This is a genomic window from Lederbergia lenta NBRC 16444, assembly GCF_001591545.1.
GTDB classification, from domain to species: domain Bacteria; phylum Bacillota; class Bacilli; order Bacillales; family Bacillaceae_C; genus Lederbergia; species Lederbergia lenta.
This window is the reverse complement of record NZ_BCVC01000001.1, coordinates 115,344-173,014: the sequence shown is the minus strand read 5'-3', so window position 1 is coordinate 173,014 and position 57,671 is coordinate 115,344. Positions and strand designations below refer to the sequence as shown.

Below are 57,671 nucleotides of genomic sequence, written 5' to 3'. Positions count from 1 at the left end.
ATGCAAGTGCTGCAATGACATCCATCGTTAAATACCCTTGTACGAAACTTTCAAAAAAGGCTCCATTCTCATACGAACCAAGCGGTGCCCCTATGGATCCCATTGGTGTAATAAAGCTTTTTAAAGCCAATAAACCAATGACCACTAGTAAAATCGGTGTCAATATCTTTCCAACTCGATCCACAAGTTTCGTTGGATTTAATGCAAATAGTACGGTAATAACAAAGAATATAATCGTGAATAAGCCTAAAGTCCATCCAGTATTCTGTAATGTTTCTGGCAAAAATGGAACAATGCCGATTTCATAAGAAACAGTTGCCGTACGAGGTATTCCAAAAAATGGACCAATAGATAGATAAACGATCATTGTAAAAATGGCACCGAAAAGGGGATGCACTCGACTAGCAATCAACTCAAAATCACTGCCAGATTTGGCGATAGCAATAACCGCTAATAGCGGAAGACCTACACCGGTAATAAGAAAACCAATCATCGAAATGACAATTTTCTCTCCCGCCATCTGGCCAAGTTCAGGAGGGAAAATAATATTTCCCGCGCCCAAAAATAATGCGAACAACATCAGTCCGACTGTAATATTTTTCTTAATAGATAGTTTCTGTGAATGATTCATTATGAAGACTCCTACAATTAATTTTTACAAGCATGCCTTCCATTATAAACATATTCACAGGAGAATTATTGCATTATAGCGAAAAGTCATGACAATTTAGTTTCTTTTTACTACGAAAAAGGATCGGAGCTAAGCTGAACGAATATAAAGTAAATTTAAATTATGGTAATACTTCATTGATCATCCATTTATAAAATTTAGCACCGATTACTCCGCCTTAATTTTGTTTGAATATGTCCCTAGCAATCTATTACCCATGCTCCGGTTGAGAGATTCAACTCAAGTTTTTTTATTTAAAATACTATTATTTTAAACTTGTAACAATGGATTACCTTTCATCCCTATCCATAAATGACTTTGCTCAAGTTGAGAAGCAAGCTGCAACAGACGTCTTTCTTCTCCTTTTGATGCCATTACTTGAACACCTAATGGAAGACCATCTTTCGTAAGATGCACTGGAACAGAGATTGCAGGCTGACCCGTTAAATTGGCAAGCTGAGTAAACGGAGTATACGTTAAACTTGGTAAAAACATATCCCATATTACTGCTTGTTGTTGCTCACTTTCCAGCGCAATACTCATTTGCTCCCGCAAGCTCTCTTGCTTCTCTCTAGAAAAAGTAAGTTCACCAATTTTTGGAGCGCTGAAAGCTGTTGTAGGTGTAATATAAAAATCATATGTATGATGAAATGCAGCCATTTGTGCAGCTGCCGTATCCCATGATGCTAGACTTGCTGAAAATTTGGCAGCTGATACCGATTTCCCAGCCTCATTGAGCAGCCAAGTCTCAATTTCCACATCATCCGCAGTAATAGATCTTCCTATTGCTCGTTCTAATTGTTCAATTAAAGAAGAGATTTCTCCGCTATTCATAAGGAAATAGTCCTTCATTAATTGAATTCCATCTACTCCGTTTTCTTGTTCCTCAACAATATGCCCCTCTTTTTCTAACCATTCAACTGTTTTCTCGACAGCTAATTGTGCCTCTTGAGACACTGGTGTTCCAACAGGAGATTTTGTTGTAAAAGCAATTTTTAAAGGCTTTTGGAACGGTTCATTTATCATTTTTATCGAACTACCTGAAAGTAATGGTGTCTGAAACGCCGCCTCCGGTTGAATGACTTGAAGATGATCAAGCATAGCAGCACTATCACGAACACTTCGACTGAGCACAAAGTCGATGGAAGCTCCTTGCCACTGGCGTCCCACTCCTGGACCAACCGGTGTGCGTCCCCTTGTAGGTTTAAGGCCAAATAAACCCGAAAAAGATGCTGGGATACGAATCGATCCCCCACCATCACTCGCACCTGCCATCGGAACAATACCTGAGGTAATTGCGGCAGCTGTCCCACCACTTGAGCCACCTGGTGAATATTCGCTATTCCATGGATTTCTCGTTGGGCCATATAGTTCTGGCTCCGTAATATTTTTCAACCCAAATTCAGGTGTATTCGTATGTCCTAAAAATAAAAATCCAGCCTCCCGAATTTTCTGAACAAAGTGAGAATCATGATCTGATACCACCGATTGCATTAATCCAGAACCTGAAGTAATTGGCTCATCTTTCAATGATTGCGATATATTTTTCAATAAAATAGGAACTCCGGCAAATGGACTATCCACATTATTCGATTGCTTTGCCTCCTTTAATACTTTCTCTTTTCGAGTATGGGTAACTGCATTTAATGTTGGATTTACTTTTTCTAATTGCTCGAAGCTTAATTCAAGTAACTCGACCGGCTGTATTTCTTTCTTATGAATTAATTCAGCCATGTCAGTAGCATCTAACTGCAAATATGTATGGAGATCCATTTCTACACCTCATTTAATCGTATTTCTATAACTATATCATTGAATGGGAGACCAACCAAGATAGTAACCTTTTACAATACAGTCTGAGTTAATTCTCGAATAAGCTTCCAGGTAATTTTTATATATATTGTATTTCTATAAAATTCTTTCTCACTAAGAATTGAAAAATCCCTTGAAAAGTAGTGAACCTTTCAAAGGATTTTATCATTTAAAAATATATTTCTTTCGCCTCTTCTGCTGATTCATAAATCCCACAAAGTATTTTTGTCATTTCCACACCATCTTGTACAGGGCTTAATGTTTCTTTCTCACCAAGGCAAACATTAATAAAATGATCAATTTCAGCTTGGAATCCTTTTACAAAGTCAAATGTAGCACTATCCACTTGTGGTTCCACATTGAGTATCGTATCATGTTTTTCTGTGATAATAGCAAGCTCTGGTTCTACTTCAGCACCACCTTTTGTACCATATAATTTTACAGCTATTTCATCTTTTTTCGCATGAAGAGTGAAACTCACATCTACTAGCATAGATGCTCCATTTTCAAAACGAATCATCGCATTTGCCATATCTTCTACCGTGTTTTTATCAGGATCATAATCCGCTGCTTGATAGAATGATAAATTTTTAATGTTTTTTCGATTACCTAGCTGCGAATATGTATTTCCACTAATAGATTTGACCTTAGGGCATCCCATCAAATACCAGAGAACATCGATAACATGTACTCCAATATCAATTAGCGGTCCACCGCCAGACCTTTCCTTATCGGAAAACCACCCGCCTGGATTGCCTAAGCGCCGAATGCATGTAGCTTTTGCAAAGTATATTTCCCCTAGTTCATCTTTTTCAATAAACTGTTTAAGTATTTGCGTGTTAGAAGCATATCTTCTAACAAATCCAACTTGCAATGTCTTTCCACTTTTTTTCACTGCTTCTTCTATTTCCAAAGCTTTTTTTACACTCGTAGTAAGTGGCTTTTCCACCAATACGTTTTTCCCTCTATTCAGCGCTTCGATGGCAATGTCGGCATGTGAGTTATTCCATGTACAAATACTAACTGCATCAATTTCCGCATTATTCATAAGTTCTTTATAGTCGACATACACTTTTTGTGCGCCATATTTTTCTGCCTTATCTTTTGCTCTTTGCTCATTTAAATCACAAATTGCATATATTTCTACTTTTTCATTATGTGCATATGATTGTAAGTGCGATGCCGATATCGATCCCGCCCCAATCACACCTATTTTTAATTTACTCATGAGTGAACCCCTTTCCATTATTAGACTATTAATATTGTTATTATCTTAAACACTGACCAGGCCTGCGCAATGTAGACCTTGGCCAGCTTTTCATTACTAAAGTAAATTATGACTTTATTAGGGTTACTGAGATAAGATAGTAAAACACGATAACGTTATTGTTTGGCTTATTGACTTGCAGACCATTTTTCCGCACGTTTTTGTAAATCATCTAAGAACTTTTGAATGTCTGGAGCTTTGTCATTAGCGGCATTACTTATGAATCCGTTCACAGCTGGAGCAATCTCACTTCCGAAAAACGGATTTGCTTCATCCATCAAAACAGAAGCTGTAATATCTGCTATTTCCATCGCTGTTTTTACATACTTGTCTTCGTCTCCAACAAAATCAGCATTGACTAAAGTAGGTGTTGATTTGAAATTATCGTAATTCCATTTTTGTGTTTCATATCCTGTCAAAAACTTCATCACTTCCCAAGCAGCATCGGCATCTTTGGCTTTTTCAGCCATAACAAATGGATCCATTGCTACCCAACCTTCGCCATTAGGTCCTAGGTTTAATACTGATTCAAAACGATCCAATAACTCTTTATCATCATTAGCAGCATATTCTCCCATTGTTGCACCGCCAGCATGGTCAAGGGCTATCGCAATATTATTTGAATCCAATCCAAAGTTTTCTGCTCCTTGAGCGTTTAAGAACTCAGTTGGAGGATATTTTGATGCTTCCTTTAGCCACTCCATTACTTTTACCATCTCAGGAGTATTTAACTTCCACTCAATATTCTTAAGATCAGCCAATGAACCAACCGCCCCTTCAGCTCCAAAAGCATGTGTTAGAGCAACAAAAGTAGAAATATTAAGGTTATTCCCGTTAAACCATAAACCATAATTTTTTTCTCCAGTAACAGGATTTTCCCCTGTCATTTTTGCAGCTTTTTCTAAAATTTCTTCTGGAGTAGGTTTTTCGGATAATGGCTCAACTCCCCATTCCTCGAACATTTTTTTATCATATATTGTAATACGTTTCCCTAGAACAGCCGGTAGACCAAAACGAGTTTCACCATCAAATGATACTGTGCTGTACGAGTTTTCCCAAATGCCACTCAAATATATACTTGGATCAAAGTTATCATCATCCTCTATGAATCCATCAATACTTTTTAATAACCCTTGTTCCATCCATTGAGAAGCAAATGCTCCTCCTGTATACAAAATGTCGACATCACCTGATTGTAGCATTGCACTTTGTTTCGCTTGCGCATTCTCCCAAGGTACTTGGTAAACTTCTAGTTTAATATTTGGGTATCGTGGATAAAATTCATTATCTAAGAATTCATTTAATCCAATCGTATTTATACCAGTAATTGGATCAATTCCATTCTCAAGCTCCCAACCTGCTAATGAAACACGGACGGTTCCTTTCATATCTGAAACTACTTCAATATCACTCTTTTTCTCCCCTTTTCCACCTGAACTAGACGAGCACGCAGCCAATGACATCATAACCATTAAAGCTACCATAAAAATTGAAATACTTTTCTTCATTGTTATTCCCCCCGTTTAGTATTTTCATAGGTCATACAGACACGAAACGTATGATTCACCTCCTTCATTATTGTTTGATGCCTGATAATGCAATGCTTTCAACAATGTAACGTTGAAGGAATAAATATAAAGTGATAACTGGAATCAAACTAACGGTTGTTGCGGCCATAATAATAGATGGTAATGGTGTAGTTTTATTGTAAGTAAACATCGCCAGTCCAAGTTGAATTGTATACTTATCTGGTGTTTTAAGTGCCAATAAAGGCCATAATAGATCATTCCATACAGCTAAAAATTGCAAAATAACCATGGTCGCGATAATTGGAACACATAATGGAAAATAAATTTTAAAGAATACTTTAAATTCTCCAGCCCCATCAATAATAGCTGCTTCTCGAAGACTTGAAGGGATTTGATCAATAAAAGATTTTGCTAAAAATGTACCAAATGCATAATTGAGTGCCGGTAGGAAAAATGCCCAATAAGTATCTAATAGGTGAATTTTAGAAAATAACAAGTATTGTGGAATCATTGTCATCTCGAATGGAATCATCATTGTACTTAATGCTAAAACAAGTACAATCATTGACCCTTTAAATTTAAGTTTTGAAATGGCATACCCCGAAAGAAGCGCAGACATTAAACTGACTGCAATGACGCCTATTGAAATAATTAATGAATTAAACATATACCGCAACATTGGAATATTTGTAAAAGCAGCTTCATATGTCTTTGTCGTCATTTCTTTTGGCCAAAATCTAGGAGGAAATGGAATATTCAATCTTGCAGCCCAATCAAAGCTCGTTAATACCATCCATACAAAAGGAACAATCATAATAACTGAGCCTAGAATAAGAAAGGTCGTAAGCGTATAGCTTCCAATTAGTTTCGATTTCTTAAAAGATTTATACTCCCCTGAGTTTGAATTCTTTATGTTTGCATTAGTCATACTAATATCCTTACTCAAATTCCTCACCCCTTATCAGTCAAAATTATTCTTTCTGTTTGACGCTAACATGATGACCGTTAGTACGAGAATCACAATGAACAAAATATATGAAGCCGCGGTTGCTACGCCCATTTGATTGGATAAAAATGCATTACGATAAATATACAGAACGACGGTCATTAATGAACCAGCTGGGTTCCCTGCAGTACCACCAATTAACCAAACATCGGTAAACCGCTTCATTGCGCCAATCGTACTTATAATAACCATGAATAATAGAATGGGTTTCAAATATGGAACAGTAATATATAACCATTTTTTCATCCAGTTTGCTCCGTCGACTTCTGCTGCTTCATAAAGATCTCGTGGGACACTGGATAAGGCCGCGATGAAAATAATCGTATTATAGCCGAGCATTCCCCATAATGTCATTAATACAATACTAAATCTCGAAACACTTGGATTTGTAAACCATCCTACAGGCTCAATACCAACCCAGCCTAATACATAGTTTAAAATCCCTTCACTCCCCGGATTAAAAAGAAATTGGAATAGAATACTCGTAGCTACCAGGGATACAACGTTTGGCAAGAAATACACACCTTTAAAGAAATTACGCCACTTAAGCCAAGGTACATTATGAATTAAGGTTGCAAGTATGAAAGATAAAGATACACCCAAAATAACAGATAAAACTCCCATGTAAGCCGTGTTATATAAAGACTTCCAAAACATAGTATCTGTCAGCACGTACTTATAATTAGCAAGCCCTGTCCATTCCCCTCCAAATGAGGAAGCTGACTTTTTGAAGCTTAGTATTAAAGCTCCTACCATTGGATAAATAGCAAATACCAAAACGCCAATAACTAATGGAGCCGAAAATGCATATCCAGCCAAATCCTGTTGGGTGAAGAATTTTTTTCTATTAGGCTTCAATGCAATATTTTTCCCAGTAGAATATTCCGCTTTATTTGACATATACTCATCCCTTTAAGATCATATTTAGGAATAAAAATACCTAGCCATATAGATTAACCTCTATTCGTTAGCGCGCTTTCTTGGATCGACTCTTATGGAAACTTGATCATTTTCAGACAAATTCCTTCATATGGACAATTTCCTCTTCCTGATTGGATCGTTTTGCAGCCAATGTCACAGCCAACGTTTTTAAACCATCTTCATATGATGCTAGAATTAAATCTTGGTTATTCGTTTTGATCGCTTTAATAAAGTTTCTATCTTGCTCTTCATAAAAATCAACTTTTGATTGATAAGTAATTGTTTTATCTTTTTCAATAATAGAAAGGGCAGTACCGTTTAACTCCATACGAAAATCTCTACCTAATATTTCTACTCCCATTCGATGATCATGCTGTATAAACGAACTATCTAAATGACCTACCGCTCCAGATTCGAAAGTCACATTTACAGAAGTAACATCCGGTATATCTATATTTTCAATATCCTCCATTACTTGAAGGGACATATTTGCACTTACTTTTTCAATATCACCTGCTAAATAACGCATTGTATCAAGTATATGAGTAGATTGTTCTACTAACTGTCCTCCTGATTTATCCTCCATTCTGTACCATGGTGTTTCAACAAAACTTGTAATATAATGTCCGCGCACCATAGCAATCTTTTTATCATTTAAATAATCCTTTGCCTTTTGGACTGTATCTAAGTAACGAAGACAATACCCCGAAGCATTTATAACACCAGAATTACGGATGATCTCCGCTTTTTTCTTTGCCTTTTCAAGATCTAGTTCTATTGGTTTCTCAACCATGATATGAATGCCTTTTTCAACTGCCTGCTCCTCCATATCTCCATGGGCAAAAGGAGGAATACTGACAAATAGTGCATCCAATTCCTCTTTATCTAGCATTTCTTGATAATCTGTATACACTGCTGCTTGGAATGTAGCACCTTGCCTTTTAGCATTTTCTTCCGATATGTCACAAACGGCAACAATTTCAGCATCTTCCATATTTTGAACGTTTTTCAAATGAGCAGTTGCAATGCCACCTACACCTAGAAATCCTACTTTTACTTTTTCCATCATTAGCTCCCCTTTAAAATCATTTTGTATTTATAATCAAATCAATATGTCGAGCAGTATCATCTGCTAACGTATAAGGACAAAGTGCATAAGGTGTAAGTTCGGCAGTTAATGTATCTTCGTACCCTATTTTCTCTAGTGCGTGTCTTACTTCTTTCCAATCCACATCCCCTGCAAGTAACGGTACAAATCCACTTCCATTTCCGATGCTCGTGCTAAAGTCTTTCACATGAACTTTTAAAATTCTATCCCCTAGAATCTGTATCCACTGCTCCGGATAACCGAATTGCAAAACATTTCCTACATCAAAGTAAGCGCCTACATTTCGTGATTCGAATTCATCGATATAGTTGGCCATCTCAAGTGGAGAAAGCAAAAATTTATTCCACACATTCTCAATGCCGATTTTCACGTTTAAACTCTCTGCGAGAGGAAGTATCTGTTTGATACTCTCTTGACTCCTTTTATAGCAAACATCATAAGACACTTCTTTCGAAACTGCTCCTGGTACGACTAAAATTGTATCCATTCCTATCCAGCTTGCAATTTCGAGCATTCTTTCGACCACATGTATTCCTTGCTTTCGTATATTTTCATCGGGCGAACAAAGCGGTGTTTCCCAAAGCAGTGAAGTAGATAAACTTCGAAGTTGTATTTGATTGTCTGATGCAAGGGAAGCAATTTTTTCTGCTTCTGTTTTTGTTGTTTCTAATGTTAATCCTTCTCCACCTTTTTGATAGAGATTAAGTTCTACAACATCAAAACCAGCAGCTTTACTATATTCAAATACCTTCTCAATGGAAGTATTTTCCGGATAACACCATTGATTTATACCTTTTAACATATGACTTCCCCCTCATACTTATTTACTTAATGTAAAATGAAACAATTCATGAAGAAGTAATGAAGCTGATCCAATCACCTCAAAGTCACTCCCAAATGAACTCGGTACTATTTTCAGCCCTTTTGTATGCGCTTCTAAAGCGTGGTTTGAAATATGTTCATACACCATATTAATTAATAACGGATTTTCAAAGGCTAATTCCCCTCCAACTATAATTATTTCTGGGTTGAATAAATTAATCAGATTTACTATACCAGTTGCCAAATACTTTGATAGCGCTTTCAATATGGATAGTGATAAAGGATCCTCTTTTGTGATTGCCTGGCGAAATAATTCTGGGGTTAACCTACTTGGATCCCCGCCTGTTAACTCTGAGAGTATTGTGTATTCTCCATTTTCCATGGCTTCTAAAACATTCGAGTGAACAGCACTCCAACTTACAAATCCTTCTAAACAACCAACATTACCACAACTACAAGTAGCACCATTATGATCAATCGTTGTGTGGCCAAATTCCCCCGCTCCACCATGAAAGCCGCGAAAGATTGAATCATTTACTAATATACTTGCGCCTACACCATTACCAACTTTAACGTAAATTACATTTTTCGACTGTTGATACTTCCCAAACCCTTTTTCAGCTAGGAGATTGCCATTTGTATCATTATCAATATAAGTAGGTATATTAAATGTTTTCTCTATCATCCTTTTGAGATGCAGATTTTTTATTTTCAATTTTGGATTATAAAGAATAATGCCGTTTACGGAATCTACTATTCCTTGTGTTGTTATGGAGATACCAAGACATTGATCCAAATCTTTACACTTTCGACTGAACTTGTCTATCATATCTAAGGTAAAATTACTAAGTTCAAAATCGGGAATTTGCTGAATATAGTAAACTTCTTTCATTCGTACTTCAGCGTTTAAATTAAGTTCAGCTATTGTAATCTTAGAAGCGTCTATTGCAATTCCAATTAAAAAGCGATTATTTGGATTTAATTGGACGAGTATAGGCTTCCTTCCACCATTTGACGTTCCCAAGCCATTTTCATATACTAATAAATCATCAATTAACTCACTGACAGCAGATGTCACAGTAGTTGGACTAATATTGATCGTTTTCGCAATTTCCGCGCGAGAAATTGGTCCCTTTTTTCTGATTAAATCTAAAACAATGGATTTGTTTAACTCTTTAATAAGACTTAAATCTCCTGTTCTTCTCAATATCATCTCATTCCATTCAAATTTACTAGAAAGAAGTTTCTTTCTCCATTGCCTTTACTAAGTTTAAAATATCATACCTTTTTTAAAAGTTCAATAACTTTTTAGATTATTTTTAACCTTCCGATGATTCGATTATACTTAACATCTTAATATATTGGTGAATATATTAAGGTTATTCGCTATATTCTTCCAAAAGATAAACTTCATCAAAAAAAATGCTCAGACAATTAAACTTTGTCCAAGCACTTTATATCTCCCTTATTATTCTACTTCAATCAATACAGCTGCACCTTGGCCTCCGCCGCCACATAAGGATGCAATACCTCTGCCTCCACCACGGCGTTTAAGTTCGTGTGCGAGTGTTAATAAAGTGCGGAATCCACTGGCAGCTAAAGGGTGGCCAATGGCGATTGCTCCACCATTTACATTCACTATATCTGCTGGCAACCCTAACTCTCGTTGACTTGCAATCACGACACTTGCAAAGGCTTCATTGATTTCAAATAAATCAATATCGGATAATCGTAATTGTGTCCGTTCTAACAAGGACTTAATCGCATTTGCTGGTTGCAGATGTAATGTTGGATCAGGTCCCGCCACAAAAGCCCAATCAATTATCGTAGCAAGTGGAGCTTTACCTGTCTTTTCACATACTGCTAAGTTGGAAATTAAACCGGCGCTGGCTCCATCTGACATCTGACTTGCATTTCCTGCTGTGATCGTGCCATCTTTTTCAAATGCAGGTTTAAGCGTTTGTAGTTTTTCTCTTGTCGTTTGTGGTCTTATGCACGCATCTGCTGTAATAAGTTGATCAGCTACTTTCACACCGATGATCTCTTCCTTAAATATTCCTTCCGCTTGTGCTTTCGCTGCCCTTTGTTGAGACAATAGTGCATAATCGTCTTGATCTTGACGGTTAATATGTAGTTTACGATTCGCCTCCTCTGATACTCCACCCATCGATTGATCAGACAATGCACACCACAAACCATCGTTTAATGTATCCTTAAATTCCACAGAACCCATTTTAACTTCTTCGCGCAAATTTGAAACGTGCGGAGCATTCGTCATGGATTCGAATCCTCCAACAACAAATAATCCCCCTTCGTCTCTTTCAATTCGTCGAGCAGCATCAGCGACAGTGGCTAAACTAGCAAGACAAACATTATTTAAAGTAATCGCTGGCGAATGAATATCGATTCCAGCTTTTACGGCAACTTGCCTTGCTGGATTCTGACCTTGACCAGCTTGGATTACTTGGGCAAGAATTACACCATCAGCTTGTGCTGTTTCAGGATAACGTTGAACAAGCTCCGAAACAGCACTTACCCCTAACTCTACAGCTGACTTTGTTTGGAATGCCCCTTTAAATCTGCCAATTGGTGTACGAACCCCATCCAATAACACAGCTTTTTTCAATGAAATCATCCCCAACTCTCATAATTTAAAAGTTAATCGGACAATGAGTCACGATATGTTTCCCGTGCATATAGAGTAGCAATAATACTAAGTATCCCAAGTGCGATTAAATAGATGGCAATTGGCAAATACTGACCATCATATTTTGCTAATAAGGCAGTAGCGATAATTGGCGAGAAGCCACCTGCTAGAATCGCTCCTATTTGATAACCGATCGATGCACCACTCAAACGAGTTTTTGTGCTAAATAGTTCGGAGTAATATACAGCCTGCGGCCCGTATACAGCATCATGCAACACATTCAAACCAATGACAATTCCAATGGTGATTAAGATAACTGAACCCGAATCCATCAACCAGAAAAAAGGTAAAACGAATAGAGTAGAAGCAACCGTTCCAAACAGATACACTGGTTTTCGTCCAATCTTATCAGATAGATATGACCAAAGTGGCATCGTTGCTAAGCCGATCACTGAGGAAATCATGACTGCATTTAATCCCACAGAACGATCAAAGTTATGTGTTGTTACAAGATAAGTTAGTACAAATACGGAATAAATATAAAACACAGCATTTTGCAATAATTTCATGCCTATCGTTAGAAATAATGGTTTTTTCTGTTCGCGTAGCACTTTAACGACAGGTCGCTTTTCTTGTTCATTTTTTTCGGCTACTTCTAAGAACACTGGTGATTCACTTACTTTTAGACGAATATAGAGACCGATCAAAACTAGTACGATGCTTAATAGAAACGGGATCCTCCAGCCCCAAGTAAGAAAAGCTTCATTTGACATACTATTTGAGACGATCGAGAAAACAGCGGTCGATAAAAGCAGCCCAGCCGGAACACCCATTTGAGGAAAGCTTCCATATAATCCCCGTTTTCCTTTCGGTGCATGTTCAACAGCCATTACTACTGCCGAACCCCATTCCCCTCCAATAGCAAATCCTTGTACTACACGCAAGAGGCTAATTAATAATGGCGCTAATAAGCCAACTGACTGATATGTCGGAAGTACCCCCATTAAAAACGTGGCAATTCCCATAAGCAAGAGAGAAATCGTCAATACCTTTTTTCGCCCTAGCTTATCCCCATAATGTCCGAATACCATACTTCCGAGTGGACGTGCGATAAAACCCGCTGCATATGAACCAAAAGCAGCAAGCGTACCATATAGTGGATCAAAGTTCGGAAAAAACAATGCTGGGAAAACAAGTGCAGCTGCTGTTCCATAAAGATAGAAGTCGTACCATTCTATCGTTGTTCCAATAAAACTAGCGAGTGCTACTTTGCGATGCTCTTTGGAAAACCCTTTGCCCTTTGTGTTTAAATCTTCTTCTATTAATTGACTCTGTCCCAAATAAATTCCCTCCCTATGTTGCTAAATCTCATTCAACTATTTTCTTTTAGGATAAATTTCTTTCACTCGGAGGAAACTTTTGATTCAACTCCTGATCAAACGACAAGCGTTATGAAATTCCATCTACTAATCTTGTATTCAATCAATTTACCTTTTTTAGTAGTTAGACGATCTTTTGAAAAAAGGTAACCATACAGTATTACACTTTGTAAAACTCACTTCTAACGGCAATCCAATATGTAAGTCTCTCTTCGGATCAAGCAATAAATGGCTCATCATCGTTGGACCTTCATCTAATTCAACAATCCCGAGTACATATGGGGCCACCTCGCTCCAAGCTGGATGACCTGGCTTATGTACAACTCCCCATGTTTTTAAGCGACCTTTTCCAGATGCAGGGATCCATTCTAACTGATCACTCCAACAATGCGGGCATATCGTCCTCGGGTAAAACACCCACTCGTGACAATCTATACATTTTTGCAAAATAAATTCCTTCTGTGCCACAGCATCCCAGAATGGTTTAGAAACCGAGGTAATAGTTGGTCCTGGAACGTTTAGTTTTTCATAATTTTCAATCATGATTCCACCCCCAAAACTAATGCTGCCGCCTCACTCAATGTGGCGCCATTCCCAGTAACGAGTGAGAGTCGCGCATTCGAAATCTGTCTTGACTGTGCTTCGTGTCTTAGCTGGCGCACTGCCTCAATGATGTGTGACATCCCGCCAGCAAGATCTGCCTGCCCACATCCTAGCTGTCCCCCATGTGTGTTAAGCGGCCAGTCCCCATCGTGACCAAAAGAATGATCTTTCATCCATGCTCCAAACTGACCTGGAGCACATATCCCGGTATTTTCCAATGTAATGCCGACGACACTTGTATAACAATCATATAAGGACAGTAAATCCATATCTTGTACACTTACATTGGCTTGGGCAAACGCAGCTGAAATTGCATATTCTAACGGTGCTGATGCAAGTGCTGGCGAGTGACTAACGGCACGGTGTGTGATCTTTTCCCCCGCTCCAAGCAAATATACCGGTGGGTGACCTCCACTTGGCAAATTATCTTTGGAAGTAACAATGAATGCAGCGCCACCAGCTACCGGCATCACGATTTCATATAAATGCATCGGATCAATAATAAAAGGCGAATCGAGTACTTCCTCCACCGAAAGTGGCTTACCATAAAAGATCGCATTTGGGTTAAGTTGGGCATTCTTTCGCGCCCAATGCGCAATAAGTGCAAATTGTTCTTGAGTAGACCCGTATTCCGCCATATGACGCTGTTTAAGTAGAGCATAGGATGTATTTGCCCCTGAAGCGCCAAATGGCACATCAAATTCGCGTATCGGGTTACGATTAGGGGATCGCGGATTTCCACTTCTTTCATTCGTATTTGCTAGCACACATACGACCGTCTCACACATACCTGCTTCAATGGCCGCTGCAGCCCGCCATAACATTCCCGCACCAGATGCTCCGCCAAGGTCAACTACATTGGACATTTTTGGCTGAAGACCAAGATATTCAGCTACTGTTGCTGGTACATGCTGAGGAGTTTCACCTACTTGCGGACCAACTAACAATCCATCAATTGCATCTTTATCGATACCAGCATCTTGTACTGCTAGTCGTACTGACTCTGCAATCATTCCTAAAGTCGTAGCACCATCTGTATAACGTACTGGGGCAAGTTCTCCAATACCGATGATGGCGCATGTCGGAACTCGACGTTTGATCATTATAAATAACTCCTTTCAGATAAGCTGTTATAATCCTGTAGGCATTCCGGATTATTAAGCGATCCTTTATTTTTGATCGTTTGACCTAATATCGCTGATCGAGCAGCACCCTCCACCTTCTTACCGTTGATTGTGTAAGGAACCTCTTTCACACAGTAAATACGACGCGGTACATGTCGTGGAGAAGCTTTTTTGCGTACATTTTTACGTATAGAATCTGCTAAAATATCATCTAGCTTCCCATCTTTTGTGACGATGCAAAGCACGATTTCTTCATCACCATCATTTGGCAGGCCAAACACTAATGAATCTTCTATCTCTGGGATTTGTTCAACGACACGGTAGATTTCAGCAGTACCAATACGAACACCACCCGGATTAAGCGTTGTATCTGCTCGCCCATAGATGATTAGTGAATGTTCAGCAGTCTGTTCTGCTAAATCCCCATGTGTCCAAATTCCTGGACGGTCAGCGAAATAGGCAAATTCGTATCTCGTATCTCCGTCTACTCCCCAAAATGTGAGCGGCATACTTGGGAACGGCTTTGTGCATACTAAATCACCTTTTTGATTGTGAACCGAGATGCCATTTTCATCGAGAATATCGACAGCCATACCAAGGGCCTTGCAAGTAATTTCACCACGTCGAACGGGGTGCACTGGCGAACCCATTACGAAACAACCAATTATTTCAGTTCCACCAGAAATCGATGCTAACATAATGTCTTTCTTGATATGGTCATATACCCAATCATACTGTTCCGCTGATAGCGGAGCGCCACAAGAAAGAACGCTGCGCAAATGTGGCAAATTATGCTCCTGACCAATCGAATAACTCGCCTTTTGCAAAGTTTCTAAATACTTTGGACTTGTTCCGAAATGTGTTACGCCCACTTTTTCAGCAATTTCCCATAGAATACCGATATGATCCTTACGTAATGGTGATCCATCATATAGTAATATCGCAGCTCCACTCGCAAGCCCTGATACTAACCACGGATACATCATCCATGCCGTATTCGTGTACCAATACATTACATCTCCGGGTTTTACATCACAGTGTAATTGGTGTTCATTCAAATGCTTAATTAATGTACCGCCAACAGAATGTACTATTGCCTTAGGTAAACCAGTAGTTCCGGATGTATAAAGAATATACAGAGGATGATCAAACGGAACTCTCGTATACTCTGGAACTGTTGGTCCTTCTTGGCACAATTCTTCCCAGCTTAGTACCTTATTTGCATGTTTAATCGACCCATCCACTTCTTCCGTTAAAGTAACAATAGCAGAAACACCTTCAAGCACCTTACACACAGCTTTGATGTTTTCTCGGATGTCAAAAAACTTTCCATTATATTGATAGTCAAGCGAAACAATCAGTACCTTTGGTTTCACTTGACCGATACGATCGACAATCCCTTGTGATCCGAAATCAGGAGAACAAGAGGTCCAAACAGCACCCAATGAAGTTGTCGCTAATAGCGCTACTAACGCTTCAAGCCCATTTGTTACTACCCCTGCGACCCGATCCCCACTACTTACCCCAAGACTTTTCAAACCTTCTTGTGCCCGAGCTACCTTACCGCGTAAGTCCCCCCAAGTATAAGAACGAGAAATACCATCTTCACCAGCAACAATTACCGCCACGCTGCCTTCTTCACCGCTCAATAGATTTTCTGCAAAATTCAAACTTGCATCCGGAAACCATTTAGCGCCTAGCATGCCACCATCAGCTGGCGGAAGAAGCACTCTCTCCCCTTTTTCGCCAATAATATTTGCAAAGTCCCATAATGCTGACCAAAATTCTTCTGGTTGCTCAACTGACCAACCGTGAAAATGTTCATACGGTAAGAGTGGAAATTCTACTTGCTTTGAAAATTCTGTTAGATTCGAATTTAAAATCCACTCTTCACTCGGCTTCCATAATATATTTGATTTCAATAAGCTCTCTTCTTTTATCAAAATCTTTCCTCCTCATTTCAAAGGTAAGTCCAACTACAAGTACCCCGTCGTTTCTCCCAGTTCTATGATTAATAAATGTATTTCCATGCTCTTACTCAGATTAATATTTTGATATATCACGCTTGCCATGTATTCAACCTGTAAACAAAAAGCCCCTCTTCATAAGAAGAGGGGTTCCTCATCTTATCTTTCAGGTAAATGAATACCTGCAGGATTTAGCACCTTTTCAAGCTTTCACTTGAAGGTTGCCGGACTTCTTCGGGCCTGTTCCCTCCGTCACTCTGGATAAGAAATGCTTTATTAAGTTAATGTATTAATGCGTTAATATAATGAAATTATAAAATAAATTCATTTTAAAGTCAACGATTGTTACGAATTATATATATCTTTTAAACTATCAGATAAGTTTATTTAAGACAAAAAACCCTTCTCTCATAAAGGGAGAAGGGGGCATGTTTAATTAAAGTAAGCACTAGTCCACCTTCTCATCTTCGGAATTACTTTACTTCCTCTGAATTTAGCACCATGCATAAACATGCTGGTTGCCGAGGTCTCAGCGGGTCAGTCCCTCCACCTCTCTTGATAAGAAGAAATTATTCAATTATTCTATAAAAATAAGCTTACCTACTTCCAATCATTAAGTCAATACTTTTTTCAAAAAATATACCATACCCAACTCAAGAGAAGGTATTTGTTTACTTTTCTAATGGCAGTTATAGCGTTTTTCCAAATACTAGACGACCTTATATAATATTCGCTTATTACTCTCTCCAAACGATAGTTGAGGCCGGAAGTAGACATACTTTTCCTAGTTAATAAGTTTTGGATACACCTCTAAGCATCAAACTAATACCTTTCTTAGTATTTACTGGCGGTTGACCACTATTTACTGGCCGTCGTTTGAAAATTATAAGCCGTCAGCGCAAAATTACGAGCCGTGCCAAGCAACATACAGGCCGTTGTTCCCCTCTTATTGGCCGTCATCACTTTTTTTAGATTTGGCCTTAACAAATAGATCATCACTTTCCAGGACAGGAACCCAATTAAAACGACAACAATTATCATCAAATAAAAATAGATTGCTGCGACATTCACGACTCCCAAAAATAAAGCAGCACGCAAAAAGGAAGGAATGCAACTGCATCCCCTCCTTTTTAACCTACTATTTTTTTATTGCTAAGCTTTGTCACTCCATAAGCAATTCCAAATGCAACTATAGACATGACAATCGTTGGGACAATACTCAAATGTCCAAATTCAACTTCAGATGAGAGCGCCGATGCTTCTATCCACGAGAAGCTCGGTGTGTACAACATAGTTAATATTGCACCTGAAACTACTTGAAGCATGATAAAAGCTAAAACAAAACTTACCGAAAACTCGACATATCTTTTCAGCCTAATCACCTCCTTTTGTCTCTACTACGTTATTAACAAAAGAAAGTTTCAGGATTAAAAAGAGATGTTCTATTATCGTCTAGCTTCGGTGCCCAGCGACTAGCAAACTTCAGGATGCTTCCTACGATAAGTCAACATCGGTTCGCCTTGCAGGCTTACCGTGTTTCCTTTATCTCTCATCTCAAGGTCCCTCGACTAAAAGCGCCACGTCCTGTGGGCGCAGTTTGTACGTAGCTTAACGGGCGCCTTCGCTTTTCTTTATTACTTACGAATTTTATTAATTTCGTCTGCTACGAATTGGACGTTTGTTCCTACGATTACTTGGATGCTATGTTTACCAACGATGTTGATTCCAGGTACACCTGTTGCTTTGATTTTAGCTTGGTCTACCGCATCCATATCTTTTACTTCCATTCTCAAACGGGTTACACAGTTATCAACAGCGGTAACATTTTCGTCCCCACCTAATCCTTCATAAATCTTAGCCGCCATTACAGCAAATCTGTCACCAGTAGAAGCGTCTTCTTCATCTTGCACTTCTTCCACTACATCGTCTTCTCTACCAGGTGTTTTTAAGTTGAATTTCACAATTAGGAATCGGAATAAGAAATAGTAGATAACAGCGAATACTAAACCTTGAACGAGTAACATATATGGCTGATTAGCAAGTGGTAATCTTGAACTTAAGACAAAGTCAACTAATCCTGCACTAAAACCGAATCCTGCTGTCCACTGGAAATATGCAGCAACTGCTAATGAAATACCAGTTAGGGCAGCATGTACGACATAAAGTGCTGGTGCTAAAAACATAAATGCGAATTCTAATGGCTCTGTAACACCTGTAAAGAATGAAGCAAAACCTGCCGCCAACATTAAGGATGCAGCTTGTTTTTTTCTTTTTGTTTTTGCTGTATGATACATAGCAAGTGCTGCTGCTGGTAAACCAAACATCATAACAGGGAAGTATCCTGCTTGATACATACCTGTAACACCTTTTGTACCTGTTCCAGCCCAGAAGTTACCAATATCATTTATTCCAGCCACATCAAACCAGAATACGGAGTTCAATGCATGATGTAAGCCTGTTGGAATTAATAATCTATTGAAGAATCCATATAATCCTGCACCAATAAACTCTAACTTACTAATCATTGTTCCAAAAGAAACCAATCCAGTAAAGATTACAGGCCATGCAAAGAACAAAATAACAGATACTACTAACATTGAAACAGCTGTCATAATTGGCACAAGACGTTTACCACTAAAGAATGCCAATGCATCTGGCAGTTGTACGTGACTGAAGCGATTATACATAATTGATGCCACTATCCCGGAAATAATACCAACAAACTGATTGCCGATTTTTTCAAAGGCAGGGTTTACATTTTCCGCATCAATTCCTTGTAGCATAGCTACTGAATCTGTCGAAAGTAAAGTAGTTACTACAAGATAAGCTACCAATCCACTTAATGCAGCAGAACCATCCTTATCTTTCGACATTCCTAGAGCAACACCAACCGCGAATAAAATAGACATATTGTCAATAATCGATGATCCCGCTTTAATTAAGAATGCAGCTATCGCACTACCTTCTCCCCATCCAGATGGATCGATCCAATAACCAATCCCCATTAGAATCGCTGCGGCTGGCAATACGGCAACTGGCAACATTAGGGAACGACCAAGGCTTTGGAAGTATTTCATCATTTTAACCATTCCTCTCACTTTATATTTTTCCTTCCGAACGTATAAAACGATATGTTTAAATGAATACACATACTTCATTGTTTACTAAACCAACCATAATTATAGAAAGATAAGTTAGATAATATTGCGTTTATCAATAGATGATTTAACTGATGCGATACAAACAATGAAAAATATGCGTACCTTGCATCCCCTCCTTTAAGTTACTTTTTTCTTAACCTTTCTATATGAAGCGTAATATAACCTAATTCCTCGTCCGGAAGATCTACACCATGTACTTTAGACAAGTTCTTAGCTATTTCAGTTGCGCAACTATACGACAAAGGAAACTTCTTTTTAATCATCCCTAACATTTCCTCATCCATTGTGTGTAACTCATAATGATTCATCCTCGTCAAAGCAAATCGCAGATGTGTAATAAGACGTTGATAAGATATATCATCCTCTTCTACTTCAATATTTAAATAGCTCTTAATGGTTTGTACCATGTCCCTAACAATTGTTGTGTGTCTAACTGTTTGCCGTAAATCACCACCCTGCAGCTTCATTGTATGGATATGAAGGGCGATAAAAGCAGCTTCATCAACAGGCATTTCTACACTTAGCTTTTCTTTTATATGTTTTATTGCCCAAAGACCAATTTCAAATTCTGGTTTGTACAATATTTTTATTTCATGCAATAACTTGTTTTTTAAATGGATCCCTTCTGTGGCTCTTTCAATAGCAAATGATAGGTGATCAGTAAGCGCAACATGAATATGCTCATTAAGTTTGGTACCAATATAATCTTCCGCATATGTGATTACTTCTTCTGAAATGGTAAAATGTTCTTCAGGTATACGATTTAACAATTGTTGAAGCTTTTTGTTTTCTTTCATAACAAACAGTTTTTCAATTTTATGGACATTCACAATATCATTTTTCTTTTTATGAAATGCAATTCCAGCTCCAATTGCGATTTTCTCTTGTTGGTCATCGATAACGATTACTGCATTGTTGTTCAATATTTTTGTTATTTTCAACGGAAGCCATCTCCTTATGTTTTCACTTTACATATCAGTTTATCACTAAAATTAAACAGTGATCATAACCTTGTTAAAGGTTAATACAAATATCTTAAAAGATGTACAGTTTAGGCACTATGTGCGATCCGAAGAAATAAAGCAACAAAAAAAGACATGGAGGTACAACAAAAGGATCGGATAATCCTTCTATTTACCACCATGCCTGATCGTATCAGTAACATGTGATCCGTTATTAAAGTATTAGGTCAACTATACCATCAAGTTATTTAAAAATCAAGATGTAAACGTAAACATTTTATTCTGAAAAGTCTAAACAGAACTAACACTAAATTGATACACTTTATTTATTATTTTTCATGCCGATGACGAATGGTGTAAATAAGTTGTGCAATCAGTGTAGCCGGCAAATTGATTGGATTTCCCTGTAAATTAAATTGTAATTCTTGCTCTTCAAAACTCTTTTTTTCATACATTTCATTATGAGATAATTTGGACCTTTGTATTTCTTTTTTCGTTGCAGCAATATTAGAGTACTGAACAGGGATCATGACAAGATAATAAAGAAGAAGAACCCCGCCGATGACGATAAGAAATTCTGTCATTAAAAATATCCTCCTTGTACATAGGACTTACAAATAGTATTACGAAAGTGGACAGTATTGGTTTCAAATTTTGTAATTATTTTTAATTAACCTACGTTCATCTGGGGCTGAGATAGCCCCCAATTTATAATAAAATACTTATGTATCGTTTACCTGCTGCGACTACCTACGAAACTCTAATATTAGCAATTTGTTTATTAAGGATCTCCGTTGTATTTCTCAAATCTTTCGTGATATTTTTAAAACCATCAAATGTAGCTAATTGCTCTTCTGAGGTTGCCGATATACTTTCCATGTTTATCTTATATTCAAGCGACATTTCATTCATCTCATCAATAAATTGCTGAACATTATCAGCGCTTTTCCCAATGTTTTCTGCCATTGTATAGGTAGAATCAAGTATAGTATTAACTTCCTCGACTTTTCGGACAATCATAGAAAATTTGTTATCAGAGTTCTTTACCTTCATCATCCCTATTTCTGTTGTCTCTTTCGTTATCTCCATTTGGTTACCTAAATCGGCCGTATCTTTTGTTAAATCGTTCAACACCATCCCAATTTTTTCAGCATGGCCACTTGAAAGATCGGCTAGCTTTCGTACCTCATCAGCAACAACTGCAAACCCTTTTCCAGCTTCCCCTGCTCTTGCTGCTTCAATCGCCGCGTTTAAAGCCAATAAATTGGTTTGCTGAGCAATTTCACTCATCAATTTTAATGTTCCTTGAATCTCTAATGAACGACTCTCAAGTCTCTCCACAACTTGGCCCATTTCTTCTGCACTATTAGCTATAACAGACATTTGTGTAACTGCCTGTCCCATTCCTTTTTTTCCTATCATCGCTTCTTCTGATGCATCCTGAGATGTAACTTTAGATTGGTTTAATTGATTTATTATGGAATGAACATTATTTAAAACTTCATCCAACATTTGACGACTTTTAATAGCATCTTCTAGCTGTTTCTTTGCAACTTCCACCATGTTTTGTATAGACGCCGCCGTTTCACGATTCGATTTAGTTGATTCTTCAGAGCCTTCTTCTAAGTTTTCCACATTTTCCAATACATTTTTCGATGTAGCAACAATATTTGTCACCATTTCTTTTATGATGTCTGCGTGATCCTTCTCTCTTTCTATTTGTTGCATAAAGCGAAATCGAATAATAATTTGTACAATAACAACAGCACTTGTAAATAATAAAAATAGTGCATGAATCATGAGAAGGCTAAATGGATAATCCGTAGTTCCACAAATCAATTCTGGAAAAGCAAAATATCCTAATAAATGTTGTATTGCAAAAATAGCTGTACTAATCAAAATGAGACGAACATTTTCAAAGTAGGCCAATGCAGCAATCACCATAAATATAGAAAAGTGATATTCGACCATTCCATTTCCACCAGCAATGAGAGAAATGCTCGCAAACGTAAGTGTTAATGTTAGCAAAGTAGGTATCCACTTATGATCTTTCTTTCTTTGAAAATAAATAAAAGCTAGTAATAAAGTGAGTATTGGTAAGACGAAAAAAGCAGCTACTAATATACCCTGATTCTCAGCATTAGCTCCACGCGAATGAATAAAAATTAGATACGAATCTAACCAACCAACATACCTATGCAAAAAATGAATGACACATGCTAGTATCACAACAAATGTTGTAAAAAACATCATCATAATATTCTTTCTAACGACCAACTTTTTTCCACCTTTCTGTCATAGTTATTTAGACCTCCATAAAAACGCACCTAAATCTAAGCCAAATTGACTATACACCGATCATTTACAGCTTGACATTTTCACCAGGCTATGTCAATACTCCTAAAAAAAAGAGAAATGGAATGATTCCATTTCTCTAGACGACTCTTTGTTTTTTTCTAATATGTTTAAATAAATACACCAAATTCAAAGTAACCTATATAAACATTCCTGCGATTGCTGCGCTTAATAAGGAAGCTAGCATTCCTGCGACTACCGATCGAATGCCTAATCTAGCTATATCTGGACGGCGACTTGGTGCTAGCGCACCCAACCCACCAAGGAGAATAGCTAATGAACTTAAGTTTGCAAAACCGCATAACGCGAAACTAACAACAATTACTGTTTTAGGAGATAATGTTGAAATCTCAGGAGCAAATGCAGCATAAGCAACAAATTCATTTAGTACAAGCTTTTGACCGATAAAACTGCCTGCAGTAACCGCCTCTGCCCATGGTACTCCAATAGCGAACGCAAGCGGCGAAAATATAACCCCTAAAATACCTTCCAGTGTTATAGAGCCATATCCAAACCAACCACCAATACCACCTAATATACCATTTATTAAAGCAATCAACGCAATAAATGCTAATAACATTGCCCCGACATTCAATGCGAGCTTCAAACCATCGCTAGCGCCACGTGCAGCAGCGTCAATTACGTTAACTGAATCACTATCTTTTTCCATTGTAAATTCAGACGAATCGGATTTCTCTGTTTCCGGAATCATCATTTTAGCCATAATTAATCCAGCTGGAGCGGCCATAAAGCTAGCTGCAAGCAGATATTCAAGTGGAACACCTAAGAGTGCGTAACCTGCAAGAACCGAACCAGCAATCGAGGCAAGGCCGCCTGTCATAACAGCAAAAAGTTCAGATTTTGTCATGTTTGCCAAAAATGGACGAACAACAAGTGGGGCCTCTGTTTGTCCAACGAAAATATTTGCTGCTGCTGATATTGATTCTGCCTTACTTGTTCCTAGGAGCTTTGACAAAGCACCACCAATAAGTTTAATAATCCATTGCATGATTCCGAGATAATACAAAACAGATATTAAAGAAGAAAAGAAAATAATAATTGTTAGTACTTGAAAAGCAAATACAAAGCCAAACTCCTTTGTATTTGCTGCAGGGCCAAACAGGAATGCGATTCCTTCACCTGCATAGTCAATCACATTTTGAACCTTCGTTGAAAGCCACTCTAACCCATCTCTTCCCGCTTTCCATTTCAATACGATAAATGCAAAACCAACTTGAATAGCTAATCCGCCTAGAATCGTTCGAAAATTAATTGATTTCTTTGCATTGGACAATAGAAATGCAATGCCTAATACTACAAATATGCCAAAAATCCCCCATATTACATTCACAAAATTCACCTCAAATGTACTATTTCCTTCTTCAAAAATTTGTAAACTACATGCAACTGCCATAGCGAAACTCTATGCTATAAATGAAATTAGAAAGCTGATATATAAATATGTTTCGCTTTTTTCACTTTTTGATACTATAATTACTTCTTTATCTCAATAAATTGCTTCTCCATTTCACTATCGTAATCCTATAAATTTTACGCAAGTACTTCTTTTACTTCTAACGAAGCCACTAAATAATTTGGGGAGTTGATAGTTGCGACGATAGAAAATGTATCTCGCAATGTACTAACATTTACCAGACGCAATTGAGACGGATAATATGATTTGCACTCCTTGCGTTCAACATATTCTTCCTTCATTTGTACAATAATGGATTATTTAATTAAATTTTTCAAGAAGAAGGTTACTAGAGTATGTATTCAGGGAATTCCGTCTCTTGGGGCTCTTAAATAGAAGCTATACCCATGTGAAATTATCACCTTTAAAGGAGATTAATTATACCTTAGAAATAAGCGATATAAACTATAGCCCATTAATTCTGTTGATTAACAGTTCACCAAATGCATCCAAAGTTTCAACGTACAACACAATAATGATAGCCCCATATAAAAAGGGGCTATCATTATTAAAATGTAGGTAAATTATCCAAATTATTCTCTTCTATTCCATCTGGTTCGCTACGGATGATGTCTCTACCATATTTGTGGAACACATCAATATGAGCGATATTTCCGGCTTTCGCCTCGTCTAACGCGGTTATATAATCTAACTCACGCCCTGTTTTTGTTTTAAAAGCAATAATGTTCCCATCATTATTTTTTCTAACAGCTACTATTTCTTCTTTTCCTATTGCATCTACTTGCCCCGCTTCAATAGAACTCTGCTGTTCGCTCCCTTGATATTCATTATAAATTTTCTCAAAATCTTTTTGCTCCATTTCCTACACCTCCAATTTACTATATATTCTACTATTCCAAAGTTTTTATGTAGATTGAAGAATAGGCTGTAAAAATAGTAATTTTTATTACAGTAACCCCACTATTTCACATTTCCTCTAACACACTTTTCTCCATTAATTGAACAAAAAATAGCAACTGAATTATTCAGTTACTATAGTTTAACGGTATTTATACGTACAAATGGTACAAAATTTAATATCCAGCTTGATTTATTAAATAGCAGATCCACTCCTACTATCCAAAATACATAATAAAAACACCTTATTATTCTGAAGTATCTTCATCACTTTTATACTCTAAAATATCTCCGGGCTGACATTCCAAAGCCTTACAAATAGCTTCTAAAGTGGATAATCGAATCGCCTTTGCTTTTCCATTTTTCAATATAGAAAGATTCGCCATCGTGATTCCAACCTTCTCGGAAAGTTCCGTTACACTCATTTTCCTTTTAGCCAACATTACATCAATATTGATTATAATTGCCATTGTTATCACCTCAGACTATTAAGTCATTTTCTGATTTTATATCAATCGCTTCTTGTAAAAGTCTTTGAAGAACAGCAGCAAATACTGCGATTACCATTGAAGCAAAGATAGGTACCATTCCAACTATGATGAGACCAGGTGCATCGTCTAGCTCTGCTACGATATAAACAAATGGGATAATAACGACATACAAACCGCTGATTATTAGTGCGCTTAATTTAATATTCTTCAGTGATTTAACAGAGAGTTCAGAGAAAGCTTTACTCTTGTCAATATAGCTTAAAAGTTTAAAGGCTTGATACAATGCAATAATAAACGGGATTACTGATACATACATACCAATGATGATGGGATAGAGTATATAGGCATAATCTATATTTACTGGATTTTTAGTTAACCAGGTCACCCCAAATATACATAATGCTAGAACTAGGATTCCCATAAGGAAAACAGCTATTTTTAAAAAGATTGTTGAACCACGTTTCATAAAAAGCACCTCACTTATTATTATTAATTTAACTTTAACACGATGTTTATCGAATTACAATAAATTATTATCTATTATTAATACATTATTATTGTTATATGCACTTCCCTTTAATTTCATACAAATATAAAAAAAGCATTCTTCATTACAAAGAAATGCTTTTTTGTTTAAAGTATTCAATTAATCATTTTCTCATCAATAATCGCAGCCACTGTTTGAACTATAAGGTCTTTTAATATAATGAGGTTTAATTATCTAACTTTTTATTAGACTTTGATTCGCTTTAGATGTTCTAACCTCGACGATTAATGCATCATTTTCAATAAAAGCTTTTAATACAACAGGTATACCGATTGTATTTTGAAATCGAAAATCTAACCCTCCATAAGAAACTGTTGCATCCCTTCCTTTTGGCACGTACCCGACATCTAAAGAATGATGATGCTTCTCTACATAAGAGACTCCTAGCGTATCTACAGCATTAAACAAAGTGGATGATGTCTGGCAAATTCCTCCTCCAATCCCCTCCACCAATTTACCGTTAACTGCTTCCATTGCTTTTTGATATCCGTGTTCTTCATCACTTGGCCCAACTGTCGTATTAAATGAAAATATATCTTCCTCCCCAACGATCACATTATTAATCGCCTGCGCAGATAGTTCGATATTTTTCGTTCTTCCAGCTACACTGCTATCAAAATTGGTCGTATATGAAGCGACTACTACTTCTTCTAATTTAGATACCTCTTCTGGCTTATATCCACTTTCACTCACATATAAAGGTAACTCTACAGTACCACCCTTCTTAAATGCATAGATTACTTTTTCAAGTAACTCCTCTTCTTCTAGGATTACTCGCGGAGTACCTTTGATGACCTGACCATCTTCTCCGATTCTATCAGGTATCATTCTCTGATCGTATCCATCTTTTGTTTCCGTACCTCTTGCTATTTCCTTTACCCAGTTCTCAACCTCCTCTTTATATTTTTCTTCCTTAGTCCCAAATCCCATTTCCTCTGGTAAAAAAGTTTTAATTACCTCATCTGTATTTGGATCGATCACATTTACCTCTAGCGACTGCTCTTCTTCTTCGACTTCTGTCTTTTCTTCTTTTACCTTATCTTTTTCAATTTGTTTCTGTAATTCAACTATTTTCTCCTCTAACTCTTTTTCCTTCGCTGATTTTCCAGAACATCCTACTAAACCTATTAAACTAGCAGCTAACATGACTGAAATTCCCCTTTTCAACATCCCCATTTTTCTCCCTACTTCTCTTTATTTTTTGATTGCAATATTTTTAATCCTATTCAGGGGGCAAGCTCTATATTCCAATAGGCGGTTTAGCAAGTGTTTTCCTTTGTAAAGAAGCAAAGAACCATCAAGTACTCACTTAAAATATCAACAGTGGTTTCTTTTTATACAATTTCAGCGACATACTGGCCGTTATACTGCTTTTACATGCCATCGTGTATTCTTTACTGGCTGTCAGACTAATTTTACTAGCTGTCATCAAATGCTTACTAGCCGTCACATACCATTTACTGGCCGTCCAGATTATAGGGAGAAATTAGGAATTGAGCACATCAAAAAAACGAGTAAGATACTTCTACTCGTTTTCTAAAATGATAATCGATATATTAAAAATTTCTCATAAGGATCACGCTCGGATAAAATCGGTAAAATAATTTCCTTTTTTAGTTTAAAGGCGGTACAGTTTTCTAAGTAAAATACATAATCATCAGATACATAATATAATACTAGCTCTATTTCCCGTTCCGCCTTTTCTACGGAGACGAGGATATTATTTATGATATTCATAAATATTTGTATAGAAAATGGATTAAAAAAATAAAATTTATTATCTAATGGATCAATCTTGTACTCTTCTGCATAGCAAAGCTGGAAATGAATATTATCTTTTCTATTCTTAGTTTTCTGCAAATATTTTTTCTTATTTTCAAGCGCCTCCAAATAGTAGGGCTCATTCATTTCTACTCCAACTACTGTCGCATTAAATAAATAATGTATAAAAAAATTTAAGCGTCCCTTTCCACAACCAAAGTCGACAATACGATCACTACTCTTCAATTCGTAATGATTAAATAATTCCTCAAAAGCGATATATGGGGTTGGTTCATACCGATGATAGTGTTGAGACTTATTGAATCCCTTTTGGTCTCCTCCTGTCCTGATATTCAGTAATTTGTCATAATACCATTCTTTCATTCATCCACACCTCATATTTCATGTCCTTTTTAAAAATTATATTCTAGTGAGCTATCTTCATTATATTTGATTTTAATATAAGCGGCACCATCAATCTTAGATAGATGGTGCCTAATTAAGAATCTCCTTAAAATCACTATGTATGAGCGTATATATCTTTCCAAATACTCCACGGATACTCATTCGGTGGCGTTGATTGGATTTTCATTATTTCCCCTGTCGTTGGATGCTTAAACTCTAATTTATGTGCCCATAAAGCGATTTGTTGACCCGGTCGGTTTACTTGTTGACCATATTTTTGATCACCAAAGAGTGGGAATCCGGATGTGGAAAGTTGCACGCGGATTTGATGTGGCCGTCCTGTGTGAAGGAGAACGGAGAGCAGTTTCAATTTCTCTTTACTACTGATTGTTTCATATTCAAGGATTGCCTTTTTGGCATTCTTATTGTGAGCCGAGACTGCATGCACTTTATTTTTCCTAGTATCTTTATGCAAGTAATGTTCTAACATACTTTTTTTCTTTGGCGGGGTCCCCCTCACAACCGCTAAATACTTTCTTTCTAATTGCCCTCTCCGTATAACATCCGATAATCTTGATGCAGCCTTAGATGTTTTGGCAAAAACCATCACACCACCTACAGGACGATCCAAACGGTGAACGAGTCCTAGATAAACATTTCCTGGTTTCTGATAGCGAGTTTTTAGGTCATTTTTTAAAATTGTGAGTAAATCATTATCCTGACTAATATCTGCTTGTACAGGAATATTGATTGGTTTTTCAACAACAAGCAAATGATTGTCTTCATAAAGTATCGGTATTTTCATATGTTTCTATAACTCCTTTAAACTGTTCAATTTTTAGTTAAAAAATAAATATCCAGCTCAGCCATCTATCACTTTAATCCAGGGTATAATAATAAGCAAAGTATTCGAAGCACAAGTACGAATAAAGTGACAGTTTGCTAGATTACTGATTATTTAAGTACCTAAATATACTCACGCACATCTGTAGGACAAATAAAATACACACTTACTCCTAAGAAAAAGACGTGAGCAATTTTTTTATGTTTAGACTTGCGAACCCTCACTACATAGTCAAACATGCAATTTTTTATAAAAAAATAGGTAAAGCTAATAGAATCTACTTCACCTATCTTTGTTCTTTATATGATTATTTAAACGCTATATAAAAATCTGCTGCCTATAGCTTAAATGTATGAATTAAATCATTCATTTTTTCTGCTAATTTTGCAAGATGATCAGAGCTTCCAGCTACTTCTTCCATAGATCCACTCGTTTGCTGTGCAGAAGCCGAAGTTTGTTCTACACCCGCTGCCGCTTCTTCAGCGATCGCTGCAATTTGCTCAATAGATACATTCATTTTTTGACTGTTAGCTACAATATCTGCTAAATTACCAGACACTATTTTAATATTTTCTACCATCTGCGTAACAGATCCACTAATTTTATTAAAAGTATCACCAGTTGCTTTAATTTGTAGCGTTCCTTGTTCCACTTCTTTATATCCGATCTTCAATGATTCCGCGACTATACTTGATTCACTTTGAATATTCCCAACAATTCCGGTAATATCATTTACAGAAACTGCTACTTGTTCAGCAAGTTTTTTCACTTCATCTGCCACGACTGCAAATCCTTTACCATGCTCTCCTGCTCTTGCAGCCTCAATTGCCGCATTTAATGCAAGTAGATTTGTTTGGGCAGCAATATCCATAATTACAGAAACTAATTTAGATATTTCCTGTGATTGCTTGTCTAAGTTGTCCATTTTCTCTACTGCATCATGTACGATTTGATCAATCTTCGCCATTTGATCCGTAGAGGTATTCATTAACTGAACACCTTCTTTAGTCATTCCCAACACTTCAAATGAATTCGATTGAATCAATTCACCATTTTCATCGGTTTCCTTTACCTTATTGATAAATGTTCCCGTAACTAAAGCGAGGTCCGTTGCACTAGTCGCCTGTGTTTCGGCAGCAGTTGCTAATTCTTCCATTGTAACAGCAATTTGTTCCGTTCCTGCTTGTACTTCATTAGCTGATTGCGTCAATTCTTCACTTTGACTTGAAACTGTTTCTGAAACGATATTTATCTCATTTAATAAAGTTCTATTATTATCATTCATGACATTTGTCGCTTCAACAAGTTGCCCTATTTCATCTTTAGATTTTGTCACTAATGGTTTTTGGCTTAAATCACCATTCGCAATTATTTTCATACGGTTCATCACAGCCACAATCGGAGTGGTGATAATCCTGGAAGTGACCAGTGCTATCACAATGCCGAGGATGAACACGATAAGTGATAATATTATAGCTACATACAGGCCTGCATTACCATAACTAAGAATTTCATTTCCTCTTTTGCCAATCGAATCTTCTCTCATAGTTGCTCTTTCTTCATATGTCTCCATAATCTCTGTACCTAGTGGTTTAGCTTTTGTGCCTAAGAGTTCGATAGCCTCCTCAAGATTACCACCATCAAATGCAGCAAAAACTTCATTGATAATTTGATCATACTGTTCTCTTTTACTAAAGAGTTGTTTCATTTCTTTATCATTATTCAAATCGATTAATTCATTTTCTAATACAATACCTGCTTTTGAAGCCTCATTGAATTCGGCTTTTAAAGCGGGGTCATTATAAATAATGTATGCTCGGACCAATGATGTTTTATTAGACATGTTTAATGCTATTTGTTCATTTTTAATTAATAATGGCACTTGCTCCTCGACAATTTCACTCGTATTTCCGTTAATATTATCAATACAAAGAACTGTATAAGCCCCAAGTATAAGAGCAAATAAAACAACAAGAGAAAAACCAAACAAAATTTTTGTCTTTATACTTTTAAATTTGAGTATTTTATTCATACTAACACCCTTTCAATTAATTTCTTTAAGCGTTCTTATCCATCTGTACTTTTGGTACTCTCTCCATTTCTTTTTATATCTAAATCTTTAACTATGCAGTGGCTATTATTCGAATATACCTTATCTTATATCGGCAGCTATAAGCGTTTTTTTTACACTCTAATGAAAGAATATCGTGGTAAATAATTGAAAAATATTTAAATATATAGGGGGGGTTCATACCTTTGGTTATTGATTTTAAAAGCCCCTGAATTCCGTAGAATAATTTTATATAAATGAAGGTTTATTAGAATAGTAAGCGGGTACATATAAAATACAAGGCGAAACAACCGACGGAAAATGCTGCAATTGAAAAGTGATTTCCACGGATGAAATGCACTGCCTTGACGGAAAATTTGCTTTACTTGCAATAGGTACACTCGTCGAGAACCGAGAAGTTGGTCTATTCACACAGTGTTAGAGCAGGAAGTAGTAAGTTTTTTGTGAAAGTGCAACTTGAAATCTGATTGTATAAAAAGGTGCAGATCGAAGACTAGCGCTTGCGATGCCCTCGCCAGAACGGCACACAGTCAGATTAATCAAACTGCATGGGCGAGTATGAAGATGTTCGTCAGAAAAAACAGTTTGTGAAGTAGAAATGAATAACAATTTTCCGTGTGCACCCCTTTTAGAGCAGGCTTAGAAAGAAGGTGCAATGGTCATTCCTATGTATAAAGATTTACTAACCATTTAGCCCAAAGTTTGAGCAACCTCTTTAAGGGCAAAGGAAAAAGCATGGTCCCGTTTGGGGTCATGCTTTTTCCTTTGTGCTAAATTAATTGGCGTGAATGATTGTCCTTAAAAAGCATAAAGAATATGTAATTTGCTTCCCTCTCCATACTAATGAATCTAAGTATTACTGATTATATGAGATATTTATAACATAATCGTGTTTTTCCATTATAATCATGTTATTACAATATAGAAAATATACGGAGGATAGTAATGGAAATAAACTTTAATCTTTTTATGAAACAAAACTTTAACAATCTGTCTTTAAGACCTCCACTCTTTTATTCTTGGAAATATGGTATTCGTTTTGAAATTTGCAATCCTTCTGTGATGGAGCATGAAGATACAAATAATCTTAAACAAATTAAGGAAAGAAGCACAGATATTTTTAATCAAGTCTTTCAAGATACAGATGACATATTTTTAATAACCGATGTGCATTGTGAAAGGAATAATACCTTTTTACAAAAAAGACCGACAAATGTCTATCGTAAATACATTAGGAGTAGAGAGGTTTTGAATAAACTCCAGCATACAGTTTTACCAAGCCAACTTTGGGATGAATGTGAGGAAGATTTCGATGATATGGTCACACACCGATTTATTCTCCGGTGTAAAACAAGTGATATACGATACCAACCGCTTTTGACCGCAATTAGTTACAAAGACTTTTGGCATCCCTCACGAATCTTGAAACGTAATTATAGCTCTGGCTATGACATTTACTTTGTAAATATAACCAAAAGAAAGATCTACCATCTTTATGATGATCGGGGCTGTGATGTAATCGCAACAAATAAAGATGATTTATATCCGCTTTATGAGATACATAGTGATTGGATATTAGATTATGACCGAGATAAGATTAACGAGTTATTCAAATGAATTTTTCTGTATTTAAAAAGACGCTCGAAATTAAGCGTCTTTTTGAATACTCATTTCTTAACTAGTGATCGTTCTAGATGGACTTTTTTTCAAGCTGAGCATCACAAGGAAGGATACGCAATATAAGACCGCTAAGTAGATCATTGCTATCTTCATATCATAGCTTTGTAGTATATAACCGACTAGAATTGGTGATAGACCACCTATCGCTCTACCAAAGTTAAAAATAGTGTTCGTAGCTGTACTTCGAATGTGAACTGGATAATAACTGCTTATTAATGCTCCGTACCCAGCAAACATCCCATTAGAGAAGAATCCGACGATTGCACCGCCAATTAATACACCGACACTGCCAGTAGCATACGAGTATAAAAAAACCGCACATGCAGAGGCAAGTAGAAAGATCCCAAAGGAGCGCTTCGCACCAAATCTATCCATGAATTGTCCAAAGGTTAGCATACCAATAATCATTCCAACAGCAGTACTGATTGTCCAGAGTGCAGAACTTGAAACAGATAATCCTTGGGATTGCTGAAGCATAGATGGTAGCCAAATCATCAATCCGTTATATCCGGCAATTTGTACAGTAGCCATGATCGCTAAGGAAACTGTCGTCACCGCTATTCGAGGAGTATTAAATAATTGTGCTAATTTGCTTTCCTTCTGTTTATTTTTCACCTTTTCCTGCTTTTGAGCTGCTAGCCATTCTGGAGATTCTTCTAGGTTTCTTCGAACAATAAAAGCGAATATAACAGGTAGCACCCCAACAAAGAACAGTGCTCTCCACCCTAAAGTAGGTAAAATAATTGCGCTAAGTAGTGCCGCTAATATGACGCCAAATTGTGCACCAACACTGACATAAGATGAGGCTCTACCTTGTTTATTCTTTGGCCAAGCTTCCGCAACTAATGCCATACCTATACCATACTCTCCACCAGCACCAATTCCGGCGATGAATCTAAATAAATAAACCTGTTCAATATTCGTCGCAAGTCCTGTTAAAGCTGTCCCAATCGCGAACAAAATAATTGTATAGGTGAAAATTCGTACGCGGCCATACTTATCCGCTAAAATCCCAAATATTACACCGCCAATAAGCATTCCGATATTGGTTATGGAAGATATGAGACCACCTGTTGCTAAATCAATATTGAACTCCGAAATAATCATCGACATAGCGAAGGAGATAAACATAATATCCATGCCTTCTAATGTTAAACCTGCAACTGATGCGACAACTGTTTTATTACGATAATTCATTTGTGCTCCACCCTTCAGTATTTTTTTACAGTAAAAAGCTCTTGATGCATCGAAGGAATGGATGTGATACAAATTTTGTCCATTCTCTTTTCAAGCCTCACAGGACTTTGTTTAAAAGAGTACTCATTAACAAATACCATTAAAAAGGCAAAAATAAATGCCCTTTCGTCACAGAGGACAAAAGGGCATAAGTGTATACATAGATAAAAAACAAACCTATCTAGTCGCCCTTTTCGGCCTCTCTGGACCGTAATTAAAGGTATATAAATTCTATCGTTATTTATACTAGCACGGTGACTAATAGTTTTCAAGATTTTTTTATTTAGAGTAGTAGAGATGTTGAGGTAAATCCCTTTCTTACTATCAGGAATATTTTTTATCATTCTCCAATAAGGTAAAACATCTAGAGTTATTGGAGGGAGCATGTTGAAAAATAATAATGACACGCTGATGACCGAGGAAATGCTCATCAATTATTATGAGCTTAATAAAAAGAAGAAAGAGATCGAGACAGAGATGAATCATTTAAAAAGGATCTTCCATGAATTTTTTGATAATCAAATCGGAACATCAGATAAAGGGGAAATCACACTAAATGGCTATAAACTGCAAAGACAAATTAGAAAAACGGAGAAGTTTGATGATGAAGCAACGATCAATAAATTGGAAGAACTAAAAATGAATGATCTTATTCAGATCATAAAAAAGCCAGATGCCCTTAAAATTAAATCTGCTATTAATTTAGGATTTTTAGACGCAAAAGATCTTGATGGTTGTATAATCACGACTTCTTCTCCAGCAATATCAGTAAAACCGATTGTTCCAAGATAATAATTTTATATGAGAATGGCACGTGTCTGTGCGAGAATTAAATCTACTTATCCGAGAATGCACGGTCTATGCGAGAGTTAAATCTACCTATCCGAGAATGGCACGTGTCTATGCGAGAATTAAACCTACCTATCCGAGAATGACGCATGTCTGTGCGAGAATTAAATCTACTTATCCGAGAATGACGCATGTCTATATGAGAATTATAATTTACAGCCTCCATCCACTTTTTTCATTAATGGAGGCTGTTTCCTGTTTAATGCATTCCGTTCCATTCACCTTGGTTTTTAGATGATTTTTCTTTTTTTACCTTTTCTTTATGAGCTCGATTGGCATTAGCACTACCAAATTCCTTCGAGAACTCTGAATCAACTTTGCTAGAGTCAAACCCTTGTTTATTCTTTTGCTCAGCATCATTTTTTTTCGTTCGTTTTGCCATGAGTATCCCTCCTTCAATTGTTAGTATGAGAATCAGAAGGGGAAATATACGTTATGGCTATTTATCTGTTTTTCCTATAGATGCTTGATTTTTTTTCTAACTTCTTCAATATTAGTATCGCTATAAATGCTTGTCCCATGCCCACCTGTTGTTTTAGCAAGTAATTCTTTTACTTCATTATAGGACATGCCAGAACGTTCATTTTGTCTTTTCACGGCATCAATATTTGTACCCGCTACTGTGAACATATCATTGTTATTAACGCTTTCCTTCATAAAATCACCTCTATATTCGTTTCTTTTATATTCTCCAACAAAGGGATTATTAATCGAGGAAAGCACTAGTTGGACGTTGTTCTAGCTTTCATACCTTAAATTTCCCCAATACTTGTTCAAGCTTAATGGCTAATTCATTTAATGAACTAGCTTCATTTGTTACCTGCGAAATGGATGAACTTTGCTCTCCTGATGATACAGCTACTTCATCCATATTGCTCGCATTTTTTTGGGAAACCATTGAAATCATTTCAATATTATCAACCATATCATGAGTTTTTTCACTAACATCATAAGCAACACTTGATACAGCACCTGTCTCCTCTGATACCTTTTCAATTGCAACAGCAATTTCGACAAAAGCCTGCTCTGTTTCATGGACCATGGCAATGCCACTCCTTAACACTTCCGCTCCATTTTCCATAGATTGGACAACTTGCTTTGTTTCTTTATGTATTTCTTCAATCATTTCCGTAATTTGCTTAGCAGATAATCCGGTTTGTACCGCCAATTCTCTCACTTCGTTTGCTACAACTGCAAAACCTTTACCATGCTCCCCCGCATGTGCTGCTTCAATCGTAGCGTTTAGTGATAACAGGTTTGTTTGATTAGCCACTTCACTGATAATACTAACAATATGATGAATGTGAGCAGACTTTTCACTTAATGAATACACCCTTTCAGCCGTTTCATCTACTGTTTTCTGGCCCAAATTCATTTGGTTAACTGTTTTGTTGACTAATCCCTTTCCTTTATTGGCTTTTTGATTCGCCTCATTTGCACAACCTTCCACACTTTTAATCGAATTTGTCACTTGATCCATGCTAGCCGAGATATCCGTAATAACATTCTTCCCTTTGATGGCAGTTTGTACTTGTTGACCCATTCCTATCGCCACTTCATTTGCTGCTTTTACAATTTGTTCAGATGCGTGTTTGGAATTAGCAGAAGCGTTGTTTAATTTTTCAGAAGTTGAAGTAATATGTCTTGTACTTAGTTCTAGATGCCCGATTAATGAGTTAAGACTAGCTACCATATGATTAAATCCAGTTGAAAGCGTCATAATTTCTTTGGATGTAGATTGAAATTGAATGTTCGTCTGAAGGTCTCCTTGAGCAACTTTCTCCATCGATGTTTTTAATAAGTTAATTGGTTTTATCACTTTATTCATTGTTGCATATGCAATTACACTGGCCAAAAACACAGATATTAGTGTCATTCCAATTATTAAATTCCGATAATCCTTAATTGGTTGTAAATATTCTCTGTCATATAAAGCAATGACATATAATGAATCATCCATTTCAATTTGCTGAGCAAGGGCGAGTGTTAAACCTTTAATATGTATTATTCCTTTTTTCTGATCGAACATTTTATTTATTTCTAAATCTGTCATTTTAGGTAACTGATGATCAAATCCCGGAAACATTCTAATTTTTCTATCTCTAGTCACTTGAAATTGTATTGGATTTAATTTGGCCGTCTTATACGTATTTGCATTTTGACTTAGTGCGTAAGAAAACTTTCGATCAAACTCTTGTTTAGTTGCAGTCGATTTAAGCATTGTAATTTTCTCCGTCATCACTTCTGAAGATGACTTTAACTGTTGTTCTATAGAATAAATCGTCAATTCTTTGTTTTTTTCATAGGTTATATATGCAATCACTGCCGAAGATAGCGAAACAATTAATATAATTGGCACTAACAACATCGTTCTCAGCCCAAAACTCTGTCTTTTCTTTCTCATATTATATACTCTCTCCCACTTCAAATTACTTACGACTAAATCCCTACACCTATTAAATCTCACAATTATAAATTTTATGCCTAAAGAATGTAAATGTTTTATAAAGATTGGGTTAATCTTTTGCAATTAGAATGAACAGCGCCCCGAAAACATCTATTCCGATGAATTTAGTCAACTTTACTTCTTGACAAAACAAAATGTATAGCCTAAAGTTAATTTCAACAACTTCAGCATTCTTATCAAGAGAAGCTTAGGGACTGGACCCAATGATGCTTCAGCAACCTCTGTTTAACAGAAAGGTGCTACTTTCAGCAAGAGTAATTCTTGAAAGATAAGAGCATTGGCGCAAGGTCAATCCCTCTTTTCCTTTGAGTAGAGGGATTTTTTGACGTTATAATATTTTTTTCGAACACACAAAAAAAACTTCTTCACCATAGTATAAATATCGCTTAATTACGTAATTTAAGTTCCTTTATTTTTAATCCACACTAAAACGATGCATTTTATACTATTAAACAATATAAAAAACAACTTGGAGGTACAAACATGCTTCATTTATTTGTAAAAACAGAACGTCAAAAAATATGGTTACAAAAATTGTATGAGAAAGAAAAACAATTCAAAAATCAATCAGCTCAAATTGATGAGCTAGCAATCTTTCCAAAAGAAAATATCCAAGACTTAGTTGATATTGGATATACGAGCATTACGCTTCCAGCAGCATATGGTGGAGAAGGCTTATCCGTTTATGACATGGTTCTGCTTCAAGAAACATTGGCTAGTTTTGATGGTACTACTGCACTTTCGATTGGCTGGAATCTCGGCGTGGTGGGTGAACTTTTTGAAAAAAAACTTTGGGACGATAAGAAATTACAATTATTTGCAAAGGAAATTCTTCAAGGGGCATTAGTCAATCGATCTGTAAGTGAAGCACAGACCGGAAGTCCTAGTAGAGGTGGCAAACCTGGAACAATTGCAATCAAACAAGATGGCGCTTGGATTTTATCCGGTCGGAAGACATTTACAACCGCCTCTCCAGTGTTAACCTATTTTTTAACATCTGCATGGATTGAAGATAAGCAGAAAGTAGGGTTCTTCCTCCTTCACAAAGACCAAATAGGACTAAGTATTGATGAAACATGGGATGTCATTTCAATGAGAGGATCAGGAAGCCATGATCTCGTTCTCAATAATGTAAAAGTGGATGAATCAAAGCTGGTAGAATTACCCGAAAAGCCTAGTGGTGGGGAAATAAATGGATGGATGCTTCACATCCCTGCTTGCTACCTTGGTATCGCGCAAGCTGCACGCGACTATGCAGTACATTTTGCTAACCACCATTCACCAAATAGTTTGAATGGTCCAATTAGCCAATTACCCAATGTTCAACAATTACTAGGTGAAATTGATTTGGAATTAATGAAAGCAAGACATTTAATTTACAGTGTAGCAGAAGCCTGTGATGACAATTCTAGGAGTCCTTTTCTCACCAATGAGATTGGTGTTGTCAAACATACAGTTACTAATGCAGCTATCACGATTGTTGATAAGGCAATGAGACTTGTTGGAGCAAAAAGTCTCCAACGCAGCAATCCTTTACAACGATATTATCGAGACGTAAGAGCAGGATTGCATAATCCTCCCATGGACGATGTAACGATAAAAAAATTAGCCTTATCAGCCATTGAAGAAGATAAATCAAAACAGTGAAGTGGAATAAAATACGCGCATTAATAACTATAATAAAAATGGAGTGTGAAAAATGATGTTTTTTAGAAAATCGGGTGTATTGGCCTTACTGATGTTGCTGTTTACCACAGCTTGTTCTAATGGATCTGAGAATACAGACAATAATAAGGCAAGTACTGATGGTGTACGAAAAATTAAAATTGCCTATGCGCTTACTGGAGTACCAATTACTTATCAAGATGAAAGCGGCAATGCTACAGGCTATGATGTTGAAATGATGAAGGTTGTAGACGAACATCTTCCAGAGTATGAATTTGAATTTATTCCAACTACTGATGATGATTTATTAATAGGTGTTGAAACTGGAAAGTACAATGCAGGTGTAAAAAATACCTTTTATACGGAGCCAAGAGCCAAGAAATACGTTTATCCTAAAGAAAACCTAGGAGCAAGTAGTTCTGGATTAATTATCAGGGCGGAAGATAAAGATAAGGTTCATGATTTATCCGACATCGCAAAATTAAATAAAAAGTTAATCCCAATCGCGCCACAAGATGCACAATATAGTTTAGTAGTTAATCATAACGAAAAAAATCCAGATAATCAGGTGCAGGTAGAAAACTCTGAGACTTTTACTGTGTCAGATTGGCCAATTTGGATTTCAGAAGGAAGATATGATGCTCTTCTTACGATCAAATCAACGTATACGGCAACTGTAGAAGCAGAAGATGGAGCTTATCATCATTTAAAGGACGACTTAGTATATAGCGGTTTTACTGCAACTAAAACATATCCACTATTTAATAAAAAGGAACAGGAATTAGCTGATGCCTATGATCTTGTAATGAAACAATTAAAAGAAGAAAAAGTCCCAAATGAATTACTTGTTACATTTTTAGGAGAAGATACATTTGAACTGCTCGAAGAAGATAATTGATTTCCACTATTTATCGTACGAATTTATAGATAAGTAAGGGGGTGCTAGAATGCATGGATTTGATTTGACAAATATTATTCGTTATTATCCCGACATACTTCCCTATCTAGCTATCACATTTTTAGTTGTTATATTTTCTATGCTTTTTGGTGTCATATTTGGTTTTTTAATAGCTATGGCGAAGTTAAGTAAGAATAAAATATTAAATGTCCTCGGCAATGGATATACAAATATATTAAGATGCACACCATCTATTATTTTACTTTTTTTAGTTTACTATGGACTCCCTGAAATAATTCAAGCTTTGTTTGGTGTCGATATCAATCATATTTACAAAGGGATTTTTGTCATTATCACCCTCGCCCTTTTGTTTTCTTCAAACATGGCAGAAGTAATGCGATCCGCCTATGAATCTGTAGATAAAGGACAGTTCGAGGCAGGAGTTAGCATTGGACTGAATAATGTACAGACTTTTATAAGGATTTTACTTCCACAGTGTTTCGTTATTGCCCTCCCGAATTTAGGGAATGCTGTCATTGCTCTTTTTCAAGAAGGCGCCTTAGCATTTACAATTGGTTTTATAGATATGATGGGAAAGACTAATTTAATTGTATCGCTTAATTACGGATCACATGCGCGAGAAATATATATTAGTCTAGCACTTATATACTGGGCGATTTCCATTATTATCGAAAAAGGGATGGCAAAATTTGAACGGATATACAAGGAAAGAATACTTGCAAAAACCGTTTAAGTGAGGTGAATCGGCTATGTCGTTTAATATTGATTTTTTTATAGAAACCTTTTTTTTAGCATTAACAGGTGTTCCAACCACATTAAAAATAACCATTGTTACTTTGCTCATTTCCATTCCATTGGGATTTTTATTAGCTGTCATCAGAATTAATAAAATCCCTTTTATAGCTAAGCTTGGTGCGATCTATGTTTCTTTTATTAGAGGAACACCGATTGTTGTTCAAATATTAATTATCTATAGTATGGTTCCTAGCATACTAGCAGTTTTTCTAAAAAGCGTAAACAGCTCTATCAATGTGTTTGATATTAACCCGATACTTTATGCGTATATTGTATTTTCATTAAACACCATTGCTATATTATCAGAAGTTTTCCGTTCTGCATTGTTTACAGTAAATAAAGGTCAACTCGAAGCGGCACAAGCAATTGGTTTAACAAGTTTCCAAAGCTATCGCAGAATAGTGATTCCCCAGGCTTTAGTAGCTGCGGTTCCTAATATATGTACAGCTGCAATGAACTTGGTTAAAGCCACATCTCTCGCATTCCTTATGACTGTAAAAGATGTCACTGCTATCGCAAAAGTAGAAGCTGGTTTTGGCTACAATTATATGGAAGCCTATTTAGATGTTTGGATTATCTATCTTATCATTTGTTCATTAGTTGAATTATTTTTCAAAATTTTAGAGAGAAACCTAAAGAAATATAAAACTGCTGTTGGATAAAAAACGATAATGAGTACTTACTCTCAGCCTGATTCACATAAACACTCCTATCCGCACTGTAGTATTTTGTAATTTCTTAAATAACAAAAATTGAGGTGATATATGTGCTCACAGTAAAAAATGTGCAAAAATCTTTTGGTAAAAACAAAGTATTAAAAGGTGTTGATATTCATATTAAAAAAGGAGATGTGACTGTTATTTTAGGTCCTAGTGGGTCTGGCAAGACCACACTCCTTCGCTGTTTAAACTTCTTAGAGAAACCAGATGAGGGAGAACTCATTTTTCATGACCTGAATACGCATTTTAAGGATGCTAGTAAAAAGGATATTTTACAAGTTCGTAAAAAAACAGCATTTGTTTTCCAAAATTATAATCTTTTCAATAATAAAACCGCACTGGAAAATGTTACAGAAGGCCTGATAATTGGAAGGAAGGTCCCAAAGGCGGAAGCGATTGAGATTGGCAAGAAGGCACTTGATAAAGTCGGATTGTCAGATAAATATACTTATTACCCTTCCCAACTTTCTGGCGGACAACAGCAAAGAGTGGGCATCGCAAGGGCAATCGCCGTTAAGCCTGATGTCATTTTATTCGATGAACCAACCTCTGCACTTGATCCTGAGCTGGTCGGTGAAGTTTTGTCTGTAATGAAAACACTAGCAGAAGAAGGAACAACCATGTTGATCGTTACGCATGAAATGTCATTCGCACAAGATGTTGCGAATAAAGTCATATTTATGGATGATGGGGTTATTATTGAGGAAGGAACACCGAAACAAATATTTGTAAAACCGAAAGAAAAAAGAACACAACAGTTTTTAAGAAGAATTATCGGCAATTATGATTATTCTATATAATTGAAATCAAGTTCATAATAAAGGGTTCATTTTAATTTCCAAACAAAGTGGATCTCTGCTTCAGGCGGACACTTTCCGCGGGCGTAAGCCCGCATAAGTCGCCATCTTCCGAATTATTAAATGCCATTTCATGCAAAAGTTCAGATTTTTAGTTAGGATAAGCAAATATGACATTAACTGCATTGTAAATAAATCAAGGAATATACTTGAAAATCCTTACAAAAAAATACAAAGAATCTCCAATATCCTTTGTTACAATGTTTAATTCCAATTACTAATTGGGTATATAATATTTATACGGCTATTTGTTTATCTGCCTCAGCTGCTAATCGTTGATAAATAAGTAAGTCACGGTTATAGCAAGCAGTATATGTTAACAAGCTATTGAATTTCACCTTTTCAAAATCTACCCAATCGACAATATTATATAATCGATTTAGTTTTTCTGCATTTTCCCATGCTGTTTCTTCGAATACATAATTCATCTCATGTTCGTCAATATCCAACTTGAATAATTCTAAGTTTAACTTACGATCTTTTATGGGGGATTTCCTCTTCATTCTGAAAAATTCTAAAGCTTTCGGTAATGAAGCCAATAACGCATCACGATCTAGGGAATGCCCTAGCTCATGCAAGGTCAATGTCTTTATATACACTTCCAAATCGACCATATTATACATTTCTCTTCTTGCTATCGGTAATCTATCTGAATCAAAAAGAAGATAGTTTTTGATAAATTGATAACACATATTTATGCCGGTATTTCGATGTATAACTTCCATATCCATATGAACAGAATCGACAGTAGATTTAATCCACTTTTTCATAATCTTCTTACGGACTCTTTTTTTCATTACTTCCCTCTTTTTCTGATGTATATAAAGTCTCAGATGAAATAATCCATCTAGAAAATTTTACCACAAGAGAATTTAAAAAAGAAGATAAAATTATTTTTTTATCCCACATTGATTGAAAATCTTTACCTTTATTCTTGTCTTACATATTGATTATTATATTTACGAGAATTCAGAAATCATTTAAAATACCATAAGCATAACAAAATGATTGTGATAACTGTATATTAAATAAGGTTCATTTTACTTCTTCAACCAATACTTGCTACAATCTTTATTACGCTCCATAAATCCATAATCAATGAAGTACCGTCTTATAGTAGCAAAATCTCCATAAACAGATTTAAGCACCTCATTGATTTCTCTTTCCGTATACTTTTTATTTATTTCAAATCGGCTTAACAGATGTTGTAACACTATCCTTTTCCTTTTTTCTTTACTTGGAAAAATATCAAGGGGTCCATCCAGTCCATCTTTAAAATAAGTATCTAATACCTTCTCTTCCTCTTCCTTCGTTACGGTATATCGCCAATCCACTATTATCGCTCCCTTATTGTACGTATATCGACCTTCCTACAACTTATCCTCCAATTGCTGAAGTCTTATTAGTAATTTATAAAATACCTTATCTTTTACTGCTGTAGCCCATAATCCTTCATTAAATCGTTCTTGTCGTATATATGCGGTAAGAATTGCCTTCGTTAATTCCTCATTAGAAGTATGGATCACTCTCATAATTTCGTCTGACATCGTCATAGGTAAACCATATTTCTCTAACGTGCTTATATAATTTGAATCTAATAAATCCGTTTTAGTTACTTCTTCTATAAAGCTAGTTAACTGCTTATCATAAACAGGGTAAGAGATAGTAAAAATACCATCATCTCGCTTATCTCCCCCACCCCAATAACAGGCTTCCTCTTCAGTCACATTTTTAAAATAGCTAATATAATCAATTACACTCTGGTATTTCCCCACTTGTACAACCTCCCTTTAAAACTTAGATCAAACCGGTATTTTAATCATATGAGAGAATGTATATTTTATTTCTCATTTATATCATTCTCCTTTTCCATACATTATTCCTTCTCTTGCTCTTCAAAACGTTGTTAAATAACGTGTAAACACGTATCATTTTCATTGGGTTTATTGCGCTTAGTTACTCGATAATGCAATAATGGAATGTAATAAAATAATCATATGAAGGTGATCTAATGAAAATTGGAATGATCGGAATTGGTGATATCGCAAAAAAAGCCTACCTCCCCGTATTATCACAAACCAAAGGAATTGAGCTTCATGTTTGCACTAGAAATAAAGATACATTGAGAGAAATTTCTGCAACCTATCAAGTTCCTTATCTTTATCACGATATCGATCAATGGTTGACTAGTGGGATCATGGCGGCATTTGTTCATTCATCTACTGAATCTCACGAAGCGATCATTGATAAACTTCTTGATCATGGGATCCATGTATATGTGGACAAGCCAATTACATACGATGGAGATTCGACAACACGTCTAATGGATAAGGCAGAAAGTAAAGGTTTGATTCTTATGGTTGGCTTTAACAGGAGGTATGCACCTCCATATATGAAGCTAAAAGAATTAGAGGAACCAAATATGGTGATTATGCAGAAAAACCGAGGACATCAGGCAGATGATATTCGTACTTTTATTTTCGATGATTTTATTCATGTAATTGATACGCTCCTTTACCTGTTTCCTTATGCTATCGAAGATATTAAAATACAGGGTAAAAAAATGGACGGAAAGTTGCATCATGTTATACTCCAGCTTGAAGCCAAGCAAGGTACGGCAATCGGAATTATGAATCGGGAAGCAGGCACAACGGAGGAAAAAGTGGAAGTAATGAGCGCAACTGAAACACGTACAGTAATGAATGTAAATGAAGTCACCTCACATATTGATAAAAATATTTTCACATATGGTACCGATGATTGGCAGCCAACGCTTCATAAACGCGGTTTTCATCATATTATCTCTACTTTCTTATCAGCAGTTAAGAATAACCTAGCTCCAGACAAACAGTATCAAAGTGATTTAGAAGCACATTTGATTGCTGAAAAGATCGTTCAATCACTAGTGGATTAGGAACTATTCATTTTCAAGCTAACAACATAATATTCCCATCTTCATTGAAGATAAATTAATAAGCCACCTATTTCATCATAAAAAGGTGGCTTATTAAGCTTGATCCAAGTACCTCAAATCTATCTAATAATCCAATTACTATTATTAGATAACAGTAACTAAATCTACTGCTTCAATAATTAGCGGAGTACCAGCGGATATTGTAGCAGTAATAGTGTTAAAAGTTAATTCCGTTTCTGTAATCGTATAAGAATCACCCTCTAGTAATACACCATTCACATAAAGATTGTAGTAACCATTTATCAATACTGGAAATGCAGTGGCTGGATTCCCAGTGTCGTCCAAAAATTCCGTAGCAGCAACTGTGGTTCCATCCTCTACAGTCAACATATCTACTAAGACATTAAAAAATTTTGTCGAAGTTTACTGGTAACATTGACGTTAATATTCATCAGGCTTAGGGCCATATAAGCTCACATTCTATCTTTTTTATTTTATGCAAATAATGTAAACTAGATAAGGCTAACAATCTGATATACTAGATCATTTTATAGATTCAATGGGAAAAGCCTAATGATTCCACAATAATTGGTGTATTAGCAGCTATTATTTGATCTAAGGAAAAAAGCTTAAAGCTGTGGAATCTACCAAGTACAGATTTCCCTCCTGCATGGCTTCATTAATATATATTTACATATCCATTTGGTTTAAGAATAGTAAAATTGCTTGTTATATTCCCTTCATCATTTGTAAATTTATTCGTGGAGATTATCTCCTGATTTACTAAATGAATATCATTTTCGGAAATATAGAAATATCTATTAACAGTTGGGATAATCGATATCCTCGGATTATTTATAGGGAAGTTAATTTCTATGTGGGAGTAGTATTTGTTCATATTGTAGTAATCACATTCACATGGATTACACGAGCACTTATCCTTTGCAGAAGGGGCACATCTACAGCCTTTGTTATCCAGTTCATCCTCTGCCTCTTGCTCATAATCTCTAATATACAGCTTCCTGCATCTCCTCATTACCTCACCTCCTCCTAATTATTCTATGAAATGATTGAAATCTAGCTTCTTATAACTGTCCATCTTGGAAAGTAATTCAGCTAGTGATAAAGTTAGCGGAAACTCAACAAGAAATCCGATGTTTTTCCCCGCTAATCTGAATCTTTTCACTGACTACAAGCCAAGAAAAAAACATCCTCTAAGGTGTCCTCAGCTAAATGTCTATATAATAAAATACCTATCTGTTCCTGTTCTAGGACATTGCGTCAAATTCATCATTTTAAGACTTTCTTTTCGCGATAAAGCTCTCTGACTGTTATAATTGAAAAATTAGTCGATTTATATATATACAAGTCATATTTTGTTTCCCGGGAAATATTGCCTAGCTTTTATTACAAAATAAAAGGACTATTTACGAAAAGACAGACGGCCGAGAAGTGATATGCTCCCTGTCAAGTAGACAGTGAAAATAATAAAAAGGATCTAAGCGGCTTTAACTCTATATTCCATAGGGCTGAGGTTTTTTAGTCGTTTTTGATATCTATCATGATTATAAAAATAGATGTATTCATCTATCGCAATAGAATGTTCCTCAAACGTCTCATATGTATTTAAATAATATTTCTCACACTTAAGTGTTCCCCAAAAAGATTCCATTGGTCCATTATCAATACATCCACCGACATGCGACATACTTTGAGTCAATTTAGCGGCATCTATCCTTCGTTTAAATTCTTTAGAGGTATACTGAAACCCACGATCACTGTGAATAAGCGGGCATTCCTTATCCAATAATACTGTAGCTTGATCAAGCGTTTTGAATACAAGGTGATTATTATTGGAACGCCCTAGAACATAACTTACAATTTATCCATCATAAAGATCGCGAATAGCACTTAAATAGGCCTTTTTCGATTGGCCATACTTAAATTCCGTGACATCTGTCACCCTCTTTTCATTTGGCTTTTCCGCTGTAAATGCACAATTTAGTACATTTCCAGTGACTTGTTGAGGGGTAGAATGTTTATAACGTTTCTCCTTTCTTCTAATGACGGATTGAATGCCTGCTATCTTCATTAGTCTATAAATTCGCTTGTGATTGAAGCCCTTCCCGAATGTTCGATTCATATGTAAAGTCATCTGACGGTAGCCATAGATTCCATCCACTTTCTCATGGAGAGCTTTCATTTCGTTGATGAGTTCCTCATTTTAAAGTTCTCTAGTAGAAGGTGTACGGTTCAGGCACTTATAGTAGGCATATCGCGAAATACCAGCTATTTCGCAAAGGAGGCAGATGCAAAGTTCTTTTTCTGATGAAGCTCTTTAATTGTGATATACTATCTTCAAATTGTATTTGACTTAACCTCACCTCCTTTCGATCTCCTCTAACTTTTTTAAAAATGCATTCTCTGCTCGAATGCGTCCATTTTCTCTTTCAAGCCTTTTCATTTCTAATTTGTTTTTTTCTTCAGGTAAGAGTTCTTCTTCTGTTTTATTCTGTCCTCGTTTATCTCTAAGTGCTTCATCTCCACCAATTTCATGCTTTTTCACCTATTGATATACTTGTTGATAGGAGACTTCATAAGTATCAGCTGTTTTTTGATAATCCTTTCCATCCTCTATGCAATAAATTACAATTTATTTCCGTTCATCCCAAGTTTTTTTCTCCATTTAGTCATAGAGCCCGTCCTTCCTTTCGACGTATCCTTTAAATCTCTATAACTATTATACTTGTCGATCCAATCCCCGAAGCACGAATCTACTAGAAATTTCGTATTTCCGAACAATCTCATATTGTGTCTGCTTTGTAAAACTTACAATCTAAAAATAAAATTACTAAGCAATAAATGGTAATCATAAAAAATAAAATCACTGTTATGTTAGAATACAACAATATTTTTTTCGCGTTTCTAACATTATTCTCATTATCGTTACCACAGCGAAGATGGGATCAATGTCAATAGCCGAAAATAGGGCTTCAAATCGTTGGGTAGGTTCTAAATTATATAATTCTTGTAGGTGAAACAGGCTTTCTTGTCGTATAATAGTCATAGGGAGTCTTCCTCCAGTCTCATAAGTTTGTGTGGTGCTTACTTATTTCGACATTTTGGGGAGGTACTCCTTTTTTGGCGTCTCAAGGCTCTAGGTGTTTAATTTATGAAATTGACTCAGATTAGCAAACAAACCATTCTTATTTCGATTAGTTTTTTAGTTATGCAAATTGGAATTATCCAAATTAAGGAAAATAGTAGACATATATATATGAGTTGTGGTAGATTTCAAATGTTAGAAAATTTTAAAAAAGGGGAATATCAGTTGAAAAAAATAATCTAGTTTACATGCTTAGCTTTATAATATTAGTAGGGGTAATATTGTTTATCGGAAAATCCGAAGTAAAAGCATCTGAAACGGGAAGTGATAATCAAAAAATTTATCAACAAATAGTAGATGAAGTTAAATCTGAAGTAATTCCAGTTGATTCTGACGAACCTGCGAGTATCACCATTTTAAAAGATATTGAAAATGGAACTTTCGCTAAAAGCCCAATTATAGGTGTTGGATCGTATAAAATAACAAGAAGTGGAAAAACCGTAACAATGAATGCCACCGGAGAATGTTTAAACTGTACGTTTAATACTGTAAACTATAAAATTTCTACAGGAGTAAGTGCGGTAACCGGAAGTGTTTATCCAGCTAGTAAGTTTTTAAAGGTGACAAGATCTTGGTCTTACTTACTTCTTGGTACTTACACAGTAGTTTTTTCCGGTCAAGCATATACGTCTGCGGGACCAGGAACGATACTCTCAGGAAATAAGACAGTTTTTATTCCATCGGGTTCATAAGATGAATATTTTGAAAAGAACATCGTCCTTCCTCCAATATCTGATAATGAAAATGTTTATATTAAAAATATATTCAAGTGATAGTGATTCAATAACATTTGATTACCCAATAAATAGTGAAGTAAATAGTGAGATAATTTCTTTTATAGAAACTATCTTCGATTCGGTAGAGATTAAGGGTAAAGTTCTGAGATTAACAGATTTAAAACCTGATATTTTAGAGGAATTAAAAATATTAATCAAAAAGAATCAACTACCAGAGCCTTACAATATACTTTGTAGTTATATTAAAAATTTGGAGAGAAATGATTTTAAAGATGAAGAAACTCCCCCAACAATTATTAGTGGATATTTAAACCCTTTAAATATAAATTTAGAACTACGTGAAAACGAATGGAACGATTATATTCAAAACAGCGAATTGAGTAATAGTGAAAGGACACCCATACTTATTATAGCACCAGGTCAATGGCAAGAAGAAGAGAAAAAAATCTCAGAGTTCGACTTTGTTTTACAGGAAATAGTAAATGAATACTGTTTGTTTTCAAAAGATGCCGGAGAGGATTATACTCTTTTAGTTCCTTTACCAAACATTAAATATACTTCCGAATTAGAAAATTATATTAAAAACATTTTTTTCTCATATTTTAAGCAAGTAGGAATAGTTACTTCATTCTATATGAACTCTTTATATTTAACTGCCATTCAACTTAAATCACCATTTAGAATAAAGAAAGTAACATTGGATAATTTATTGATAGGTTAAAGTTATGAAGTAAAAAGTAGAGGACGTCATATTGTCCGAAGCCACCTTCGATGGTGTTAGCGATAATGTAACTCCCGACGCCACTGGCAGCTATAGAAGTCAGCTTAGTTGTCGACCGTCAAATCGCCCCTCATTTGATATCGCATCTGAGTTCGTTGATTAATGTTTACTCTTAATAAGTTTCTCCGGCTTAGTTGCCCTACCGCGATAAGGGAAAGATGTAGTTTTAATATAAAGTCACGATTTTTATAAAACAAGATTCGAAGTTTATATAAATGTTGTGATGCTTTTACCCTTAGATAATTTTGGTCTAAGGGTATTTTTCCTATTATGACACTCCTAGCTTGCTTTAGTATAAAGGAGCTTGCATAAACACGCTCTTTTTTATGCAGCCACCAGCCTTCTTCAGGAGCTACAAACGTTAATAAATCAGCCATGAATAAAACCATGCATAATCGATAAAAAGTAAAAAAAAGCCAATCCTTTATCTATCAAGGGATTGGCTTTTTTCTAACTTCCCAAAACTACTATTATGTTAACTAGATTTGTATGGAGTATTCAGTTATATTGAAAAATAATAATGTTGGGCATTTTTAGCACTTCTTTCAACTGCTATTCCATAATTATATGCTGCTCCAGTTACTCCTGCTGCAACTAATGCAACAGCTACACCTGCCCCTCCATTTAATGATGCTACAACTAATGATGCAAGCCATAAAATAGTCGCTCCAGAAGCCGCGCCTATAAATTTAAGTTCATAATCATTTAATAAATCGACTTGCTTTTTGAAATTATTTAGATTCCCAGAATTCTTCTTAGACAATGTAACATTTTTATAATATGTACTATTAAGAGTATTCGGTTTTGGTCTTCTCAGTTGCCACTTTTGTGGAGATGTATAAGTAATTGTATACTCATAATTTGAATAGGTATTTTCCACTCGCGTTGCAGCAAAAGTACTAATATCACCTTGTTGATCATCTGAAAAATCTGAGGAGTCTACTTCATCTAAATCGATTTTCACTTGTGATGATTTATTACCTTTAACTTCCGTTGTTAGTTCGTTGGTTTTTTTATTAAATACTCCTATTGAAGTTACTCCATTTTCAATAGTTTCCACTACTCTTTCATTTTCATCATCTTTTATAATTTTAATTTCTATACCTTCAAGTATATCAATTAAATCCTTGTCTTTCTCAGGATCTAATCCCTGAGTATAATCAAAATCTTTTTGAGTAATAATCTGCTTTTCTAAACCTAGATCTTTTGAATTATTTAAAGCAGCACTACCAATACTTGGTCCAACAGATGAAAATACTAAAACTGCAGCAATAGACAAAACAAATCCTTTAAAATACTTATTAATTTTCATGTAATCACCTCAACTAATTTTTTATAGACAATTGTTCAATAGATACTCCTTCCTCTTGTTGTTATTTAAAACCATTTATTCCATAATATCGCATTTATTGAAATTAAAGGTATAAAATTTCATTCTTTTAAACTAGCAATTATATATCAGTTTAAAAAGATTAAAAATATAACATACATTAATAATAAAATACCTACAGAAAGAAAAATAAAGCTATTAACTGAACTATATTTATTTACCGTTCTTTTTTTAAATAAGTAAATACCGCCAAATACACATAATAAAGATACAAATAAAAAGGATGCTGCTATCAAATAATTCATTATTAATCCCCTCTCAATTAGAATTTGAATAATCATTACTTTTAATCTCACAATAATAAGACGTAACACAAATAAAAAACATTTCATATTTATAAATATATTTTTAATTAATAGATTGGAAACTTTTCATAGTTGGTAATTTTATCAACTATGAAAATATAAAAAAACCACTTTAAAGTGGTCTCTAGAATAATCTTTCTGGATGGCTTTTCGATTTCTTTTTTAGTGCTCTTTCAATCACTTTAATAAACCCTTTTATGACTTTTTCTTGTTTCCTCAAATTCTTCTCGATATACGTCCATAACTACTACTAAACATTAACTTTTGTCTTTGATTCTTTTTTCTTTTAATTCCTCCTTAGTAAGACTTAATAGTTTCTCTTTATTATTAGCAACATAAGCACTCAATGCTAATGCTATTTTCTCAGCATCTTCTTGCCCTTCAAATTCAAAGTGTTTCTCAAAGATAGCACCAACTTCAATCAATCGTTTCGTTCTCGCCTTCCTTTCTTTGTCTCTCATTCGATTTGCAATTTGTTGTTTTCGAGCTTTGATCTTCTCCATTTGCTCATCTAATTCTTTTAATCTATCTTCATCTGTTCTAGTTGTCATACTTAATCGCCTACCTATATCCATAATTTGCATTTATTATAGCTAATTCGGTACGGAAACACTAGCAAAGTTTGCTAGATTAATTTTCGTCAACGTGCTATAATCCCCAATGAACGAAGTGAAGAAGGGCGCACTTATACAAACTTCGTTTGTGCGCGGTTGCTTCGCAACGGAAAAGCATATTCGCCCCGATGGCGAATACAAAATCAAAACCAATCATTCGGCTGATGCCGAATGTAAAAGAACTATTCGTCTCTATGACGAATAGATAAAACCTTATCGCCTATCGTCGAAGCCAAAACATAAAGGTAACAATCTTACGATTCTTCCCTTTACGTTTCGGTCAAATGGGGGATTTGCTCCCCCATCAATCAACGCTGAATAATCATATAAATAATTCCACCAATGATTGTCCCAGTTGTTCTAATGAGTGCTAATGCTATTTTGTCTGATAACTTGATAATCATTAAAAAATCACCTCCATCTATTTATTGAGTAGGAATTTTCATAACCCTTTTTTTCCGAAAAAAATTATTCCTACTTCCTTATAGATTGTGAGAGAGAACATATAACAGGTTTTATAAAAAATATTTAGGAAGGAGGTTCGAGTCATGGCGATCTATCATTTTTCAGCACAGATGATTACACGAAGTAAAGGTCAATCATCTGTTGCTGCTGCTGCTTATCGTTCTGGTGAACGGTTGGAAGATGAACGAACAGGTGAGACTAAATTTTATAAAAGAGAAGTCCAACCCGAAACCATGATTCTTGCCCCTTCCAATTCTCCAAGTTGGATCAATGATCGGGAGAGACTTTGGAACGAAGTTGAACAATCCGAGAAAAGAAAAAACTCACAGTTAGCAAGAGAAATTAACATTGCTCTACCAAAAGAAATTTCAAACGATCAACAAACCTATAATATCCAGATAAGTTGATGTGTAAAATCAGATAAAGATCAATATAGTGAGCCTTATATATTCGACGTGTGAGTATTCCCCTAATATATGATCTTTCACAGCTGCTTCCTTTAACTCTTTAGAATAGGATTTCCATGTTTTTGCGTTCTCCAAACCACTTAAACCATACATTTCAAATTTCTCCACCCAATTATATAAAGTAACGTTAGGAATCCGGTACATAGCTGTTAATACTTCGACTGTATAATTCTCGTTCTTATAAGCCAACAATACTTCATATTTAAACTGACCTGAATAGAATTTATTAGGCATAAAAACTCCCCCTATGGCAAAACAGATTTTTGTTTTTTAATCTGTCTACCTTAGGGGGAGCATATCAAAGCCCCAGCAGTCTGTTTTGACCTTTAATAGTCTTTTTCTTCATTATGGAGTAATACTTATTCTTTAGTAAATTCTTTCGTACTTCTAACTGTATCAATCGGTCGAACTAATTTTTCAATTTGCTCCCGTTTCTGCTCTAAAAACGGAGGTAAAGATAATTTTTCTCCAAGTGTTTCATAAGGCTCATCCCCCATAAAACCTGGACCGTCTGTAGCAAATTCAAATAAAATTTGTGGTGCAACTCTTGCATATAGTGAACCAAAAAAGTGGCGTTCTACAAAACCTGATGTTTGGAATCCGAAGCTCTCTATATGTTTCATCCAGTCTTCTAAAACAGAGCGATCGTCCACACGGAATGCAGCATGGTGAACCGTACCAAAGCCTTGTCGACCTTGAGGTAAAAGTGTATTATGTTCTACAATTACTTGTGCCCCATTTCCCCCTTCACCAACTTCAAATAAATGAAATGACCCTTCTTTAGCTATTTCTTTAAACAATAGAACCTTCTCCATCATTTCTTTAAAATAATCATAGTTAGCAATACGAACAAAAATTGGCCCTAATCCAGTGATTGCAAACTCTAAAGGAATCGGTCCTTTTTGCCAGGGTATGCCTGTAGCAACCCCGTCATCGTTTTCATCTGAGATCAATTGATATTGCTGATCATCAAAATCAACAAAAGAAAGTGTCTTTTTACCAAATTGTTCTGCAATTCCACTATGTTTTACCTCTAAACGATCAAAGCGTTCCACCCAATAATCAATTGCTGCATCATTCGGAACTCGGAAGGAAGTTTTCGAAATCTCATCTGTCCCATGTACCCCTTTTGGAATACCAGGGAAGTCAAAGAATGTCATATCTGTACCTGGACTGCCTTTATCATCCGCAAAAAATAAATGGTATGTTTGTATATCGTCTTGATTAACGGTTTTTTTAACTAACCGCATACCTAAAACATAGGTGAAAAATTCATAGTTTTTTTCTGCACTACTTGTGATAGCTGTGACGTGATGAATTCCTTTTAATGTGTTCATTAAACATTCCTCCTATTATAATTATATCTATTTACAATGTAATCTAACCACTTTATCTCGAATCAACATATCCTTAATTCGAGATAAATATATCATTGATATAGTTCACTGTCAATAAATAAGTTCACTTCTGCTATCTCTCTGCTCGTATATCGACTATACTATTTATATTAATATAAAGGATAGAGGAAAGAATGATGAAAGAGATACTAGTATACCGATTCGAAGAAGTAATACATGCACCAATTGATATTGTTTTTAACTATGTGGATGACGATGAAAAAATTAAACTTTGGAATACACTTTTCATCGAAAATATATATGATACCGAAGATGGAAAACCAGTATATAAACAAGGGACAAAGTTTAAAACAGTACAAAAAATCGATAAAAAAGTTATCACGGTTGATTCCGAATTAATTGAGTATACAGCTCCAAACAAAATTATTATGCATTCTATCACTAAGGAAGGTATAAGCATTTCTAAATACTTTTTATCAAGAGATTATGACGGAACAAAACTAATTGTTGAAGCAAGTATTATCCCAAGCAATTTTTATTATCAATTAATGACTAAAATGTTCCGCTGGGCTAGCAAATATGTTTTCGAAGAACAATACAATAATTTAAAAACATATATTGAAAACGAAGTAGAATACGAATAAACATAGAAGGGCTATTTAAGAAGTTGAAGTAGATGACTTTTTAGATGGCCCATTCTATTTATTAGTTTAGATTCTTATATGAAGAGATCTTATTCAATAACCTTAATTCAGCGGACTTCTTATTATCTTATCTACCCCTGGTTTCGCTAATTGGAAACGAAAAAACATTTGACAATTTTGTGAACAGGTTGAATAATATATATAAAGGAGGATTGAAAATGGACGCTAATCTGAAATTACTAAATGCTACAAAGTATATTGGTTACACCATTCTTACCATTGGAATTGCCATTTTTTTATACGGCTTTTTTATTAGCGAATATAGTATAGCTACAGGTGTCGGTATTGGTACAGTTATGGGGGCTATTTTTATCTTTCTGATGGGTGTATTTTTCGTAGCTACGGAAGAGATGCAGAAAAAAACAACTAAAGGTTAACCAATACGGAAAAATGAAGCAAAAGTCTCGTCATTAAGGAAAGCGCAAACATAAATACAAGTGATTATTTTTACATGCAGTAGCGACATTTATCATTTCCACGTTCATAGATATATAAAAGGAGCGCCATTTTAGACGCTCCTTGTTCATTACATATCCCAGACCATAATAAGTAAGGTCCCAAAGATAGTAACTAAGGCAATTGCAACTGCATAATAGATATTTATATAAATTGATTTTTTATCGCCAGTTTCACCAGCATGCATAAATACAACGAGTTGAACTGCTGCTTGCACGAATGCTGTGACTAAAAGAATCGTCATCCCTACTGCAAATGACATATCAAAGAAATAAACAGCAAGAGCAACTGCGGTAAGAACTAATGAGAATACAAAACCTATTACCTGCTTGCGTGGGAATAATTCGCTCATATTTACATCATTCCTTTCAAATAGATGAAGCTGAAAATAAAGATCCAAACAACATCTAGGAAATGCCAGTATAGTGAAAAGATGAATGATTTATTCGCTGTTTCAGGAGTTAGACCTCGTTTTTTCACTTGAAGGATAATAAATAATCCCCAGAACAAACCAAGTGTTACGTGTGCTCCGTGCGTTCCTAAAGTTGTCAGTAAAATCGCTGTGAATGCACTCGTTTGAAGCCCTGCGCCAATATGAACATAATGAGTAAATTCATAAATCTCCACGCCTAAAAATACAAGACCAAGGACTAATGTGATTGCGAAGAATGTAATCATTGCATTCTTTTTACCGATGCGCATAGCATGAATGCCTAGACCGATCATAAAACTACTAGTTAACAGCACAAGCGTTTCAATAAGCACTGGTGTAATTTCAAAAATTTCTGCGCCAGATGGCCCATTTCCAGTTCTATCTACTAATGTGAAATAGGTGGCGAATAGTGTTGCAAACAGCATAATTTCGGCCCCTAGGAAAATCCAGAAACCTAAAATATTTAGTTTATTTTGATCTGTACTATATTCAAGTGGAAGCGAGTGATCTATTTTCATTTGCTAGCACCTCGCAATTCTTTTTCTGTATCCTCAATTTCCTCAATAGAAATATAATGTCCATCGTCTTTCTCAAATGAACGGTGAGCAAGACAAGCAAATATTGCAATTGTTGTAATGATTGCCGGAATCCACATGCTAAACACAAGGGAGAATCCCCAGACAAAGAAAATACAACCGATGATAAACGGAACACCACTATTATTTGGCATATGAATTTTCTCTATTTTACCTTTGAATAATGGATGGTCCTTTTTCTTATAATCCCAGAATGTTTCAACTGAATTAACTTGCGGTGTGATCGCAAAGTTATATGTTGGAACTGGGCTATGTGTAGCCCACTCAAGAGAGCGTGCATCCCACGGATCCGAACTGATATTTCTTGATGCATA

60 protein-coding genes and 3 riboswitches (2 of these 63 cut by a window edge) are annotated in these 57,671 nt (G+C 35.8%); of the genes, 14 read left to right on the top strand and 46 right to left on the bottom strand.

What is annotated here, in order from left to right; all coding sequences use genetic code 11:
• From brnQ to BLE01S_RS00695, 27 genes are all read right to left on the bottom strand, one after another.
• Nucleotides 1-631 carry the 5' portion of a branched-chain amino acid transport system II carrier protein gene (brnQ, locus tag BLE01S_RS00830; RefSeq protein WP_066136097.1) on the bottom strand. Its footprint begins 692 nt before the window's first position, so only the first 631 of its 1,323 coding nucleotides appear in the window; it begins with the start codon at nt 629-631; its stop codon lies off the left edge, out of view.
• 309 nt (nt 632-940) lie between these two features.
• The gene (locus BLE01S_RS00825; protein ID WP_066136095.1) at nt 941-2,443 is read right to left on the bottom strand and encodes an amidase; all 1,503 of its coding nucleotides are present in this window, start codon (nt 2,441-2,443) and stop codon (nt 941-943) included.
• A gap of 208 nt (nt 2,444-2,651) precedes the next feature.
• Nucleotides 2,652-3,710, bottom strand: coding sequence for a Gfo/Idh/MocA family protein (locus BLE01S_RS00820; protein WP_066136092.1), 1,059 nt, complete (start codon nt 3,708-3,710; stop codon nt 2,652-2,654).
• A 167-nt stretch (nt 3,711-3,877) separates the two neighbouring features.
• On the bottom strand, nt 3,878-5,257 hold the full coding sequence (locus BLE01S_RS00815; RefSeq protein ID WP_066136089.1) for an extracellular solute-binding protein: 1,380 nt from the start codon (nt 5,255-5,257) through the stop codon (nt 3,878-3,880).
• Between the two features lie 67 nt (nt 5,258-5,324).
• Nucleotides 5,325-6,224, bottom strand: coding sequence for a carbohydrate ABC transporter permease (locus tag BLE01S_RS00810; protein ID WP_231955896.1), 900 nt, complete (start codon nt 6,222-6,224; stop codon nt 5,325-5,327).
• Between the two features lie 15 nt (nt 6,225-6,239).
• Nucleotides 6,240-7,184, bottom strand: a complete 945-nt coding sequence (locus BLE01S_RS00805) for a carbohydrate ABC transporter permease (RefSeq protein ID WP_066136086.1) — start codon at nt 7,182-7,184, stop codon at nt 6,240-6,242.
• Between the two features lie 112 nt (nt 7,185-7,296).
• Nucleotides 7,297-8,271 (bottom strand): Gfo/Idh/MocA family protein, encoded by a 975-nt coding sequence (locus tag BLE01S_RS00800; RefSeq protein ID WP_066136083.1) that lies wholly within the window; start codon nt 8,269-8,271, stop codon nt 7,297-7,299.
• 19 nt (nt 8,272-8,290) lie between these two features.
• Complete coding sequence (locus BLE01S_RS00795; protein ID WP_066136076.1) at nt 8,291-9,115, bottom strand: sugar phosphate isomerase/epimerase family protein; 825 nt, start codon at nt 9,113-9,115, stop codon at nt 8,291-8,293.
• A gap of 18 nt (nt 9,116-9,133) precedes the next feature.
• Nucleotides 9,134-10,348, bottom strand: a complete 1,215-nt coding sequence (locus tag BLE01S_RS00790; protein WP_066136075.1) for an ROK family transcriptional regulator — start codon at nt 10,346-10,348, stop codon at nt 9,134-9,136.
• A 255-nt stretch (nt 10,349-10,603) separates the two neighbouring features.
• Entirely contained in the window at nt 10,604-11,770 is a 1,167-nt protein-coding gene (locus BLE01S_RS00785; protein ID WP_066136069.1) for an acetyl-CoA C-acyltransferase, read from the bottom strand.
• A gap of 23 nt (nt 11,771-11,793) precedes the next feature.
• Nucleotides 11,794-13,122 (bottom strand): MFS transporter, encoded by a 1,329-nt coding sequence (locus BLE01S_RS00780; protein WP_082788535.1) that lies wholly within the window; start codon nt 13,120-13,122, stop codon nt 11,794-11,796.
• Nucleotides 13,123-13,278: 156 nt separating this feature from the next.
• Complete coding sequence (locus BLE01S_RS00775) at nt 13,279-13,704, bottom strand: Zn-ribbon domain-containing OB-fold protein (RefSeq protein ID WP_066136067.1); 426 nt, start codon at nt 13,702-13,704, stop codon at nt 13,279-13,281.
• Nucleotides 13,701-14,867 (bottom strand): thiolase family protein, encoded by a 1,167-nt coding sequence (locus BLE01S_RS00770; protein ID WP_066136062.1) that lies wholly within the window; start codon nt 14,865-14,867, stop codon nt 13,701-13,703. The genes BLE01S_RS00775 and BLE01S_RS00770 overlap by 4 nt, the downstream gene beginning before the upstream one ends.
• Entirely contained in the window at nt 14,867-16,831 is a 1,965-nt protein-coding gene (locus tag BLE01S_RS00765; RefSeq protein WP_082788534.1) for an acetoacetate--CoA ligase, read from the bottom strand. The genes BLE01S_RS00770 and BLE01S_RS00765 overlap by 1 nt, the downstream gene beginning before the upstream one ends.
• Nucleotides 16,832-17,011: 180 nt before the next feature.
• Nucleotides 17,012-17,123, bottom strand: a riboswitch (SAM riboswitch).
• A 190-nt stretch (nt 17,124-17,313) separates the two neighbouring features.
• A riboswitch (SAM riboswitch) is annotated at nt 17,314-17,420 on the bottom strand.
• Nucleotides 17,421-17,985: 565 nt separating this feature from the next.
• Nucleotides 17,986-18,237, bottom strand: coding sequence for a hypothetical protein (locus BLE01S_RS00755; RefSeq protein WP_066136056.1), 252 nt, complete (start codon nt 18,235-18,237; stop codon nt 17,986-17,988).
• Nucleotides 18,238-18,489: 252 nt separating this feature from the next.
• Nucleotides 18,490-19,935, bottom strand: a complete 1,446-nt coding sequence (gene nagE / locus BLE01S_RS00750; RefSeq protein WP_066136053.1) for an N-acetylglucosamine-specific PTS transporter subunit IIBC — start codon at nt 19,933-19,935, stop codon at nt 18,490-18,492.
• A gap of 203 nt (nt 19,936-20,138) precedes the next feature.
• A complete protein-coding gene (locus BLE01S_RS00745; RefSeq protein ID WP_066136050.1) occupies nt 20,139-20,957 on the bottom strand; it encodes a PRD domain-containing protein in 819 nt (272 codons plus the stop codon).
• A gap of 350 nt (nt 20,958-21,307) precedes the next feature.
• The gene (locus BLE01S_RS00740) at nt 21,308-21,562 is read right to left on the bottom strand and encodes a DUF3949 domain-containing protein (protein WP_066136047.1); all 255 of its coding nucleotides are present in this window, start codon (nt 21,560-21,562) and stop codon (nt 21,308-21,310) included.
• A 166-nt stretch (nt 21,563-21,728) separates the two neighbouring features.
• Nucleotides 21,729-23,255 carry a methyl-accepting chemotaxis protein gene (locus BLE01S_RS00735; RefSeq protein WP_066136044.1) on the bottom strand — a complete coding sequence of 509 codons (1,527 nt, stop codon included), beginning with the start codon at nt 23,253-23,255 and terminating at the stop codon, nt 21,729-21,731.
• Nucleotides 23,256-23,472: 217 nt separating this feature from the next.
• The gene (locus BLE01S_RS00730; protein ID WP_066140695.1) at nt 23,473-24,684 is read right to left on the bottom strand and encodes a NupC/NupG family nucleoside CNT transporter; all 1,212 of its coding nucleotides are present in this window, start codon (nt 24,682-24,684) and stop codon (nt 23,473-23,475) included.
• 631 nt (nt 24,685-25,315) lie between these two features.
• On the bottom strand, nt 25,316-25,627 hold the full coding sequence (locus BLE01S_RS00725) for a DUF3892 domain-containing protein (protein ID WP_066136041.1): 312 nt from the start codon (nt 25,625-25,627) through the stop codon (nt 25,316-25,318).
• Nucleotides 25,628-25,913: 286 nt separating this feature from the next.
• Nucleotides 25,914-26,135 carry a helix-turn-helix domain-containing protein gene (locus tag BLE01S_RS00720; RefSeq protein ID WP_066136038.1) on the bottom strand — a complete coding sequence of 74 codons (222 nt, stop codon included), beginning with the start codon at nt 26,133-26,135 and terminating at the stop codon, nt 25,914-25,916.
• A 10-nt stretch (nt 26,136-26,145) separates the two neighbouring features.
• Nucleotides 26,146-26,622, bottom strand: coding sequence for a DUF2975 domain-containing protein (locus tag BLE01S_RS00715; RefSeq protein ID WP_066136035.1), 477 nt, complete (start codon nt 26,620-26,622; stop codon nt 26,146-26,148).
• 255 nt (nt 26,623-26,877) lie between these two features.
• On the bottom strand, nt 26,878-27,873 hold the full coding sequence (locus BLE01S_RS00710; RefSeq protein ID WP_066136032.1) for a VanW family protein: 996 nt from the start codon (nt 27,871-27,873) through the stop codon (nt 26,878-26,880).
• Between the two features lie 366 nt (nt 27,874-28,239).
• The gene (locus tag BLE01S_RS00705) at nt 28,240-28,848 is read right to left on the bottom strand and encodes a methyltransferase domain-containing protein (RefSeq protein ID WP_066136029.1); all 609 of its coding nucleotides are present in this window, start codon (nt 28,846-28,848) and stop codon (nt 28,240-28,242) included.
• Nucleotides 28,849-28,984: 136 nt separating this feature from the next.
• A complete protein-coding gene (locus BLE01S_RS00700; RefSeq protein ID WP_066136025.1) occupies nt 28,985-29,674 on the bottom strand; it encodes an RluA family pseudouridine synthase in 690 nt (229 codons plus the stop codon).
• A gap of 376 nt (nt 29,675-30,050) precedes the next feature.
• On the bottom strand, nt 30,051-31,745 hold the full coding sequence (locus BLE01S_RS00695; RefSeq protein WP_066136024.1) for a methyl-accepting chemotaxis protein: 1,695 nt from the start codon (nt 31,743-31,745) through the stop codon (nt 30,051-30,053).
• Between the two features lie 984 nt (nt 31,746-32,729).
• Here BLE01S_RS00695 and BLE01S_RS00690 point away from each other — a divergent pair.
• Nucleotides 32,730-33,401, top strand: coding sequence for a DUF3885 domain-containing protein (locus BLE01S_RS00690; RefSeq protein ID WP_066136021.1), 672 nt, complete (start codon nt 32,730-32,732; stop codon nt 33,399-33,401).
• Between the two features lie 57 nt (nt 33,402-33,458).
• Here the strand turns inward: BLE01S_RS00690 and BLE01S_RS00685 are convergent, their stop codons facing one another.
• Nucleotides 33,459-34,661, bottom strand: coding sequence for an MFS transporter (locus tag BLE01S_RS00685; RefSeq protein WP_066136020.1), 1,203 nt, complete (start codon nt 34,659-34,661; stop codon nt 33,459-33,461).
• 423 nt (nt 34,662-35,084) lie between these two features.
• Here BLE01S_RS00685 and BLE01S_RS00675 point away from each other — a divergent pair, with 423 nt between their 5' ends.
• A complete protein-coding gene (locus tag BLE01S_RS00675) occupies nt 35,085-35,492 on the top strand; it encodes a hypothetical protein (RefSeq protein WP_066136013.1) in 408 nt (135 codons plus the stop codon).
• Between the two features lie 256 nt (nt 35,493-35,748).
• Here BLE01S_RS00675 and BLE01S_RS00670 read toward each other — a convergent pair whose 3' ends face one another.
• The 3 genes from BLE01S_RS00670 to BLE01S_RS00660 all read right to left on the bottom strand — a co-directional run bounded on the left by BLE01S_RS00670 (nt 35,749) and on the right by BLE01S_RS00660 (nt 37,953).
• Nucleotides 35,749-35,931 carry a hypothetical protein gene (locus tag BLE01S_RS00670; protein WP_066136012.1) on the bottom strand — a complete coding sequence of 61 codons (183 nt, stop codon included), beginning with the start codon at nt 35,929-35,931 and terminating at the stop codon, nt 35,749-35,751.
• A gap of 74 nt (nt 35,932-36,005) precedes the next feature.
• The gene (locus BLE01S_RS00665) at nt 36,006-36,206 is read right to left on the bottom strand and encodes a hypothetical protein (protein ID WP_066136009.1); all 201 of its coding nucleotides are present in this window, start codon (nt 36,204-36,206) and stop codon (nt 36,006-36,008) included.
• An 88-nt stretch (nt 36,207-36,294) separates the two neighbouring features.
• Nucleotides 36,295-37,953, bottom strand: coding sequence for a methyl-accepting chemotaxis protein (locus tag BLE01S_RS00660; protein ID WP_066136006.1), 1,659 nt, complete (start codon nt 37,951-37,953; stop codon nt 36,295-36,297).
• Nucleotides 37,954-38,186: 233 nt separating this feature from the next.
• Nucleotides 38,187-38,291: riboswitch (SAM riboswitch) on the top strand.
• 208 nt (nt 38,292-38,499) lie between these two features.
• Between BLE01S_RS00660 and BLE01S_RS00655 the strand changes: the two genes are divergently transcribed.
• The 5 genes from BLE01S_RS00655 (at nt 38,500) to BLE01S_RS00635 (ending at nt 42,914) form a co-directional block, all read left to right on the top strand.
• Nucleotides 38,500-39,663, top strand: a complete 1,164-nt coding sequence (locus BLE01S_RS00655) for an acyl-CoA dehydrogenase family protein (RefSeq protein ID WP_066136000.1) — start codon at nt 38,500-38,502, stop codon at nt 39,661-39,663.
• A 52-nt stretch (nt 39,664-39,715) separates the two neighbouring features.
• On the top strand, nt 39,716-40,579 hold the full coding sequence (locus BLE01S_RS00650) for a transporter substrate-binding domain-containing protein (RefSeq protein WP_066135997.1): 864 nt from the start codon (nt 39,716-39,718) through the stop codon (nt 40,577-40,579).
• A gap of 49 nt (nt 40,580-40,628) precedes the next feature.
• Complete coding sequence (locus BLE01S_RS00645) at nt 40,629-41,333, top strand: amino acid ABC transporter permease (protein WP_066135994.1); 705 nt, start codon at nt 40,629-40,631, stop codon at nt 41,331-41,333.
• A 16-nt stretch (nt 41,334-41,349) separates the two neighbouring features.
• The gene (locus BLE01S_RS00640) at nt 41,350-42,057 is read left to right on the top strand and encodes an amino acid ABC transporter permease (protein ID WP_066135990.1); all 708 of its coding nucleotides are present in this window, start codon (nt 41,350-41,352) and stop codon (nt 42,055-42,057) included.
• A gap of 104 nt (nt 42,058-42,161) precedes the next feature.
• Nucleotides 42,162-42,914 carry an amino acid ABC transporter ATP-binding protein gene (locus BLE01S_RS00635; protein ID WP_066135986.1) on the top strand — a complete coding sequence of 251 codons (753 nt, stop codon included), beginning with the start codon at nt 42,162-42,164 and terminating at the stop codon, nt 42,912-42,914.
• Nucleotides 42,915-43,207: 293 nt separating this feature from the next.
• On the opposite strand, the gene BLE01S_RS00630 is transcribed toward BLE01S_RS00635, so the two are convergent.
• From BLE01S_RS00630 to BLE01S_RS00620, 3 genes are all read right to left on the bottom strand, one after another.
• A complete protein-coding gene (locus BLE01S_RS00630) occupies nt 43,208-43,768 on the bottom strand; it encodes a hypothetical protein (protein ID WP_066135983.1) in 561 nt (186 codons plus the stop codon).
• 243 nt (nt 43,769-44,011) lie between these two features.
• A complete protein-coding gene (locus tag BLE01S_RS00625; RefSeq protein WP_066135982.1) occupies nt 44,012-44,305 on the bottom strand; it encodes a DUF2087 domain-containing protein in 294 nt (97 codons plus the stop codon).
• 36 nt (nt 44,306-44,341) lie between these two features.
• Nucleotides 44,342-44,746: a DUF6508 domain-containing protein gene (locus BLE01S_RS00620; protein ID WP_066135979.1), complete on the bottom strand. Its 405-nt coding sequence runs from the start codon at nt 44,744-44,746 to the stop codon at nt 44,342-44,344.
• Between the two features lie 236 nt (nt 44,747-44,982).
• Here BLE01S_RS00620 and BLE01S_RS00615 point away from each other — a divergent pair, with 236 nt between their 5' ends.
• Complete coding sequence (locus tag BLE01S_RS00615; RefSeq protein WP_066135975.1) at nt 44,983-45,885, top strand: Gfo/Idh/MocA family protein; 903 nt, start codon at nt 44,983-44,985, stop codon at nt 45,883-45,885.
• Nucleotides 45,886-46,029: 144 nt separating this feature from the next.
• On the opposite strand, the gene BLE01S_RS00610 is transcribed toward BLE01S_RS00615, so the two are convergent.
• The 4 genes from BLE01S_RS00610 to BLE01S_RS20655 all read right to left on the bottom strand — a co-directional run bounded on the left by BLE01S_RS00610 (nt 46,030) and on the right by BLE01S_RS20655 (nt 48,451).
• Complete coding sequence (locus BLE01S_RS00610; RefSeq protein WP_231955895.1) at nt 46,030-46,275, bottom strand: DUF4183 domain-containing protein; 246 nt, start codon at nt 46,273-46,275, stop codon at nt 46,030-46,032.
• A gap of 1,108 nt (nt 46,276-47,383) precedes the next feature.
• Nucleotides 47,384-47,593, bottom strand: a complete 210-nt coding sequence (locus BLE01S_RS21355) for an IS3 family transposase (RefSeq protein WP_369691402.1) — start codon at nt 47,591-47,593, stop codon at nt 47,384-47,386.
• 174 nt (nt 47,594-47,767) lie between these two features.
• Entirely contained in the window at nt 47,768-48,097 is a 330-nt protein-coding gene (locus tag BLE01S_RS20270; protein WP_274379906.1) for an IS3 family transposase, read from the bottom strand.
• A gap of 168 nt (nt 48,098-48,265) precedes the next feature.
• Nucleotides 48,266-48,451 carry a hypothetical protein gene (locus tag BLE01S_RS20655; RefSeq protein ID WP_066135968.1) on the bottom strand — a complete coding sequence of 62 codons (186 nt, stop codon included), beginning with the start codon at nt 48,449-48,451 and terminating at the stop codon, nt 48,266-48,268.
• 606 nt (nt 48,452-49,057) lie between these two features.
• On the opposite strand from BLE01S_RS20655, the gene BLE01S_RS20645 reads away from it, so the two are divergent.
• Genes BLE01S_RS20645 through BLE01S_RS00585 form a run of 3 tightly spaced genes read left to right on the top strand, consistent with a single transcriptional unit; the run spans nt 49,058 to nt 50,509 of the window.
• Complete coding sequence (locus tag BLE01S_RS20645) at nt 49,058-49,234, top strand: hypothetical protein (protein ID WP_157419476.1); 177 nt, start codon at nt 49,058-49,060, stop codon at nt 49,232-49,234.
• Nucleotides 49,235-49,272: 38 nt separating this feature from the next.
• Nucleotides 49,273-49,743 carry a hypothetical protein gene (locus tag BLE01S_RS00590; protein ID WP_066135965.1) on the top strand — a complete coding sequence of 157 codons (471 nt, stop codon included), beginning with the start codon at nt 49,273-49,275 and terminating at the stop codon, nt 49,741-49,743.
• A gap of 10 nt (nt 49,744-49,753) precedes the next feature.
• Nucleotides 49,754-50,509 (top strand): hypothetical protein, encoded by a 756-nt coding sequence (locus BLE01S_RS00585; RefSeq protein ID WP_145981921.1) that lies wholly within the window; start codon nt 49,754-49,756, stop codon nt 50,507-50,509.
• A gap of 562 nt (nt 50,510-51,071) precedes the next feature.
• Here BLE01S_RS00585 and BLE01S_RS00575 read toward each other — a convergent pair.
• The 3 genes from BLE01S_RS00575 to BLE01S_RS00570 all read right to left on the bottom strand — a co-directional run bounded on the left by BLE01S_RS00575 (nt 51,072) and on the right by BLE01S_RS00570 (nt 52,815).
• On the bottom strand, nt 51,072-51,881 hold the full coding sequence (locus BLE01S_RS00575; RefSeq protein ID WP_066135956.1) for a geobacillin-26 family protein: 810 nt from the start codon (nt 51,879-51,881) through the stop codon (nt 51,072-51,074).
• 146 nt (nt 51,882-52,027) lie between these two features.
• Nucleotides 52,028-52,204, bottom strand: coding sequence for a hypothetical protein (locus tag BLE01S_RS20640; protein WP_157419475.1), 177 nt, complete (start codon nt 52,202-52,204; stop codon nt 52,028-52,030).
• 317 nt (nt 52,205-52,521) lie between these two features.
• Complete coding sequence (locus BLE01S_RS00570) at nt 52,522-52,815, bottom strand: hypothetical protein (RefSeq protein ID WP_066135953.1); 294 nt, start codon at nt 52,813-52,815, stop codon at nt 52,522-52,524.
• 611 nt (nt 52,816-53,426) lie between these two features.
• Here BLE01S_RS00570 and BLE01S_RS00565 point away from each other — a divergent pair.
• A complete protein-coding gene (locus BLE01S_RS00565) occupies nt 53,427-53,750 on the top strand; it encodes a MobA/MobL family protein (protein WP_066135950.1) in 324 nt (107 codons plus the stop codon).
• A 9-nt stretch (nt 53,751-53,759) separates the two neighbouring features.
• On the opposite strand, the gene BLE01S_RS00560 is transcribed toward BLE01S_RS00565, so the two are convergent.
• The gene (locus tag BLE01S_RS00560; protein ID WP_066135947.1) at nt 53,760-54,044 is read right to left on the bottom strand and encodes a helix-turn-helix domain-containing protein; all 285 of its coding nucleotides are present in this window, start codon (nt 54,042-54,044) and stop codon (nt 53,760-53,762) included.
• A gap of 125 nt (nt 54,045-54,169) precedes the next feature.
• Entirely contained in the window at nt 54,170-55,147 is a 978-nt protein-coding gene (locus BLE01S_RS00555; RefSeq protein ID WP_066135944.1) for a ring-cleaving dioxygenase, read from the bottom strand.
• 194 nt (nt 55,148-55,341) lie between these two features.
• Here BLE01S_RS00555 and BLE01S_RS00550 point away from each other — a divergent pair, with 194 nt between their 5' ends.
• Both BLE01S_RS00550 and BLE01S_RS00545 read left to right on the top strand, forming a co-directional pair.
• Nucleotides 55,342-55,812 carry an SRPBCC family protein gene (locus tag BLE01S_RS00550; RefSeq protein ID WP_231955894.1) on the top strand — a complete coding sequence of 157 codons (471 nt, stop codon included), beginning with the start codon at nt 55,342-55,344 and terminating at the stop codon, nt 55,810-55,812.
• A 218-nt stretch (nt 55,813-56,030) separates the two neighbouring features.
• On the top strand, nt 56,031-56,249 hold the full coding sequence (locus BLE01S_RS00545; protein ID WP_066135938.1) for a hypothetical protein: 219 nt from the start codon (nt 56,031-56,033) through the stop codon (nt 56,247-56,249).
• Nucleotides 56,250-56,398: 149 nt separating this feature from the next.
• Here the strand turns inward: BLE01S_RS00545 and qoxD are convergent, their stop codons facing one another.
• The 3 genes in view from qoxD to qoxB are tightly spaced (at most 2 nt apart) and all read right to left on the bottom strand, a layout consistent with a single transcriptional unit that may run on beyond the window.
• Nucleotides 56,399-56,680, bottom strand: a complete 282-nt coding sequence (qoxD, locus tag BLE01S_RS00540) for a cytochrome aa3 quinol oxidase subunit IV (RefSeq protein ID WP_066135931.1) — start codon at nt 56,678-56,680, stop codon at nt 56,399-56,401.
• Between the two features lie 2 nt (nt 56,681-56,682).
• Entirely contained in the window at nt 56,683-57,279 is a 597-nt protein-coding gene (gene qoxC, locus BLE01S_RS00535) for a cytochrome aa3 quinol oxidase subunit III (protein ID WP_066135927.1), read from the bottom strand.
• Nucleotides 57,276-57,671: the end of a cytochrome aa3 quinol oxidase subunit I gene (gene qoxB / locus BLE01S_RS00530; protein ID WP_066135924.1), read on the bottom strand. 1,554 nt of this gene lie beyond the right edge of the window; only the last 396 of its 1,950 coding nucleotides appear in the window; its start codon lies beyond the right edge, outside the window; the stop codon is at nt 57,276-57,278. The genes qoxC and qoxB overlap by 4 nt, the downstream gene beginning before the upstream one ends.

Bases quoted from the DNA above. Each gene is read 5' to 3' on its own strand.
- BLE01S_RS00785 (WP_066136069.1), bottom strand. From the start codon at position 11,770: ATGATTTCATTGAAAAAAGCTGTGTTATTGGATGGGGTTCGTACACCA.
- BLE01S_RS21355 (WP_369691402.1), bottom strand. From the start codon at position 47,593: ATGTCGCATGTCGGTGGATGTATTGATAATGGACCAATGGAATCTTTT.
- nagE (WP_066136053.1), bottom strand. From the start codon at position 19,935: ATGATGAAATACTTCCAAAGCCTTGGTCGTTCCCTAATGTTGCCAGTT.
- BLE01S_RS00695 (WP_066136024.1), bottom strand. From the start codon at position 31,745: ATGAATAAAATACTCAAATTTAAAAGTATAAAGACAAAAATTTTGTTT.
- BLE01S_RS00560 (WP_066135947.1), bottom strand. From the start codon at position 54,044: ATGCCTAATAAATTCTATTCAGGTCAGTTTAAATATGAAGTATTGTTG.
- BLE01S_RS00720 (WP_066136038.1), bottom strand. From the start codon at position 26,135: ATGGCAATTATAATCAATATTGATGTAATGTTGGCTAAAAGGAAAATG.
- BLE01S_RS00565 (WP_066135950.1), top strand. From the start codon at position 53,427: ATGGCGATCTATCATTTTTCAGCACAGATGATTACACGAAGTAAAGGT.
- BLE01S_RS00575 (WP_066135956.1), bottom strand. From the start codon at position 51,881: ATGAAAATTAATAAGTATTTTAAAGGATTTGTTTTGTCTATTGCTGCA.
- BLE01S_RS20645 (WP_157419476.1), top strand. From the start codon at position 49,058: ATGAAATTGACTCAGATTAGCAAACAAACCATTCTTATTTCGATTAGT.
- BLE01S_RS00650 (WP_066135997.1), top strand. From the start codon at position 39,716: ATGATGTTTTTTAGAAAATCGGGTGTATTGGCCTTACTGATGTTGCTG.
- BLE01S_RS00820 (WP_066136092.1), bottom strand. From the start codon at position 3,710: ATGAGTAAATTAAAAATAGGTGTGATTGGGGCGGGATCGATATCGGCA.
- BLE01S_RS00550 (WP_231955894.1), top strand. From the start codon at position 55,342: ATGATGAAAGAGATACTAGTATACCGATTCGAAGAAGTAATACATGCA.
- BLE01S_RS00665 (WP_066136009.1), bottom strand. From the start codon at position 36,206: ATGAAGGAAAGCGTTAATAACAATGATATGTTCACAGTAGCGGGTACA.
- BLE01S_RS00790 (WP_066136075.1), bottom strand. From the start codon at position 10,348: ATGATATTGAGAAGAACAGGAGATTTAAGTCTTATTAAAGAGTTAAAC.
- BLE01S_RS00775 (WP_066136067.1), bottom strand. From the start codon at position 13,704: ATGATTGAAAATTATGAAAAACTAAACGTTCCAGGACCAACTATTACC.
- BLE01S_RS00660 (WP_066136006.1), bottom strand. From the start codon at position 37,953: ATGAGAAAGAAAAGACAGAGTTTTGGGCTGAGAACGATGTTGTTAGTG.
- BLE01S_RS00800 (WP_066136083.1), bottom strand. From the start codon at position 8,271: ATGGAAAAAGTAAAAGTAGGATTTCTAGGTGTAGGTGGCATTGCAACT.
- BLE01S_RS00640 (WP_066135990.1), top strand. From the start codon at position 41,350: ATGTCGTTTAATATTGATTTTTTTATAGAAACCTTTTTTTTAGCATTA.
- BLE01S_RS00825 (WP_066136095.1), bottom strand. From the start codon at position 2,443: ATGGATCTCCATACATATTTGCAGTTAGATGCTACTGACATGGCTGAA.
- BLE01S_RS00555 (WP_066135944.1), bottom strand. From the start codon at position 55,147: ATGAACACATTAAAAGGAATTCATCACGTCACAGCTATCACAAGTAGT.
- BLE01S_RS00710 (WP_066136032.1), bottom strand. From the start codon at position 27,873: ATGTTGAAAAGGGGAATTTCAGTCATGTTAGCTGCTAGTTTAATAGGT.
- BLE01S_RS00570 (WP_066135953.1), bottom strand. From the start codon at position 52,815: ATGACAACTAGAACAGATGAAGATAGATTAAAAGAATTAGATGAGCAA.
- BLE01S_RS00705 (WP_066136029.1), bottom strand. From the start codon at position 28,848: ATGAAAGAATGGTATTATGACAAATTACTGAATATCAGGACAGGAGGA.
- BLE01S_RS00655 (WP_066136000.1), top strand. From the start codon at position 38,500: ATGCTTCATTTATTTGTAAAAACAGAACGTCAAAAAATATGGTTACAA.
- BLE01S_RS00545 (WP_066135938.1), top strand. From the start codon at position 56,031: ATGGACGCTAATCTGAAATTACTAAATGCTACAAAGTATATTGGTTAC.
- BLE01S_RS00645 (WP_066135994.1), top strand. From the start codon at position 40,629: ATGCATGGATTTGATTTGACAAATATTATTCGTTATTATCCCGACATA.
- BLE01S_RS00715 (WP_066136035.1), bottom strand. From the start codon at position 26,622: ATGAAACGTGGTTCAACAATCTTTTTAAAAATAGCTGTTTTCCTTATG.
- BLE01S_RS00670 (WP_066136012.1), bottom strand. From the start codon at position 35,931: ATGGCAAAACGAACGAAAAAAAATGATGCTGAGCAAAAGAATAAACAA.
- BLE01S_RS00740 (WP_066136047.1), bottom strand. From the start codon at position 21,562: ATGACAGAATTTCTTATCGTCATCGGCGGGGTTCTTCTTCTTTATTAT.
- BLE01S_RS00795 (WP_066136076.1), bottom strand. From the start codon at position 9,115: ATGTTAAAAGGTATAAATCAATGGTGTTATCCGGAAAATACTTCCATT.
- BLE01S_RS00725 (WP_066136041.1), bottom strand. From the start codon at position 25,627: ATGGAGCAAAAAGATTTTGAGAAAATTTATAATGAATATCAAGGGAGC.
- BLE01S_RS00690 (WP_066136021.1), top strand. From the start codon at position 32,730: ATGGAAATAAACTTTAATCTTTTTATGAAACAAAACTTTAACAATCTG.
- BLE01S_RS00610 (WP_231955895.1), bottom strand. From the start codon at position 46,275: ATGTTGACTGTAGAGGATGGAACCACAGTTGCTGCTACGGAATTTTTG.
- BLE01S_RS00685 (WP_066136020.1), bottom strand. From the start codon at position 34,661: ATGAATTATCGTAATAAAACAGTTGTCGCATCAGTTGCAGGTTTAACA.
- BLE01S_RS00815 (WP_066136089.1), bottom strand. From the start codon at position 5,257: ATGAAGAAAAGTATTTCAATTTTTATGGTAGCTTTAATGGTTATGATG.
- qoxC (WP_066135927.1), bottom strand. From the start codon at position 57,279: ATGAAAATAGATCACTCGCTTCCACTTGAATATAGTACAGATCAAAAT.
- BLE01S_RS00675 (WP_066136013.1), top strand. From the start codon at position 35,085: ATGTTGAAAAATAATAATGACACGCTGATGACCGAGGAAATGCTCATC.
- BLE01S_RS00805 (WP_066136086.1), bottom strand. From the start codon at position 7,184: ATGTCAAATAAAGCGGAATATTCTACTGGGAAAAATATTGCATTGAAG.
- BLE01S_RS00700 (WP_066136025.1), bottom strand. From the start codon at position 29,674: ATGAAAATACCGATACTTTATGAAGACAATCATTTGCTTGTTGTTGAA.
- BLE01S_RS00630 (WP_066135983.1), bottom strand. From the start codon at position 43,768: ATGAAAAAAAGAGTCCGTAAGAAGATTATGAAAAAGTGGATTAAATCT.
- BLE01S_RS00615 (WP_066135975.1), top strand. From the start codon at position 44,983: ATGAAAATTGGAATGATCGGAATTGGTGATATCGCAAAAAAAGCCTAC.
- qoxD (WP_066135931.1), bottom strand. From the start codon at position 56,680: ATGAGCGAATTATTCCCACGCAAGCAGGTAATAGGTTTTGTATTCTCA.
- BLE01S_RS20640 (WP_157419475.1), bottom strand. From the start codon at position 52,204: ATGAATTATTTGATAGCAGCATCCTTTTTATTTGTATCTTTATTATGT.
- BLE01S_RS00770 (WP_066136062.1), bottom strand. From the start codon at position 14,867: ATGATCAAACGTCGAGTTCCGACATGCGCCATCATCGGTATTGGAGAA.